General features: G+C 68.8%; 51 protein-coding genes and 3 pseudogenes (2 of these 54 cut by a window edge). 36 read left to right on the forward strand and 18 right to left on the reverse strand.

Features of this window, described 5'->3' with window-relative positions; all coding sequences use genetic code 11:
• Positions 1-167: the 3' portion of a diacylglycerol/lipid kinase family protein gene (locus QSK05_RS10570; RefSeq protein ID WP_285596616.1), read on the forward strand. It extends 706 nt beyond the left edge of the window; the window shows 167 of its 873 coding nt (coding positions 707-873); its start codon lies beyond the left edge, outside the window; the stop codon is at positions 165-167.
• Positions 168-201: 34 nt separating this feature from the next.
• On the opposite strand, the gene QSK05_RS10575 is transcribed toward QSK05_RS10570, so the two are convergent.
• Complete coding sequence (locus QSK05_RS10575) at positions 202-1290, reverse strand: alpha/beta fold hydrolase (protein ID WP_285596618.1); 1089 nt, start codon at positions 1288-1290, stop codon at positions 202-204.
• Positions 1291-1395: 105 nt separating this feature from the next.
• Positions 1396-1995: a TetR/AcrR family transcriptional regulator gene (locus QSK05_RS10580; RefSeq protein ID WP_285596620.1), complete on the reverse strand. Its 600-nt coding sequence runs from the start codon at positions 1993-1995 to the stop codon at positions 1396-1398.
• Between the two features lie 63 nt (positions 1996-2058).
• On the opposite strand from QSK05_RS10580, the gene QSK05_RS10585 reads away from it, so the two are divergent.
• The 7 genes from QSK05_RS10585 to QSK05_RS10615 all read left to right on the forward strand — a co-directional run bounded on the left by QSK05_RS10585 (position 2059) and on the right by QSK05_RS10615 (position 9383).
• On the forward strand, positions 2059-2931 hold the full coding sequence (locus QSK05_RS10585; RefSeq protein ID WP_285596622.1) for an oxidoreductase: 873 nt from the start codon (positions 2059-2061) through the stop codon (positions 2929-2931).
• Positions 2932-3149: 218 nt separating this feature from the next.
• The gene (locus tag QSK05_RS10590; protein ID WP_285596624.1) at positions 3150-3614 is read left to right on the forward strand and encodes an Lrp/AsnC family transcriptional regulator; all 465 of its coding nucleotides are present in this window, start codon (positions 3150-3152) and stop codon (positions 3612-3614) included.
• Positions 3615-4002: 388 nt separating this feature from the next.
• Positions 4003-4989 (forward strand): ABC transporter substrate-binding protein, encoded by a 987-nt coding sequence (locus tag QSK05_RS10595; protein ID WP_285596626.1) that lies wholly within the window; start codon positions 4003-4005, stop codon positions 4987-4989.
• 141 nt (positions 4990-5130) lie between these two features.
• Positions 5131-6654 carry a sugar ABC transporter ATP-binding protein gene (locus tag QSK05_RS10600; RefSeq protein ID WP_285596627.1) on the forward strand — a complete coding sequence of 508 codons (1524 nt, stop codon included), beginning with the start codon at positions 5131-5133 and terminating at the stop codon, positions 6652-6654.
• Positions 6651-7673, forward strand: a complete 1023-nt coding sequence (locus tag QSK05_RS10605; protein ID WP_285596628.1) for an ABC transporter permease — start codon at positions 6651-6653, stop codon at positions 7671-7673. The genes QSK05_RS10600 and QSK05_RS10605 overlap by 4 nt, the downstream gene beginning before the upstream one ends.
• Positions 7670-8704 (forward strand): galactofuranose ABC transporter, permease protein YjfF, encoded by a 1035-nt coding sequence (gene yjfF / locus QSK05_RS10610; RefSeq protein ID WP_285596630.1) that lies wholly within the window; start codon positions 7670-7672, stop codon positions 8702-8704. Before QSK05_RS10605 ends, yjfF begins: the two co-directional genes overlap by 4 nt.
• A gap of 55 nt (positions 8705-8759) precedes the next feature.
• Positions 8760-9383 (forward strand): 2'-5' RNA ligase family protein, encoded by a 624-nt coding sequence (locus QSK05_RS10615; protein WP_285596632.1) that lies wholly within the window; start codon positions 8760-8762, stop codon positions 9381-9383.
• A 12-nt stretch (positions 9384-9395) separates the two neighbouring features.
• Here QSK05_RS10615 and QSK05_RS10620 read toward each other — a convergent pair whose 3' ends face one another.
• Entirely contained in the window at positions 9396-10532 is a 1137-nt protein-coding gene (locus QSK05_RS10620; RefSeq protein WP_285596634.1) for a Fic family protein, read from the reverse strand.
• Between the two features lie 135 nt (positions 10533-10667).
• Between QSK05_RS10620 and QSK05_RS10625 the strand changes: the two genes are divergently transcribed.
• The 10 genes from QSK05_RS10625 (at position 10668) to QSK05_RS10670 (ending at position 20510) form a co-directional block, all read left to right on the forward strand.
• Positions 10668-11270 carry a SigE family RNA polymerase sigma factor gene (locus QSK05_RS10625; protein WP_285596636.1) on the forward strand — a complete coding sequence of 201 codons (603 nt, stop codon included), beginning with the start codon at positions 10668-10670 and terminating at the stop codon, positions 11268-11270.
• Complete coding sequence (locus QSK05_RS10630; protein WP_285596638.1) at positions 11267-11791, forward strand: hypothetical protein; 525 nt, start codon at positions 11267-11269, stop codon at positions 11789-11791. Before QSK05_RS10625 ends, QSK05_RS10630 begins: the two co-directional genes overlap by 4 nt.
• A 104-nt stretch (positions 11792-11895) precedes the next feature.
• Complete coding sequence (locus QSK05_RS10635) at positions 11896-12294, forward strand: hypothetical protein (protein ID WP_285596639.1); 399 nt, start codon at positions 11896-11898, stop codon at positions 12292-12294.
• 267 nt (positions 12295-12561) lie between these two features.
• Complete coding sequence (locus QSK05_RS10640) at positions 12562-15258, forward strand: glycosyltransferase (RefSeq protein ID WP_285596641.1); 2697 nt, start codon at positions 12562-12564, stop codon at positions 15256-15258.
• Positions 15258-16730, forward strand: a complete 1473-nt coding sequence (locus QSK05_RS10645; RefSeq protein WP_285596643.1) for a radical SAM protein — start codon at positions 15258-15260, stop codon at positions 16728-16730. The genes QSK05_RS10640 and QSK05_RS10645 overlap by 1 nt, the downstream gene beginning before the upstream one ends.
• 52 nt (positions 16731-16782) lie before the next feature.
• Positions 16783-17418, forward strand: a complete 636-nt coding sequence (locus QSK05_RS10650) for a hypothetical protein (protein WP_285596645.1) — start codon at positions 16783-16785, stop codon at positions 17416-17418.
• Positions 17419-17460: 42 nt separating this feature from the next.
• Entirely contained in the window at positions 17461-17928 is a 468-nt protein-coding gene (locus QSK05_RS10655) for an META domain-containing protein (protein ID WP_285596647.1), read from the forward strand.
• 189 nt (positions 17929-18117) lie between these two features.
• Positions 18118-19011, forward strand: a complete 894-nt coding sequence (locus tag QSK05_RS10660; RefSeq protein ID WP_285596649.1) for a class I SAM-dependent methyltransferase — start codon at positions 18118-18120, stop codon at positions 19009-19011.
• A gap of 418 nt (positions 19012-19429) precedes the next feature.
• Positions 19430-19912, forward strand: coding sequence for a peptidoglycan-binding domain-containing protein (locus QSK05_RS10665; protein ID WP_285596651.1), 483 nt, complete (start codon positions 19430-19432; stop codon positions 19910-19912).
• A 109-nt stretch (positions 19913-20021) separates the two neighbouring features.
• Positions 20022-20510 carry a peptidoglycan-binding domain-containing protein gene (locus QSK05_RS10670; protein WP_285596653.1) on the forward strand — a complete coding sequence of 163 codons (489 nt, stop codon included), beginning with the start codon at positions 20022-20024 and terminating at the stop codon, positions 20508-20510.
• A gap of 49 nt (positions 20511-20559) precedes the next feature.
• Here the strand turns inward: QSK05_RS10670 and QSK05_RS36290 are convergent.
• Positions 20560-20751: pseudogene (locus tag QSK05_RS36290) on the reverse strand (hypothetical protein); the annotation flags it as partial.
• Entirely contained in the window at positions 20726-21946 is a 1221-nt protein-coding gene (locus QSK05_RS10675) for an MFS transporter (protein WP_285596655.1), read from the reverse strand. The gene QSK05_RS10675 and the pseudogene QSK05_RS36290, both read right to left, overlap by 26 nt.
• 141 nt (positions 21947-22087) lie before the next feature.
• On the opposite strand from QSK05_RS10675, the gene QSK05_RS10680 reads away from it, so the two are divergent.
• Positions 22088-22528 carry a MarR family winged helix-turn-helix transcriptional regulator gene (locus tag QSK05_RS10680; RefSeq protein ID WP_352301023.1) on the forward strand — a complete coding sequence of 147 codons (441 nt, stop codon included), beginning with the start codon at positions 22088-22090 and terminating at the stop codon, positions 22526-22528.
• A complete protein-coding gene (locus QSK05_RS10685) occupies positions 22525-23883 on the forward strand; it encodes an MFS transporter (protein WP_285596659.1) in 1359 nt (452 codons plus the stop codon). Before QSK05_RS10680 ends, QSK05_RS10685 begins: the two co-directional genes overlap by 4 nt.
• Before the next feature lie 23 nt (positions 23884-23906).
• On the opposite strand, the gene QSK05_RS10690 is transcribed toward QSK05_RS10685, so the two are convergent.
• The 4 genes from QSK05_RS10690 to QSK05_RS10705 all read right to left on the reverse strand — a co-directional run bounded on the left by QSK05_RS10690 (position 23907) and on the right by QSK05_RS10705 (position 33534).
• Positions 23907-25229, reverse strand: coding sequence for a HupE/UreJ family protein (locus QSK05_RS10690; RefSeq protein ID WP_285596661.1), 1323 nt, complete (start codon positions 25227-25229; stop codon positions 23907-23909).
• A complete protein-coding gene (locus QSK05_RS10695; protein WP_285596662.1) occupies positions 25229-26464 on the reverse strand; it encodes a DUF3500 domain-containing protein in 1236 nt (411 codons plus the stop codon). Before QSK05_RS10695 ends, QSK05_RS10690 begins: the two co-directional genes overlap by 1 nt.
• A 567-nt stretch (positions 26465-27031) precedes the next feature.
• Entirely contained in the window at positions 27032-27904 is an 873-nt protein-coding gene (locus QSK05_RS10700; protein ID WP_285596663.1) for a hypothetical protein, read from the reverse strand.
• Between the two features lie 149 nt (positions 27905-28053).
• Positions 28054-33534, reverse strand: coding sequence for an ATP-binding protein (locus QSK05_RS10705; RefSeq protein WP_285596665.1), 5481 nt, complete (start codon positions 33532-33534; stop codon positions 28054-28056).
• A 281-nt stretch (positions 33535-33815) separates the two neighbouring features.
• On the opposite strand from QSK05_RS10705, the gene QSK05_RS10710 reads away from it, so the two are divergent.
• Positions 33816-35039, forward strand: coding sequence for a multicopper oxidase family protein (locus QSK05_RS10710; protein WP_285596667.1), 1224 nt, complete (start codon positions 33816-33818; stop codon positions 35037-35039).
• 72 nt (positions 35040-35111) lie between these two features.
• Here QSK05_RS10710 and QSK05_RS10715 read toward each other — a convergent pair whose 3' ends face one another.
• On the reverse strand, positions 35112-35396 hold the full coding sequence (locus tag QSK05_RS10715) for an MmyB family transcriptional regulator (protein ID WP_285596669.1): 285 nt from the start codon (positions 35394-35396) through the stop codon (positions 35112-35114).
• Here QSK05_RS10715 and QSK05_RS36295 point away from each other — a divergent pair.
• Positions 35355-35565 (forward strand): annotated as a pseudogene (locus QSK05_RS36295) (hypothetical protein); the annotation flags it as partial. The gene QSK05_RS10715 and the pseudogene QSK05_RS36295 overlap by 42 nt on opposite strands.
• A gap of 75 nt (positions 35566-35640) precedes the next feature.
• Here QSK05_RS36295 and QSK05_RS10720 read toward each other — a convergent pair.
• Positions 35641-35937, reverse strand: coding sequence for a hypothetical protein (locus QSK05_RS10720; protein WP_285596671.1), 297 nt, complete (start codon positions 35935-35937; stop codon positions 35641-35643).
• A 192-nt stretch (positions 35938-36129) separates the two neighbouring features.
• On the opposite strand from QSK05_RS10720, the pseudogene QSK05_RS36300 reads away from it, so the two are divergent.
• The 4 genes and pseudogenes from QSK05_RS36300 to QSK05_RS10735 all read left to right on the forward strand — a co-directional run.
• Positions 36130-36520 (forward strand): annotated as a pseudogene (locus tag QSK05_RS36300) (manganese catalase family protein); the annotation flags it as partial.
• Positions 36519-36875 carry a hypothetical protein gene (locus QSK05_RS10725; RefSeq protein WP_285596673.1) on the forward strand — a complete coding sequence of 119 codons (357 nt, stop codon included), beginning with the start codon at positions 36519-36521 and terminating at the stop codon, positions 36873-36875. The pseudogene QSK05_RS36300 and the gene QSK05_RS10725, both read left to right, overlap by 2 nt.
• A gap of 106 nt (positions 36876-36981) precedes the next feature.
• Complete coding sequence (locus tag QSK05_RS10730; protein ID WP_285596675.1) at positions 36982-37716, forward strand: AfsR/SARP family transcriptional regulator; 735 nt, start codon at positions 36982-36984, stop codon at positions 37714-37716.
• A 334-nt stretch (positions 37717-38050) separates the two neighbouring features.
• Positions 38051-38755, forward strand: coding sequence for a hypothetical protein (locus QSK05_RS10735; protein WP_285596677.1), 705 nt, complete (start codon positions 38051-38053; stop codon positions 38753-38755).
• 8 nt (positions 38756-38763) lie between these two features.
• Here the strand turns inward: QSK05_RS10735 and QSK05_RS10740 are convergent, their stop codons facing one another.
• Positions 38764-39795, reverse strand: a complete 1032-nt coding sequence (locus tag QSK05_RS10740; protein WP_285596679.1) for an NAD(P)-dependent alcohol dehydrogenase — start codon at positions 39793-39795, stop codon at positions 38764-38766.
• Positions 39796-39899: 104 nt separating this feature from the next.
• On the opposite strand from QSK05_RS10740, the gene QSK05_RS10745 reads away from it, so the two are divergent.
• Positions 39900-40451, forward strand: a complete 552-nt coding sequence (locus tag QSK05_RS10745; RefSeq protein WP_285596681.1) for a TetR/AcrR family transcriptional regulator — start codon at positions 39900-39902, stop codon at positions 40449-40451.
• Between the two features lie 96 nt (positions 40452-40547).
• On the opposite strand, the gene QSK05_RS10750 is transcribed toward QSK05_RS10745, so the two are convergent.
• Positions 40548-41126, reverse strand: a complete 579-nt coding sequence (locus tag QSK05_RS10750; protein ID WP_285596683.1) for a hypothetical protein — start codon at positions 41124-41126, stop codon at positions 40548-40550.
• 935 nt (positions 41127-42061) lie between these two features.
• Here QSK05_RS10750 and QSK05_RS10755 point away from each other — a divergent pair.
• Entirely contained in the window at positions 42062-43915 is a 1854-nt protein-coding gene (locus QSK05_RS10755) for an HNH endonuclease signature motif containing protein (RefSeq protein WP_285596684.1), read from the forward strand.
• Between the two features lie 308 nt (positions 43916-44223).
• Here QSK05_RS10755 and QSK05_RS10760 read toward each other — a convergent pair whose 3' ends face one another.
• Both QSK05_RS10760 and QSK05_RS10765 read right to left on the reverse strand, forming a co-directional pair.
• Complete coding sequence (locus tag QSK05_RS10760; RefSeq protein ID WP_285596686.1) at positions 44224-44469, reverse strand: hypothetical protein; 246 nt, start codon at positions 44467-44469, stop codon at positions 44224-44226.
• 985 nt (positions 44470-45454) lie between these two features.
• On the reverse strand, positions 45455-47074 hold the full coding sequence (locus tag QSK05_RS10765; protein WP_285596689.1) for an FGGY-family carbohydrate kinase: 1620 nt from the start codon (positions 47072-47074) through the stop codon (positions 45455-45457).
• A 261-nt stretch (positions 47075-47335) separates the two neighbouring features.
• On the opposite strand from QSK05_RS10765, the gene QSK05_RS10770 reads away from it, so the two are divergent.
• The 4 genes from QSK05_RS10770 (at position 47336) to QSK05_RS10785 (ending at position 49566) form a co-directional block, all read left to right on the forward strand.
• Positions 47336-47815 carry a flavodoxin family protein gene (locus tag QSK05_RS10770; protein ID WP_285596691.1) on the forward strand — a complete coding sequence of 160 codons (480 nt, stop codon included), beginning with the start codon at positions 47336-47338 and terminating at the stop codon, positions 47813-47815.
• Between the two features lie 409 nt (positions 47816-48224).
• Positions 48225-49004: an isocitrate lyase/PEP mutase family protein gene (locus QSK05_RS10775; RefSeq protein WP_285596693.1), complete on the forward strand. Its 780-nt coding sequence runs from the start codon at positions 48225-48227 to the stop codon at positions 49002-49004.
• The gene (locus QSK05_RS10780; protein ID WP_285596695.1) at positions 49001-49282 is read left to right on the forward strand and encodes a hypothetical protein; all 282 of its coding nucleotides are present in this window, start codon (positions 49001-49003) and stop codon (positions 49280-49282) included. Before QSK05_RS10775 ends, QSK05_RS10780 begins: the two co-directional genes overlap by 4 nt.
• A 23-nt stretch (positions 49283-49305) precedes the next feature.
• Complete coding sequence (locus QSK05_RS10785; protein WP_285596697.1) at positions 49306-49566, forward strand: NAD(P)-dependent oxidoreductase; 261 nt, start codon at positions 49306-49308, stop codon at positions 49564-49566.
• Here QSK05_RS10785 and QSK05_RS10790 read toward each other — a convergent pair.
• The gene (locus tag QSK05_RS10790) at positions 49550-50320 is read right to left on the reverse strand and encodes an alpha/beta fold hydrolase (protein WP_285596699.1); all 771 of its coding nucleotides are present in this window, start codon (positions 50318-50320) and stop codon (positions 49550-49552) included. The two genes, QSK05_RS10785 and QSK05_RS10790, sit on opposite strands and share 17 nt — an antisense overlap.
• A 119-nt stretch (positions 50321-50439) precedes the next feature.
• A complete protein-coding gene (locus QSK05_RS10795; protein ID WP_285596701.1) occupies positions 50440-51036 on the reverse strand; it encodes a TetR/AcrR family transcriptional regulator in 597 nt (198 codons plus the stop codon).
• Between the two features lie 99 nt (positions 51037-51135).
• Between QSK05_RS10795 and QSK05_RS10800 the strand changes: the two genes are divergently transcribed.
• The 4 genes from QSK05_RS10800 to QSK05_RS10815 all read left to right on the forward strand — a co-directional run bounded on the left by QSK05_RS10800 (position 51136) and on the right by QSK05_RS10815 (position 54028).
• A complete protein-coding gene (locus QSK05_RS10800) occupies positions 51136-51885 on the forward strand; it encodes an SDR family NAD(P)-dependent oxidoreductase (RefSeq protein ID WP_285596703.1) in 750 nt (249 codons plus the stop codon).
• 151 nt (positions 51886-52036) lie between these two features.
• Positions 52037-52267: a DUF6458 family protein gene (locus tag QSK05_RS10805; protein ID WP_285596705.1), complete on the forward strand. Its 231-nt coding sequence runs from the start codon at positions 52037-52039 to the stop codon at positions 52265-52267.
• A 255-nt stretch (positions 52268-52522) separates the two neighbouring features.
• The gene (locus QSK05_RS10810) at positions 52523-52957 is read left to right on the forward strand and encodes a universal stress protein (protein ID WP_285596707.1); all 435 of its coding nucleotides are present in this window, start codon (positions 52523-52525) and stop codon (positions 52955-52957) included.
• 108 nt (positions 52958-53065) lie between these two features.
• Entirely contained in the window at positions 53066-54028 is a 963-nt protein-coding gene (locus tag QSK05_RS10815) for a universal stress protein (protein ID WP_285596708.1), read from the forward strand.
• A 6-nt stretch (positions 54029-54034) separates the two neighbouring features.
• Here QSK05_RS10815 and QSK05_RS10820 read toward each other — a convergent pair whose 3' ends face one another.
• Positions 54035-56893, reverse strand: the 3' portion of a protein-coding gene (locus QSK05_RS10820; RefSeq protein WP_285596709.1) for a serine/threonine-protein kinase. Its footprint extends 837 nt past the window's final position; the window shows 2859 of its 3696 coding nt (coding positions 838-3696); its start codon lies off the right edge, out of view; its stop codon occupies positions 54035-54037.

Here is a 56893-nt window from a genome sequence, read left to right on the forward strand (position 1 = left end):
TGCACGCCGCCACCACCGGGCTCGGCGAGCAGCCGAGCGTCACCGACTACCGGTTCACCGCGCTGAAGGCGGCGCCGCTGCAGATCGACGGTGAGGTGCTGGAGATCGAGGAAGGCGACCGGGTGCAGATCGAGATCGCGCCGGGGGCCCTGGCCGTGCTGCGCTGACCCGAGCAGTCGTTTTTCGTGGTTCGTCACCGCATCAGCTGACGAAGAAGTCTTCCAGCAGCTGGGTGAACGCTGAGGGCTGGTCGAGGTGTACGACGTGGGTGGCGTCGATCGTCCGGTAGGTGCCATGGGTCAGCAGTGACGCCGCCCGCTGTCCGTCCTGCGTGGTCATTGCTCCGTTCAACGTGCCGTCGGCCAGCGTCGAGGTCTCGGCCTGGAGCAGCAGCACCGGGCAGGTGATCGTGCGCAGGGCCTGGGCGTGGTCGAACCCGGCGTTCCAGGTGCCGTCGTGGAAGGCCGCGCCGAAGCGGGGGTCGAACTGATCCATGCCCCGCACGAAGAGCCGCGTGGTGTCGTCGGGCAGGAAGCGGATCTCCACCGGCTCGCCGGGGTTCGCTCCCCGGTACGACTTCACGGCCGCGGTCAGCACCTTCGCCGAGCCCTTGAAAGCGTGCTTGTCGAAGAACGTGCTGTTGCTGTCGATCCAGAACAGCAGGAAGTCGTCCACGTCCTGGGCCACGGCGTCGGCGCAGGTCGCGAACGACCGGTCGGCGATGGTGCCGGCGATCCGGTCGGCCTCGGAGGAGAACAGAGGCGGGTCTTCCAGCATCGCCGCCCGCACCAGGTCGGGGCGGTTCGCCGCGAGCCAGGTGGTCAGCAGCCCGCCGGAGGAGTTACCGGTGACGAAGGCCGGGCCGGTCGTCGCCGTCATGAAGTCGGCCAGGTCGGTCCCGATCCGCCGTACCGTCATTGCATAACCTTCCGGCACGGTGGTCGCGCCGTGCCCCGGGTAATCGATGTCGAAGACGTGGAACGACCGCGACAGTGCGGGCAACACCCGGCTATAACTGAACCAGTCCATGTGCTGGGCGTGCAGCAGCACCAGGGCCGGGCCGTGGTCGGGCCCCTCCGCATAACTCAGGTTCACGCCGTTGACCAGGGCCGTCTTCTGCAGGAAGCCGGCGGCGGCCACCTTCTCCTGCCAGGGGTCGACGTAGCTGTCGATCTGGTGGTTCACCACCGCCAGGCCGCCCACCGAAACGAGGGCCAAGGCGCCGACCGTGGCACCCAGCCACTGTCGCCGGGAAAGGTGGTGCGGGGGTGCGACGTCAGAGATGTTCATGAATCCGTCCGGGCTGGGTCAGGGTGACGGTCACCATTCGAGTGCCCGTCGCTGTCGCCAGGACGACCGTTCGCTGACGGTTGGCTGACGATCATCCAGTTCGGCTCAGGCCCGGGCCGCACCCCGGACGAACTGTTCCACCGCGGTGTTCGCCAGCCCTTCGAGCAGTTCCGGCGGCGCCAGGTGACCGTTGGTCATCGCGGCGATGCCGTGCATGGTCGCGAACAGCACGATGCCGACCTGGTCGATCGGTCCGTCCCGCAGCACACCCTGCTCCTGCCCCTCCCGGAGCAGATCTTCCATCAGGGCGAACGACGGCTGGGCTGCCGCCATGAACACGTCGGCGTTCTCGCCGTGCTTGCGCGAGAACATCAGCTCCAGCAGCGCCGCGTCGCGGGTGGCGAACCGCGTGTAGGTCTGGGCCAGCGCTTTCAGGCGGGCCACGAAATCGTCACCGGCCCCCGCCACAGCCGTGCGCAGTTCTGTGTCGATCCGCTGGAAACCGTTGACGGCCAGCGCGTCGAGCAGGGACTGGCGGTCGGGGAAATGGCGGCGCGGCGCGGCGTGACTGACGCCCACCTGACGGGCCAGGTCACGCAGCGACAGCGCATCGACGCCGCTCTCGCGGGTGGTCTGCTCGGCCGCCGCGAGTAGCGCCGCGCGCAGGTTTCCGTGGTGGTAGCGCTCGTCGGTCCCGTCTGGCACGGCCCCATCCTAGCCGCATGTAGGCGTTGACTACATAAGTAGTCGATGCCTACATTGTTGTCTGTGTCTACATTCAGCGTCCCCTCCCAGCACGGCCGCACGGTCGTCGTCACCGGCGCCAGTAGCGGGATCGGCCAGGCGGCGGCCCGGGCGCTCGACGCCGCCGGTGCGCATGTCGTTCTCGCCGTGCGCAGTCCCGAGAAGGGGCACCGGGCCGCCGCATCCATGCCGGGGTCGACCGAGGTGCGCGTTCTGGACCTCTCCGAACTGGCGTCGGTGCGCGCGTTCGCCGCCGGGTTCGACCGGCCCGTCGATCTTCTCGTCAACAACGCCGGCATCATGATGCCGCCGCTCCGGCGCACCCCCGACGGCTTCGAGTCCCAGCTCGGCACCAATCATCTCGGGCACTTCGCGCTGACCAATCTGCTCCTGCCCCAGATCACCGGTCGCGTCGTCACCGTCTCGTCCAACGGTCACCGGGCCGGTTCCATCGACTTCGACGATCTCAACTGGGAACGTCGCCCCTACCGGCCTTTTCCTGCCTACGCCCAGTCGAAGCTGGCGAATCTGCTGTTCACGGCCGAGCTTCAGCGCCGCTTGACGGCTGCGGGTTCCCCGGTGATCGCAACCGCCGCCCATCCGGGGCTGGCGGCGACCAACCTCGGGCACTCGTTCAGCGACCGGGCCGGGCTCTCCCTGCTCGCCCGGGTGAGCAACCGGCTGGCCCAAAGTGAAGACGGCGGTGCCCTTCCCACCCTCTTCGCCGCGGTCGCCGACGTGCCCGGCAACGCCTATGCCGGCCCGACCGGATTCCTCCGGTCGAGAGGTGAGCCGGGGCTGATCACCCCGTCGAAGGCCGCTCGGGACGCCGACGTGGCCCGACGATTGTGGACGGTCTCGGAAGAACTGACAGGAGTGCGCTTCCCGTCACTGTGAGCTCTGGCGTGCGGTTGTAGGCGTGTGCGGGGGCGGGCTAAGACCTGGACGTGGCCTCCCTCCTCTGTTCGTGATCATGCAAAGTGTCCCCGGCCTTCTAGAACTGTTCGCTCGAGAGTTCTAGAACTTTGGGGACACCTTGCATGATCACGGAAGGATGGGTGGGTGCCATCGCCGAGGTTCACGGGCTGCCGAACTAAGAGCGTTAGTTTGGGCGGATGGACGAACGAGATGCGGCAATCCTGACTGAGCTGCAGCAGAACGCCCGCCTGACCAACCGGCAGCTGGCGTCGCGGGTGGGGCTGGCGCCGTCGAGCACCCTGGTGCGCACCCGGGCGCTGGAGCGGTCGGGGGTGCTCGCGGGGTATCACGCCCGCGTCGACCTGACCCGGATCGGGCGCGGGGTGCAGGCCATGGTCGCGTTCCAGGTGCGGCCGCTGAGTCGTGACGTCATCCAGGGTTTCAAGGCCTTCGCGCTCGCCCAGCCCGAGGTGCTGGCCGTCTACGTGGTGGCCGGCAGCGAGGACTTCCTGGTGCACGTGGCGGTGCCGAGCGTCGACGCCATGCACAGCATGCTCGTCGACCGGTTCAGCGCCCGTAAGGAGGTCATCGGGTTCCGGACCTCGCTGCTCTACGAGCACACCGAGAACCGGGCCGTGGCGCCGAGCGAGCTGGACGGCTGAGTGCAGCTTCTGCCGAACTTTGTTCGGTGAAGCGAACAATTGTTCGGAGTGGGGCGGGCGTCGTTCGTCGATCTCGTGCGGGCGATGATGCGCGAAGGCCTGGGAAATGCCAAGGATATTGCGACGGACGGTCCGGATATCTGGCATAACAGTAAGCCTCGGGAAAAGCCATCAATAAGTCTGGCACTGGACGTTGCATTTCGATCGCTTGACGCCTGCTGTGGGAACAGTAAAACTCCTGGCACGAACCGGCCGGCCGGATTCTCGGGGGTGCTCGGCGGCTGGTCGCAGGAGTTCGCAAACAATTCGATGACTTCGTTCCCGCACTGCCGTAACCAAAATTGTGAACGTTAACAACGGGGTTGGCGTGGTGCGTCAGGAGGCTGGGATGTTCAGGAAACGGGCCGGTGTACTGCTCACGGCAGCGTTGCTCGTCAGCGTGCTGGGTGCCTGTGGTGACGACGAATCGGGCGACGGCGGCGGTGGCGGTGGTGGCGACAAGCTGACCATTGGCTTCTCCCAGGTCGGCGCCGAGAGTGGCTGGCGTACGGCCAATACCAAGTCGATCAAGGATTCGGCCAAGGAGGCCGGGGTCGAGCTGAAGTTCTCCGACGCGCAGGGCAAGCAGGAGAACCAGATCAAGGCGATCCGCTCGTTCATTACCCAGCGGGTCGACGTGATCGCCTTCTCGCCGGTGGTGGAGTCGGGCTGGGACACCGTGCTGAAGGAGGCCAAGGACGCCGAGATCCCGGTGATTCTCACAGACCGGGCCATCGATTCGACCGATGAAACTCTTTACGAAAGTTTTATCGGTTCGGATTTCGTCCTGGAAGGTAAGAAGGCCGGTGAATGGCTGGTCGAGGACGAGAAGGACGAGTCCGGCCCGGTGAATATCGTCGAGCTCCAGGGAACCCCGGGCGCGGCCCCGGCGAACGACCGTAAGGCCGGTTTTGCCGATGCCATCAAGGCTGATCCGAAGTTCAAGATCATCGCCTCGCAGACGGGTCAGTTCACCCGCACCGACGGCAAGCAGGTGATGGAGACCTTCCTCAAGTCGCACCCCGACATCGACGTGCTCTACGCCCACAACGACGACATGGGCCTGGGCGCGATCGAGGCGATCGAGGCGGCCGGCAAGACCCCGGGCAAGGACATCAAGATCATCACGGTGGACGCCGTCAAGGACGGCATGACCGCGCTGTCCGAGGGGAAGATCAACTTCATCGTCGAGTGCAGCCCGCTGCTCGGGCCGCAACTCATGGACCTGGCCAAGACCGTCGCCGACGGCGGCACCGTGGACAAGCGGGTGCTGACGGAGGAGACGACCTTCACGCCGGAGCAGGCGAAGGAAGTCCTCCCCGAGCGCAAGTACTGAGCAACTGACCTGACCGTCCACCCACCCACCCCTTCTGGTCGTGATCATGCAAAACCTCCCCGGAGTTCTAGAACTGTCGTCGCGGGAGTTCTAGAACACTGGGGAGGTTTTGCATGATCACGGGGGAGAGTTTGTGTTTGCATGAGCGCTGACGATGACGACGTGATTCTCGAGATGACGGGGATCCGCAAGGTTTTCCCCGGGGTGGTGGCGCTGGACGGCGTCGACCTGCGGTTGCGGGCCGGTGAGGTGCACGCGCTGATGGGGGAGAACGGGGCCGGGAAGTCCACCCTGATCAAGGTTCTCACCGGGGTGTACGACATCGACGGGGGAGGCGTGCGGCTGGCCGGGCAACCGGTGCGGTTCGCCGGGCCCCTGGCCGCGCAGCAGGCCGGGATCAGCACGGTCTACCAGGAAGTGAATCTCTGCGCGAATCTCTCTGTCGCGGAGAACATCCTGCTGGGTCGTGAGCCCCGCCGCCTGGGCAAGATCCGGTGGGGTGCCCTGCGGCGCCGGGCCCGGGAACTGCTGGCGGGGCTCGACCTGGACCTGGACGTCACCGCGCCGCTGAGTACTTATTCGCTGGCGATCCAGCAGATGGTCGCGATCGCCCGGGCCGTCGACATCGACGCCAAGGTGCTCATCCTCGACGAGCCCACCTCCAGCCTCGACGCCTCCGAGGTGCAGCGGCTCTTCGAGGTGATGCGGCGGCTGAAGAGCCAGGGCGTGGCGATCGTCTTCGTGTCGCACTTCCTCGACCAGGTCTACGAGGTCGCCGACCGGATGACCGTGCTGCGTAACGGCACGCTGGTGGGGGAGTTCCGGACGGCCGAGCTGCCGCAGATGCAGCTGGTGGCCGCGATGATCGGCAAGGAACTGGCCACGCTGGAAGATCTGGAGAAGCAGCCGGCCGGGCGCATCCGGCGGGACGAGCCGTTCCTGGAGGCCGAGGGCCTGGGTCGCAAGGGCGGGATCGAGCCGTTCACGCTGAGCATTCACGCCGGGGAGATCGTTGGTCTGGCCGGGCTGCTCGGGTCGGGGCGCACCGAGCTGGCCCGGTTGCTGTTCGGGGCCGACCGGGCGGACGAGGGCCGGCTGACGATCGACGGCCGGAGCACGGTGTTCCGGACCCCTCGGGCGGCCATGACCCGGGGTATCGCCTTCTCGTCGGAGAACCGGCGGACCGAGGGGGTGGTGGGTGACCTGAGCGTGCGCGACAACGTCATCCTGGCGCTGCAGGCCTCGCGCGGATGGATGCGGCCGGTCTCGCGGCGGCGGGCCGACGAGCTGGTGGACAAGTACATCAAGGCCCTGCAGATCCGCCCGGCCGATCCCGACCGTCTGGTCAAGGACCTGAGCGGGGGCAACCAGCAGAAGGTGCTGCTGGCGCGATGGCTGATCACGGAGCCCCGGCTGTTCATCGTGGACGAGCCCACGCGCGGCATCGATGTCGGGGCCAAGACCGAGATCCAGCGACTCATAGCGGAACTCGCCGACGGCGGGATGGCGGTGCTGTTCGTCAGCGCCGAGCTGGAAGAGGTGCTGCGTCTCAGCCACAAGATCGAGATCCTGCGGGAGCGTCGTCTGGTGGAGGAACTGGAGAACACCGACACCGTGGACGCGACGAGGATCATGCAGACGATTGCCGGGGAGCAGGCGTCATGACGTTCTACAAGCACCACCTGTTCTGGCCCTTCGCGGTCTTCGTCCTGCTGCTGGTGCTGAACATCTTCTTCTCGAACAACTTCTTCAGCATCACGGTGCACGACGGCCACCTGTACGGCTCGCTGATCGACATCGCGCGGCGCGCGGCTCCCCTGATCCTGGTCGGGGTCGGTATGACGCTGGTCATCGCGACCGGTGGCATCGACCTGTCGGTGGGCTCGGTGATGGCCGTCAGCGGTGCGCTGTCGTGTCTGCTGATCGGTGACCTGAGTGATCCGGGCAGTGTCACCGGGGTGCTCGGGGCCGTCGCGGTCGCCCTGCTGCTGTGCCTGGGACTCGGCGTCTGGAACGGATTCCTGGTCTCGGTGATCGGGATCCAGCCGATCGTGGCCACCCTCATCCTGATGGTCGCGGGCCGGGGCCTGGCCCAGCTGATCACCGGCGGGCAGATCCTCAACGTCACCTCCGCGCCGTACCGGGTGATCGGTGCCGGGTACTTCCTGGCCCTGCCGGTGTCGGTGATCATCGCCGTGGTCGTCGCGATCGTCGCCGGCCTGCTCACCCGCCGCACCGCGCTCGGCCTGCTGCTGCAGTCCGTCGGGGGCAGCCCGGCCGCGAGCCGCCTGGCGGGTATCCAGGCCCGCGGCCTGACCTGGCTGGTCTACGTGATCGCGGCGGTCTGCGCGGGGGTCGCCGGGCTGATCTACAGCTCCAACGTGTCCAGTGCCGACAGCAATGCGGCCGGCAACCTGATCGAGCTGGACGCCATCCTCGCGGTCGTCATCGGCGGCACGGCCCTGACCGGGGGCCGGTTCTCCTTGTCCGGCACGGTGCTCGGCGCGGTGCTGATCGAGACGCTGAACGTGACGATCCTCAGCGTCGGCATCCCGGTGGAGGCCACGCTGCTGTTCAAGGCGGTCGTCGTGGTCGTGCTCTGTCTCGGCCAGTCCCCGGCCTTCCGCGAGCGCGTGCTCCGGCGGCGAACACCGGCCGTTGCCACAAAGGAGGCTGTCGCATGACCACGGACACCACCGCACCCGACCAGACCCCCGCGTCCACCATCGAGGGACCGAAGAGGCAGCGCTGGCAGCCTGACCGGCAGCACGTGCCGGTCATCGCCACCCTGACGCTGCTGGCGTTCATGTACGGCATCGGCGTGGTGAACTACGAGGGCTTCGACGACATCCAGGTCGTGCTGAACATCTTCGTGGACGGCGCTTTTCTGCTGGTCGTCGCGGTCGGGATGACCTTCGTGATCCTCACCGGCGGCATCGACCTGTCCGTCGGGGCGGTGATCGCCCTGACCACGACGCTGGGCGCGACCCTGCTGCACGCCGGCTGGCCCGCGGGAGTCGTTCTGCCGCTGCTGCTCCTGATCGGCACCACGCTGGGGCTGGCGATGGGCGCGGTGATCCACTACTTCAAGGTGGAGCCGTTCATCGCCACCCTCGCCGGGATGTTCCTGGCCCGGGGTCTGGCCCTGCTGATCAACCGCAACTCGATCCCGATCGACAACGGTTTCTGGGTCTCGGTCGCCCAGCAGCGCATCCGTTTCGACAAGGGCGTGTTCATCTCGAGCAGCGTCATCGTCGCCCTGGTGGTGGTGCTGGTCGCCGCGATCGTGCTGGCCTGGACCCGGTTCGGCCGTTGCGTCTACGCGATCGGCGGGAATGCCGACTCCGCTCTGCTGATGGGCCTTCCCGTGGCCCGCACGCGGATCGCGGTGTACGGCATCAGCGGGTTCTGCGCGGCGCTGGGCGGGGTGCTGTACAGCTTCTACACGCTGTCGGGCTACAGCCTGCACGCCCAGGGACTGGAACTGGACGCCATCGCCGCGGTGGTGATCGGCGGGGTGCTGCTCGCGGGCGGGTCGGGCTACCTGTTCGGCACCGTGCTGGGTGTTCTCGTGCTCGGGCTGATCCAGACCATCATCACGTTCCAGGGCACCCTGAGTTCCTGGTGGACGCGGATCGTGGTCGGGGTGCTGCTCTTCGCGTTCATCGTGCTGCAACGGGTCGTCACCGGGAAACGGGCCGTGCGACAGGGATAGAGCGGGTTGCGAGAGGATCGGGGCACTGCCTGTCCGCCCCGAGGAGAGCACCGCTGTGAAGCCGTTCGAGTTCCGTCCCGCGCAGGGTCCCTGGTCGACCGGGCAGTCGTGGCTGTTCGTCTGCGCCGTGCCCGACCTGGCCGCGGACCGCGACCTGGCGGCGCTGTTCGGGGACTGTCGCCGGGCGCTGGACGGATTCCCGATCGTCCCGGTCGCGGACGAGGCGCTGCGGGTGACGCTGGCGCAGGTCGGTGACGCGCCGGCGGCGCAGATCGGCGCGGGGGAGCGGGAAGCGCTGCTCGAGGCCCTACGGTCGCGGCTGCGGGAGGTCCGGCCGCTGGAGATCCTGGCGGGCAGTCCGCTCGCCTACGCCACCGGTGCCCTCTGCGACCTGGAGGACGAGCCGCTGCAGGACCTGATCGGCGTGGTCCGGTCGGTGATCCGGGACCTGCGCGGGCCGGAGGCCGACACCTTCCACCCCGGGGTCACCCATCTGACGCTCGGTTACGCCTTCGCCGAGGCCTCCACGGACGATCTGGCGCGCCGTCTGCGCCGTGTTCGTCCCAGTCACGCCCGCATGCGCATCGAGGCACTGCACCTGCTCGAGGTCAGCACGGACCCCGCCGCCCGGGCCTTCCGCCTGGTCCCCGTCGGTGCGGTGCCCCTGGGTCAGAGATAGCCCCTGGATCAGTTATGCGGCGTAGGGGTCGGTCAGTGTCATCGGTGTCTGCGCCGTGGTCAGGGCCTGCTCGGGGAACTGCGGCCCGGCCACGTAGACACGGGCCCGGGTGCGCCCGGAGGCGACAAGAAGCCCGAGCGTGCCGAGATCGCGCAGGTCCCGCTGCGCCTGCTGCGTGCTGAGGCCCTCGGCCTGCTCGTACCGGGCCCGGCGCAGTCGGCCGGTCATGGCGACGTCGTGCAGGGCCGAGACCGTGCGCGGGTCCAGGCCGAGTTCGGTGGTGGCGGTCTCCAGCTGCTCCCAGACCGCCGCCGAGCGGTCCCAGCGGCCCTGCACGGTCTGGGCCTGCTGGTGGTACGCGCCGAGGTTGAAACGCAGCCACTGGGTGACGTCCTGATCCGGCCGGTAGCTGGAGCCCCGGTCGCTGAGCTGCCGGTAGTACTCCCAGGTGTTGCCCGGCCGTCCCAGCCAGGCCTCGACCGACGAGAACTCCGGTGCCAGAATGCCTTCCCGGGCGATGAGTAGTGTCTGGAGGGAGCGGGACATCCGGCCGTTGCCGTCCGGCCAGGGGTGGATGGAGACCAGGTTCAGGTGAGCCATGGCCGCCTTCACCAGGGCCGACCCGTCGTCGTCCGCATTGAGCCAATCGACCAGTTCCGTCATCAGGCCGGGTACCAGATCGGCGTCCGGAGCGGTGTAAGCAGCGACGGACGGATCGCGAGGATCGGTGACATAGACGGGACCTCGGCGCCATTGGCCCGACGGGCGCCGCGGGCTGTGGCGGTGCCCTTGGAGCATCCAGTGCATTCCGTTGAGAAGGCCTTTGTCGTAACGGAAATCCACGACGTCGTGGAGGGTCTGGACGTACGTCATCATCCGCTGGTAGGCGAGCGTCTCGTCGCGGTTCTCGGCCGATACCTCCACGTCGCGTTCTCCGGCGATCAGGTCTTGTGCGTCGATGGTCGACACCCGGAACCCCTCGATGCTGTTGGAGGCCGCGACGGCATCTGCGGTGAGGTACTTCCGCAGGCCGTCGACCCAGGTGGCAGGGGCGGCCTGCACCTGATGGCGAAGGCTTTCGCGCATGGAGTCGATCTCGGCGAGGACCCGCTCATCGTTCGGGGAGAGCCGCGGCGTGGGAAAGAGCACGTGGCCAGCATAGGGCGATGTAGTGACGTTGTCATTGCGTCAGGGCGCGATCCGCGTTGCGGGGCTCGGTCACCCTGAAGGCCAGGGCTACACCGGTGAGCACAACCTCCGGGGGCGCTCGGGTGTCATAGGGGCGTGACCTTCTTGTCCGTCCCGTCCGATCCCCCGCCGCCGCCGGTGGCCCGGTTCACCACGGTGTCCACCGTCGCGGCCACGAGCCGTCCGACCACCGCCGACACCCGGGCCGCGGTCGGCGCCCTGTTTCATCAGCACCAGGTCCAGATGGTGCGGGTCGCCACGGTGCTCGTGCGGGACCCCGCGGTGGCGGAGGACGTGGTGCAGGACGCCTTCCTGGCCGTCTACGCGAACTGGTCGCGGATCCGGGAGAAGGACGAGGCGATTCGCTACCTGCACCGGAGCGTGGTGAACGTGGCCCGCAACCGCCTGCGACGCCGGTCGGTGGTGGAGCGCCTGACGTCGTTGCGCCACCACGACGAGGTCAGTGCGGAGGACCGGGCGCTCGGTGCCGGCCTGCCCAGCGCCCTGCTGAGCGCGATCGCCGAACTGCCCCGCCGGGAACGGGAGACGGTGCTCCTGCGGTACTACCTGGACCTGTCGGAGAAGGAGACGGCCGAGGCGCTGGGTCTGCGGCCCGGGTCGGTCAAGGGGTACGCGTCGCGAGGGCTCGCGAAACTGCGCTCGGTGCTGGAACCGGCGATCTGCGGGGAGGAACGATGACGGGCGACGACATCCTCGAGGCGAGGCTCAGGGAGGCTCTGGCGCGGGATCTTTCGGAGGTCACGCCGCGACTCGGAGGAGAAGGACGCCTGTACCGGGAGATGGACGGCACCCGGCTCCGGCTGCCCCGGCTGAACCGGACGGTGCACGCCCTGATCGTTCCCGCCGCTGTGGCGCTGGCGATTGCGGCTCTCGTGCTGGCCATTCCGATGGTGCTCGGGGTGGGCCGGGGGAGCGTACAGCCGGCGGGCCGGCCGACCCCCACGGCGGTCTGTCCCACCGTTCAGGCCGGGGAGGACGCAACCCTCACCCCGGCGGGCAGCGAGAGCGCCGAGCTCCTGGACGAGGGCACGGAACGCCGATCGAAGGGTGTCCCGGCGTCCGATGCGACGGAAGACCTTGCCACACCGGAAGAATCGGTTCCGGCGGAGGATTCGTCCTGTGTGGGAGAGGTGGGCTTCACCCTCGATCCCGGTTCCGGGACGGTGTGGTCGTGGCTCCTGCGCGGAAGAACTCCCTGACCGTGTGCACAACCCGTCCGGTCTCCCGATTGTCATACAGGTGACGATCCGGAGCCGTGAGGCCGGTGCCGCCGGCCCGCCGGGTCGTCACTTCAGGAGGCCGAATGTCTCGCAAGATCGTCACGAGTGCGGCGCTGGTGTTCGCGTCGGGTCTGGTGCTGTCGGCAGCTGGGGTGGCGGTGGCGAGTTCATCTCATCCGGAAACGGTTTCGGTGGCTACCGGGCATGGCACGCAGACGTCGAAGGTGGTGACCGTCCACGGCTCACCGGCGCAGGCCGGTGACGAGACGGTGGAGCCGATCTGCGTCGCGGGGGACGCTGGGGTCCCGGCCGGCACTGCGTCGGAAGAGCTGGTGGCCCAGGAAGACGTGACGCCGGTGGCCTCCACCGACGAGCCGCAGCTCCTGCCCGGCGAGGAAGTCCTCGACCCGTCCGAGTGTTCGGACGGGCTCAGGGAACTGGGCGAGGCTTCGACCACGGACCCGGACCGGGCGAACGACTGAGATTCCGACGGGCCGGGCCTCCCGCCCGCGGGAGGCCGGGCCCGGATGGTCCGGGCCCGGGGGTGCGGCTCCACGCCGCCGTGTCTGCAGGGTCCGGCCGGGTGGGACCCATGATCAGCACTGTCCTCACGGTGCACCCCTCGGTGCTCGTCCTGGCCGGTCAGTGGCCAGTCAGCGCCGGAAGGGCAGCTCGACATGCGTTCATGGGCCATTTCGGGTTAAAAAGGATCTTGCAGGGACCCGATGATGTGACCTGGGGAGATCCGCATGCCTGATTCCGTGCTCTGGATTGTGTCGTTCGACGGTACGCCGCTGTCCGGTGTGGTCGTCGAGTCGCTGAAACTCGGCGAGGCCTTCCGGCAGCGGGGTCACCGGGTGCTCCTCGACATCGGGTACGACATCAAGGAGGACAAGGGCCGGTTCTTCGTCCCCTACACCGACGAGGCCGACGGCCTGCCCGCCTGGGTGGAGCTGGCCCGCGTCGACGGGATCGAGGAGATTCCCTGGTACACCCCCGGCTTCGTCCGGGACACCCTCGACGCCGTGCGGCACGGCACCCCACCGTCATCGACGGCGGCCTGTTTCGACGTGGTCGTCGAGGCCCTGGCCCGGCGTATCGAGAAGACCTGGCACCGGCACGGGGTCACCGCGGTGCTGGTGGAGAACGGGACGCTCCCCGAGAACATCGCCTACACGCAGGCGCTCTACCGGGCGATCGAGCGGTACGGCCCACAGCTGGGGGATCGGCCCTTCGTGCTGTGGCGCGACCACGACCTGATGTGGAACAGCGAGCCCTCGTCGGGCAAGTACGGCACCGCGCCCTACCCGCTGACGCCCCGGCCCCGGAACTCGCCCTGGATCCGCTACCTCGCCCTGCACGAGGAGGCCCGTCGCCGCACCCTCGCCTGGGTCCCTGGCCTGCGCGACCTGCGGGTGCTGCCCAACACCTTCGACTTCGACCGCGTCACCACCGCGTTCGGCCTGCGCGAGGAGTACGGCATCCCGGCCGAGGCCGCCCTCCTCGCCCGCTGCACCCGTCTGATCCCGCAGAAGCGCGCCGACCGCGAGATCGACCTGATCGCCCGGCTGGCCGGGCGCCTGCCCGACCGGCCGGTGTACCTGTTCCTGGCCGGTGACCCCACCGAACACCCGCCGACCGTGGCCGCCCTGCAGGAACAGGCGCAGCGGCTGGGGGTCGCGGACCGGGTGATCTTCGGCGGTCGGCTCGCGGCCCGTGACCTGGGCGCGGCCGGACCGGGCTTCTCGGTGGCCGACCTGCTGGCCGAGGCCGACGTGATGTCGTTCCTGACCTCGTACGACTACGAGAGCTACGGCAACCCGATCGGTGAGGCCGTGGCCTCGGGGGTGCCCTACCTGACCACCCGGTACGCGCTCTACGACACCGTCTATGGCCGCAAGGGGCTGCATGCTCCGGTGCTCGAGGTGTCCGGGCAGGACGAGGCCCCGCTGACCGAGGAGTTCGTCGCCGATGTCGCCGAGCTCCTGACCAACCCCCTGCTGCGCGGCCGGGTCGCGGCCCACAACCGGGCCCGCGGCGAGCGGTACTTCGCCCACAGTCGGGCTGCCGAAATGGTGGACGATCTGCTCACCACCCGCTCGCCGGTGGCCATGGAGTCCGGTCCCGACGTCTACAGCCCGGCCGGGTACGCCGCGGTGGCGCCCCTGGCCGCCGGCACCCGCATGACAGTGGTGATCCCGGTGCGGGACGAGGCCGCCAATCTGCCCGCAGTGATCGGGTCCCTGGCCGGGCAGCGGGGGCCGGACGGGCCCCTGGACCGTTCACTGTTCGACGTGCTCCTGGTGGACAACAACTCCCACGACGACACCGTCGTCCTCGCCCGGGAGCTGGCGGCCCAGCACGAGGGCCTGCGGCTGTCCGTGATCGGTGAGAGCGAGCAAGGGGTCTCGTGTGCCCGTCGCACCGGGATGGGCGTGGCCGCCGAACGGGCCCAGTTGCGGGACGGTGACGACACGAACGAGCGGTTCTACCTGGTCTCGGCCGATGCCGACTGCCGGGTGGCGCCGGACTGGCTGTACGAGCTGCTGAACGCCATGGACGGCGACAAGGCCGCGATCGGCGTGTGTGACTACTATTACGACGCGGCGCACTTCGAGGGCCGGCCGCTGTTGTGGGAGGCGATCGACCGTACGATCCGCAGCCGCCGGGTGGCCTGGGAACGGTTCGGGGGCTTCCCCGACGGCAAGGGATTCGCGGTCGATCGGCGTTCCTACCAGCGCGTGGGCGGGATCGAGCTGTCGTACCAGCTGGAGGGTGGGCGGTTCGTCAGCCATCTGTCCGACGACTGGGACTTCGGCATCCTGGTGCGCGCGACCGGTGAGGACATCGTCTACGTGCCCACGTCGCGCGTCGAGATCAACCCCCGCAGGGTCGATCACGCGATCGACGAGGTGGTGGCCGGGCGGGCGTACGGTTCGGGCGGCATCATCACGATGCGCGACATTCGGCCCCCGGCGTCGACGAGGCCCGGGGGAAGGGACCTGACCGAAGCGGAAGCGGTTCAGGCGTGGGAGTTCTCGATCAAGGACTTCATGCCCAAGAACATGATCCTGGCCGCGGTGCTCACTCCGTCGCTGCTGGACGACGAGGGTGTGATCGACCTGCTCTCACCCGATCTGGCCCGGCGGATGGCCGCGCGCATCCCGCAGATCACCGCGCAGACCCATCTGCTCAGCTACGCCCCGATCCATTCGTACAAGACCCCGTGCTTCCGGCTGTACTTCGAGTTCGCCGAGGAGCTCTTCGCCCGGCTGCGCGCGAAGGTGGGCCCCGACATCGGTTATCCGCCGCCCCTGCCCGACTGCCTCCAGGAGATCCGCGACACCGGCGACGAGGAGCGGTTCCGCGAGTTCGTGCGTCATTACTGCGAAGACCGTGAGTCCGGCGAGGCGCACGACTACTTCGGCAACGGAGGAGTTTTCTGATGCCTGATGTTTCGGTGAAACCCGTTTTCCGGCGGACCCAGGCCCTGGAGTCCCTGGCCGCGATCGACCCCGGCCACCCGCGTCCGTTCGTTCTGGACGTTCTCGAGCGGCCGGAGAACGCGGGCCTGCTGGAGTACGTTGCCAACGACCCGTTCGGTGCCCACGTGTTCCCGGGAGACATCCCCGATGTCTCCCCGACGTCCTTTCTTGATGATCTCAACGCGCAACTGGCGAGCACACGGCCCATTCATCTCTGGTCGTACATCCCGACCTGCAGCTACCGGTGCCGGTTCTGTCAGTACCCGGTCGTCATCGTCAAGGGGCCCGAGGGCGTGGTGCGGGACAAGGTCGACCGCTGGGTCGACCTGAACATCCGCGAGGCGCAGCTCTGGCTGGACCGGGTGCCCCGGCTGCGGGAGGCGCCGGTGGGGGAATTCAACGTCTTCGGTGGCACCCCCTCGCTGATGGGTCTGGACGCGGTGTCGCGCCTGCTGGACTTCTACCGGGAGAACTTCGGTTTCGGCCCGGACACGACGATCCGGTTCGAGGGCGACCCGACCACACTGACCGAACCGCTGCTGGCCCGGCTGCAGGAACTGGGCTGCGACAAGGTGTCGTCGGGGGTGCAGTCGTTCGACGACCACGTGCTGCAACTCAGCGGACGGGAGCACACCGAGGCCGAGTGCCACGACTTCCTCGACAGCACACAGCGTCTGGGGTTCGACTGGACCACGATCGACCTGATGTACGGGCTGCTCGACCAGACCGTCGACAGCGTCGTGCGCGACCTGGATCAGGTGCTGAAACACGATGTGCCGGGCGTGGTCTGCACCAAGCTGCACCTGCGCTCGTACACCGACACCCGCACCGGCGTGGCCGGTGACCGGCCGGCGGCCTGGCAGTTCCCCGAGTACCGCGCCCGCCTGACCGAGTCCGGGCACCACTGGCCCAGTCTGGGAGAGCAGTACCAGATGCGAGAGGTGCTGGCCGGTGGACTGACCCGCGAGGGCTACGGCGAGCACCCGACGATGTACTTCCACCGCGCCGACAAGCCGCCGGAGACCTGGAAGGCGATCATGGTCGACCAGGACCGGCAGGACGCCGAGGTCGCGATCGGCCTGGGCGGCAGTTCGAGCTGCCGCCGGTCCGAGGCGATGACCGAGGTGAATGCCGTGCAGTACATGAAGATGGTGGACGCCGGTCAGTTGCCTCTCACCTCGGCGACCCGTTTCGGGGATCTGGCCACGCAGTCCCGGGCGATCAAGATGGCTCTCTCCACCCTGCAGCCGCTGCGCGACGACGTGCACCAGGAGAGGTTCGCCGGGCGTTCGTTGTTCGACGAGCCCTGGGGCGCGCGGTTCGAGGGTCTGGAACGCCGCGGCCTGCTGGTGACCGACCGGGCAGGTGGCACCGTCCGACTCACCCCGGCGGGAGAAGTGCTGGTGGAAGCCGTGATGAACACCGAATTCTGATCAGGGCCCGACATCGAGATGCCGATGATCACGACGTCCCTAATCTGTAGGTATGACCTCGACGACGGCTGACGTCCGGAACGGCCGGGCCCCGCTACTGGGCCTGGCCGCTCTGGCCTGTGCCGCACTGGCACCCGCGACCATCGTGTTCTCCCTGAAGGTCCTGCCCGGCGTCGTGGTGCTGGGCGGCCTGATCCTTCCGCTGTGGACGGTCAGTGTGGTCTTCGTGCTGCTCGCGGCCGTGGTGCTGGGTGCCGCCCTGGTGACGGGAGCCCGCGCGTCCCGGGCCCGGAACGACACGGGCAGCGTCGGTTCCGCGGTCAGCGTGCTGCTGGTGATGGCCACGGCGATCGTGATGGTGGCGACCCTGCTCTTCGTGGTGATCGCCCTGTTCATGGGGCACCTCCTGAGCAACAACATCGGCAGCAAGCAGTTCGCCCGGCTCCGCCCGGAGGGGCCGTGCCGGGTCGTCGCGCAGTACTCCACCTACCTCACGTCCGGCACCGGCACGTTCTTCGCCGTCAACGACCTCGGTCTGGGACTGGAATCGGGCCACTACGACAGTGACGACGGCACGCTTCCCTTCGACGACGGGAACTACACGCTCACCTGGAACGACGACATCGCCACGATCACCTACGGCGGCGAGGAGAACGCGGCGCCCCACCGGGAGACGGTGCACTGCTGAGGCGGGGAACCTTCCGGTACCCGCTCACGTCCAAGGGGCGTGATGACGAAATCCTGGGCAGCGCCGCTGCTCGCGGCAGTGCTCCTGGCCGGCTGCGGATCTGAAGAAGTGGTGACTCCGCGGGATGCGGGCGTCGATCGGGAGATTCTCGGGACCTGGTACCCGTGGGACATCCCGTCCTACGTACCGCCCGGGTTCGATGCCGACAGCTTCCCCGAGGCCACAGTGACTTTCAAGGACGACGGGACCTGGACCGGCAGTGACGGCTGCAACGGCCAAGGGGGCGACTACGAGATCACCGCCGACGGCGCCTTCAGCGCGGGTGAACCGGGGCCCTCCACCCGGATGGGCTGTGCGAACGTGCCGAACGCGACCGTGCTGCACTCCTCCACGAAGGCTGCCGTCGAGAACGGCATGCTCGTGCTGAGCGCGAACGGCACGACGACGGGGCGGTACCTGCGCGAGCCCCAGGCCAGTCCGTCACCCAGCGTCTCGGACGTCGACCGCTAGATCGTCCGGGGCAGGGACGCGGCGAACCGGACCGCCTGGTCGACGCAGTCCGCCAGGGGGCGGCCGCGCCCTGTCCCACGTTCTTCCGGGGTGGCCAACGAACCCTCAAATTCTGCCTTTTCGGATTCATTCTGGGGTGCAGTCGCGCACTCCGTTGAGGTGGCCGGTGCCAGCGCCCATAATGCGATGATGGTCAGCGGAGGAACTCAGCAGTTGAATGCCCAGGCTCTCGTCGCCGTGACGGCCGGAGACACCTCGACGGCAAGGAATCTGGCGCAGCGCACGGCACGGGAAGGAAGTCTGCTCGGCGCGGCGCTGGCCCAGTACCTCGAATCCTCCCAGGAGGGTGCCGTCTACGCGTCTCCCGCCGGTTTCGAGGCCTTCATCGAGGGTGGTGGCAACGTCCCCCTCTACCAGGCTGTCAGCAACAGCCTGGCCGGCCTGTACGAAGAGTTCCGGCCGGACTCCCTGCTCGACATCGGCTGCGGCAACGGCCGGGCCGTGCTACCCGCGGTCGAGGCGGCCGGACACCGACCCGGACGGTTGACCCTGGTGGAACCGTCGGCGGCTCTTCTGTCGGCCGCTACGAAAATGCTGGCCGACGTTGCACCCTCGATCGAGGCCCAGACCTGGGCGGGAACCGCTCAGACATTCCTGGAGTCTCTGCCCGCCGAAAGTCACTGGCCCCTGGCTCAGTCGACCTTCGCCCTGCACACCCTGCCGCACGAGGAGCGGACCGCCGTGCTCGCCCAGCTGCGGCCCCATCTCGATGTCCTCGTGGTGGTGGATTTCGATGTGCCCCACCATGCCGTCGGTTCGGCCGGGCACCTGGACTTCCTGGCCCGTACCTACGAGCAGGGGCTGGCGGAGTACGACGCCGACCGGGAGCTGGTGGCCCAGGGCTTCCTCATGCCGGTGCTGGTCGGTCAGTTGCGGCCGGGGGCGACCCGGGTGACCTGGGAACAGAGCAAGGAGAAGTGGCTGGAGCAGGTGAAGTCCGCCGGGTACAACGACGTTCAGGTCAGCCCGCTGTGCGAGTATTGGTCTTCTCCCGCTTTCCTGCTCACCGCCAGGGCTTCCTGACCCTTTCCGGGGTTCAGGTCTGGACCGCCGGCCGACCGGACGGGCTCCAGCCTCAGTTTGTTCTGAAAACCCCTCGCGGTATGGGTATTCTCGTGCGCTACTCGGGCGCGGCGTCCTTTCCCTCCACCCCTCGGGCGTGCCACCCGGAGCCGTCTGGCGCCCGACCTGACCTGTCACCTCGGTGAACGGTGTCGGTCAGCCGTGTGCGCGAGGAGTGCATGCCCGGTTTGGCGGGTGAGGGCTGGAAACGGAGTCTACGGGCCACCGCGCCAGTCCTTGACGCTCCTGAGCGCGGGATCACCCTGGACTACCGAGATCGCGGCACCTATTGTTCTTTTACTGATGATCATGGATGATTCATACGTCCCAGGGGGGATCTGTGCAGAGATTCGGCACGGGCGCACGGACGCGCCGTGCAGTGGTTGTCGGCGCCGTATTGGCGCTGACGGCAGCAGCGTTCAGCATCGCATCACCGGCCCAGGCATCGGTGGCGCAGGGTTACGTCATGGGATCCGGTGCGGTGAACGACGACTGGGGCGACGAGGGAACCATCTCCTCGACGACCCGCAACCACAACAACGTCGTCTACCTGTGGCAGACCGTCCTCGCCTCGGACGGCTACCTCAGCTCGAGTCAGGTGGACTGCTGGTTCGGTGCGAACACCAAGGCCGCCACCGAGCGTTGGCAGCGCGACCACGGTGTCGAGGTCGACGGCGCGGTCGGCCCGGAGACGTTCGGACGGGCCGACGACAGGCTGCAGTGGGTGCTCGGCAGCAACAGCATTCAGTACAACGGATCCAAGACAACGATGGGCGGATACGCCAGGGACGCCAACGGCTACTGGTACGCGATCGGATACGGCGTCAAGATCTCCTACACGAGCGCGTCGCTCTGCGGCTGACGCCGTGCTTCAGCCACCGGCTGACCTCGTTCACCCGATCCGGTTCCATCCGAGGAGCCGGGACACTGATCAGTGGGGAAAAGTGCGAAAGATCAATACGGGCGCATGGATGCGCCGCACGGTCGTCGGAAGCGCCGCCGTGGCGCTGGCTCTGGGGACGTTCGGTGCCGCATCACCGGCACAGGCGTCAGTTTCTCAGGGCTACATCGCCGGAGCCGGGGTGGTCACGGACGACTGGGGTGACGAGGGCACGATCTCCGCGTCGGTCCGCAGCCACAGCAACGCAGTTTTCCTCTGGCAGGCCGTGCTCGTCTCCGACGGCTACCTGACGCCGAGCGATGCGGATTGCTGGTTCGGGTCGGACACCACGGCCGCGACCAAGAAGTGGCAGAACGACCACGGTGTCGATGACGACGGCTCGGTCGGCCCGCTGACCTTCGGCAAGGCCGACGACCGGCTGACTCTGTCCGGCGGCGTCGTCACCTTCAAGGGGGAGAACGGCGGCACTCTCAAGTTCGGCCGCCAGAGCAACGGCTACTACTACGCGATCACCACCGGCGCCACGTTCTCGTACACGAGCTCGTCCATCTGCGACTGATCTCGTCCCGTTCGGCCCGGCCTCCTCGGAGGGTCGGGCCGAACGCTTGTGTGCCGCAGAAGGTCCGGTACCTGACGAAGTCCTTTGGTGCGCTCTGGGCGTGCCGCTGCCGACCGGGCCGTCCGTCCAACGGGGCTTCGACCGTTTCCAGCAGTCGCTCGAACGGGCCGAGGTCGCCGGCCGTCGCAGAGGTCAGGGCTTCCACGGCCAGGTGGTCACGCGGGATGTGGACCGGGTTGACCGATGACCGTAGCTGCGCCTCCGTCGGGGGAGGGGGGTTGAGAGGCGAACTCGCCGCCACGGACCCGGGCGGCGACGAGGAGCACGATCAGGCCGGCCAGGGTGATGCCGGCTCCGGCCCACAGGGGTGAGGTGTAGCCGAGGCCGGCGGCGAGGGTGAGGCCGCCGGCCCCGGCGCCGAAGGCGTTGCTCAGGTTGAAGGCGGCGATGTTGGCGCCCGAGGCGAGGGTGGGGGCGTCGGAGGCGTAGTTCATGATCCGCATCTGCAGGCCGGGCACGGTCGCGAAGCCGAAACCACCCATGAGGACGAGGGCGATGACCGTGGCGGTCTTCGAGCCGGCGGTCAGGGCGAACAGGGAGAGGACCACGGTGAGGGCGGCCAGGGTCACCACCAGGGTGCGGCCCAGGTCGTGGTCGGAGGCCCGGCCACCGAGCAGGTTGCCCGCGAACAGGCCCACGCCGAAGAGCATGAGCAGCCAGGGCACCGCTCCCTCGCCGAAACCGCTGACCTCGGTCAGGGTGTAGGCGATGTAGGTGAATCCGCCGAACATGCCGCCGAACCCGAGCACGGTGACGAGCATCGAGAGCCACACCTGGCCGCTGCGGAAGATCCGGAACTCGGCGAGGATGCTTCGCCGGGCCAAGGGCGCCGGGTGGGTGGGCACCAGGGCCAGGATGCCGGCGAGAGCGACGACGCCGATCACCGTGATGGCCCAGAAGGTCGCGCGCCACCCGGCGGCCTGGCCCAGGAAGGTGCCCAGCGGCACGCCCAGCACGTTGGCGATGGTCAGACCGCCGAACATGATGGAAATGGCTGCGGCCCACCGGTTACGGGGCACCAGGTCGGCGGCCACCACCGAGCCGATGCCGAAGAAGGCGCCGTGGCACAGTGCCGCGACGACGCGCCCGGCGAGCATCAGGCCGTACGTTCCCGCGACCGCCGAGAGCCCGTTGCCGAGGATGAAGAGTAGAAGGAGGCCGAGCAGGGCCTTCTTGCGGTCGACGCGTCCGAGCAGCGCGGTCAGGAGGATGCCTCCGACAGCAACGGACAGGGCGTAGCCGGAGATGAGGTATCCGGCCGTGGTCTCAGAGACGGCGAAGTCTTCCGCCACCTGCGGCAGCAGTCCGGCGATGCCGAACTCGGTCAGGCCGATGCCGAATCCGCCGAGTGCCAGCGCGTAGAGCGCGACGGGCATGAGGTTCCTTCCCGTGTTGATACAGAGTCGATAGGGGGCGTCTGCAAATACCGGCGGACGCAACGAGGTGAGATAGTTGCACGCGCTTGATATCGGCGCAAGCTGTTAGAGTGACCGCCGGATAGTCGGGAGGTGCCCACGGTGGGGATTGCGGACGACGCGGTCGAGATCCGGGCCCGGGGCTGGCGCACGCTTGCCGCGCTGCACGGATTGATCGAGGCCGAGCTGGAACGGGTGCTGCAACGGGAGCACGGGCTCTCGGTGGTCGAATTCACCGTGCTCGATGCCCTGGGCCGTCAGGACGGCTGGCACATGCGCATGCAGCAGCTGGCCCGGGCCGCCGCGCTCTCGAGCAGTGCCACGACACGCCTGGTCAACCGCCTGGAAGACCGTGCCCTGCTGACGCGCATCCTGTGTGCGGACGACCGGCGCGGTATCTACACCGAGCTCACCCCGGCCGGTCGCGAGCTGCTCGACGCCGCGCACCCCACCCATGACCAGGTGCTGCAGCAGACCCTGGCCCAGGCTGCGGAGATTCCCGAGCTGGAGTCGCTGGCGGCAACGGTGACCCGGGCCCGGTGATCACGAGCGGTCTCCGGCGGTACCGGGACCTGTTGCAGGTGCTGGGGGTGCGCCGATCGGTCCTGCCCGCCCTGATCGGGAAGTTGCAGCCCGGCATGTATGGCCTGAGTCTGCTGATGGTGCTCTCGCGACACCTGGAGTTCGGGGCGGCGGCCCTGATCGCGTCCGGGGCGAGCTGGGGCACCATGACCACACCGGTGCGGGGCCGGCTGCTCGACCGCTTCCCCTACGGCCGGGTGCTCTGGCCGCTGCTCGGACTGAACCTGGGGTTCCTGGCGCTGCTGATGATCGGCCTGGAGAAAGGTTTTCCGCTGCCGGTGCTGTTCGCGACCGTGCTGTGCGCCTCGATCGTGGTGCCGCCCCTGGGCGTGGTCAACCGGGTCATCTGGCGGGCCCGGGCATCGGGGGCGCTGCTCCCGACGGCGCTGGCGCTCGACGCGGTGCTGGCCGATATCGGGTTCATGATCGGGCCGGTCGTCGTGGTCGGTCTCGGGCAGCTGATCGCACCGGCCGCGGGCATCGTGACCTGCGCCGTGCTTCTGGTCGTCGCCGTGCCGCTCGTCCTGCGTAACTCCCGCGGGATCACGGTCGAACGTCCCTCCCGCGGTCACTGGGCCGGGCCGTTGCACCGGTCCCGCTCACGCCGGGTGCTGCTGGTTGCGAGCCTGTTCTTCTTCGGGGTCAGCCTCTTGCAGACCGTGCTGGCTGCCCACGGATCGGGCCACGAGGTCACCCTCACCGGCGGGGCCGTGCTCAGCCTGCTGGCGGTGGCCAGCGTGACCGGGGGACTGGTCGTGGGAGGGCTGCCGTCCGCGGTGTCCGGGCGTCTGGCCCGGCCCGCCGTCATGATCTCGATGATTGGCTGCGCCGTGCTGCTGATGGCGGCCCTGCTGTTGGTCGCGGACTGGACGGTCTACCTGTCGTGCATTCCCGTAGGTCTTTGTCTGGGGCCGAGTTTCGTGGCGGTCTACGGGGCGGCCGGGGAAGCGGCCGGGCCGGGGGAGCAGGCCGAGACCCAGGCCTGGGTGGCCAGCGCGCTGATGGCCGGTGGAGCGCTCGGCACGGCCATCGGGGGCTGGACGATGCAGCATCACGGGCAGGTCCCGGCCCTGGCCCTGGGTGGCCTGGGGATGCTGCTCGGCGGGCTTGCGGGAACCCGGGTCGCGACAAGGAAAAAACTGCCGGAACGTGAGACTCACGCGATGGTGATCGGCACGACCAGCAACCCCACCATCGCGTCGACCAGGTGGTCCGACATGGACTGCCAGGTCGGACGTCCACCATCACTCTCGTGGGCCATCTCGCTCCGGGCGAGGCGCACAGCCGGCGGCAGGACCGGCAGGGTATCCCGGTGATGCCTCCCGATCTTGAAACCCGGTCAGGGGGCGACTTCTTGTCGTGGTGCTGCCCGGTGGGTGGTTGCGGGGGTGAATCGTCGCCGGGAGAGTCGCGAGGCCACGGCGAGAACGGCCAGGGCGGTGATGAACCACCAGCCCTGGGTTCCGAGCCGATCTGCCGTCCTGGCGACGGCATTCGCGACGCCGATCCGGTCGAGCAGCCAGCCGCCGGCCGCCAGGCCCGCGATCGCGGCGCCGATCGTCCGTAACGGGCGATACCAGGGGGAGCGGCTGAGCATGATCAGCGAGGGCAGGACCAGGGCCACGACGAGCAGCTGCATCGCCTCGATGCCGAGGTTGAACCCCAGCAGGCTGAGTATCAGCTGGCCGGTGGTCAGGTTCATCCCGGCGAGAGTGAACGAGAAAGCCGTCCCGTGGATCAGACCGAAGCCCGCTGCCACCAGGGGTTCCCGGCCCGGGAAGAGAGGACGGACGGCATGGGCCGCACCGATCAGGACGCTGACGGCGATGAGAGCCTCGATCGGCCGGGTAGGGATCTGGACCCGGTTGAGGGCACTGATCGCCAGTGTGGCCGAGTGCCCGATCGTGAAGGCCAGCGTGATCCGGGTGACGCGGCCCAGGGCGGTCCTCGCCCCGGCCGACCCGGCCCAGCGGCCGGTCGAGGCCATCATCGGCGCGGGCAGCAGGAGCACGAGCAGGAAGAGCAGATGGTCGGTGCCCTCCAGGATGTGATGGCTGCCCAGACGCACCATGTCGCCGAAACCGGTCCAGGCCGAATGATTCTCCAGATCAATGACGAGCGGTGAGACCGTCATGGTCTTGGTGTCGACGCGGACGGTGCCGATCTCCCGGATGCTGCCGCCCTCCCGCACCGTCACCAGGATCGTGTGGGTGACCACCTGATGGATCACCGGGTCGAGGTGGAACGTGAACTGCTGCAAACTTTCCCCGGCCGGGGGAGTGAGCACGACCTGGGCGGTGATCTCCCGGTAGGCGCCGCTGCCGGTCTGCTCGGCCCGGCTCAGGGCGATCGGGCCGACGGCGGCGGCCCACGCGGCGCCATCTTCGCTGTACGGCCTCAGGTGTTCGATGAGGTACTCGTTCAGGTCGTCCCCACGTTCGCCGATCGCGGATGCGGCGCTGTCACCGGTCAGGTCGATGCCACTGGCGATCGACAGGTCGTCCACCGGGATCTGCAGGTTCGCGGTGATGGAGTGTTCACCGACGTCGAGCGCCACGATCGAGTGGGGCATGGGGTGTGCCGAGGCCGACGGGGCGCCCGTCACCACGAGGGTGACGAGGCCCAGGCCGGCGACGGCGAGAACGCGCTTCAGGACGGGCATCAGGACGAGAACTCGCCACCGTAGTCACGGGTGTGGTCGCGCCAGATCGTGTGGTAGTGAATCTTGTTCGAGATCACGACGCCGTTCTGGCAGACGAACTCGATCCACACACTCGGCCCGTCGATGCGCAGGTAGTTCGCGTGTGCGGTCATCTCCAGGCCGCCTGACCAACCGACGTAGGTCTGGTCCAGCTCGTCCTCGTACGTCTTCATCATGGCCGTGGCGGTGTCGTCGTCGGCGATGCCCACCCACTGCCTCATCGCCGTCAGCACGAGTTCCTTCTGATCGTCACTGAGCTTGCTCACCGCTATGCCCTGCTTGGCGCCCGGGAAGTTGCCGTCCTCGCCCGGCCCGAGCAGCACGTCACTGAACGCCTGGTCGAGCTTCGCCGTCTTCATCTGCGCCGTGGTCAGGCTGGTACCCAGCGCTGCGACGGACTTCTGCATGGCCTCCAGCGGGGCGTACTCGGTGCCGTCGTCCGCGGTCCAGGTGGTCGGCTCGATCCCGACGAAGTACGGGCTGGCACCGGACACCTCACCGTCCTTGTAGGTGAAGTTCACGCCCAGGTGGTGGCCGCCGAAGTGCAGCATCCAGGTGCCGTCGGTGCTGGGCGTGCCGAGCAGGGCCAGGTCGTAGAGACCGGCACCGTAACCACCCTGCCCACCTCCTCCTCCGCCGCCGGCGCTACCGGAGGGCATGGTCCCGCCGGACGGCATGTCGGTCGGCATCGTGCCGCCGCTCGCCTGGGCACTGCTGCCGCTGCTGCCCGGGCCGCCACCCTCGCCGCTGGCCTGCAGCGAGTTCAGCTGGTCGTCGGCCGCCCACAGGTCCTCGGCCCGCGCGTAACCGGTGTCGCCGCTGCCGAGCGCCGTCTGTAACAGGGTCTTCGCCAGAGCAAGCTGGTTGTCCTCGAGGTCGGAGAACGCGACACCTCCGCGGCAGCTCTGGCCACAGGGCAGGTTCGACCAGGCCTGCGCATTCTGGGCCGTCATCTCCAGGATGGCCGTGGCCTTCTGGTCGTCACTCAGCGAATTCGAGAAGGCCTGTGCGGCAGTGACAACGGAGGCGACGTCGTGCTGGGTGACGGTTGCCGTCGTGGTCGATGCGCTGCTGGAGGAACTCGAGGTGCTGGAGCTCGAGCCACCGCACGCCGCGGTCAGCAGGACGCCCGCGGCGATCGCGACGCCCGGCAGGCTTCGCGAGAACAGCCGGTGTGGAGATATTTTTGTGTTCACTGAAGGGCCCCCGGGCCTCTCGTGCGGATGTGATCCGACGGTAGAGGATTCCCGGCCGGTAACCCGGGACGCGCGATGTCTTCGCCGGGGGCCGAGAGGTCGCTTCCGGGCTGTGGAAGACGTTGTCGGGAATAGGGGTTGGACGAATACGGCACCACGGGCAGACTCACGCGACGGCTGTCGGCGCGACCAATGGGTTCCCGTCAGACGGCCCGGGCCGGGCGAACCGCGATCGCCTGCTGCCCGTCGCCGAACTGGGATCAGGTCGTACCGTCCACGGTGATGGTCGCGTCCGACCTCTACGGCTGGGTAAGAAGGAGCTCACCGGGTACCGCCATGGAGGTGGGCCTGCCGTGCTACCGATGACTCGCGCAGGTGCCGAGCGGGACGGCCCAGGACCTTGCTCCGGAATCCAGGGCATGACCACTGATGCGATGTGTACACCTGGTACATCCGGTACCGGATGTACCAGGTGTACACATCGCAGACCTGTCGGTTCTCGATCTGGGCGTGGTTTCGTGGCCGACGGCAACTTTTCCGTGGACGATGCGGGGAAGCGGTTAGGGGTCAGAGTCCGAGGTCGGCGAGTGCCAGTTCCCCGAGCGGCTTCTCGTCCAGCACGTCGCCGACCAGCCGGTGCACGGTCATCGCGTGCAGAGCGGCCAGGCCGGCGCGCGTCGCTACGGGGGTCAGCGCCGGGTTGGCCAGCGCGAACTCCAGCGTCACATCGAGTACGGCCCGCATCTGGAACCGCAGGCGTCCCTCGCGCAGGCAGGCCCACGCGGCCTCGTGCATGGCTCGCGACCAGATCCCGGCGGGCCAGCTCACCGTCGACAACTGTGCCGGGGTGAGGTCGCCGGTGCGCACCCGGTCGATCAGCTCCAGCACCGGCGCGCTGCGCGGGCCGTAGACCGCCGGGCCGGACTCGAACACCCCGCTCCCGCCCAGGGCCACGAGGCTGAACGGGGCCCGCAGGGCCCGCACGTGCTCCAGACCGAGCTCGGGGATCGCCCAGTAGGCGGCGACCGAGGCGGCCGCCGCCGCGGCGGCGGCGGGTGTGGCCCCCAGGCCCGGCACGGTGGCGACCGGGGCGTCGGGCCAGACCGTGGCCTCGGCCGCGACCAGCGCCGCGACCTGCGAGGCGTTGCCGAACCGGCCGGAGGCGAGGTGGTCGGCACCGACGGCGGCCCCACTCTTCAGGGCCGAGCCGGCGGCGCGCAGCGTCTCGGGCATCGTGGGCGCATTCAGATCGAGAAGCTCGACCATGCCCCAGGCGATGCCGGTGGCGTCCTGGTCACGGGCGAGCCAGGCTCGGGCCAGGGCCGTGGCGCCGTCGTGGGTGATCCGGAACGCGCTGCTGAGCGCCCGCAGGACCGGCACGGCCCCGGTGTGCACGGCCGCGTCGGAGGCGAGCACGGTGGGTGAGGACAAGGTATACATCGCTGATCACACTGCGCGCCGGTCGTGACCGCGGTCAAGGCCGGAGGTGCGTTTGCCGCACCCGCGGCCACTCTGCGTGAGTGACCGATCGTTCATCCGTGATCATGCAAAGGTTCCCCGGGGAACCTTTGCATGATCACGAACGGGTTTTAGCGCTTGGCGAGCCCGGCCGCGATCGCCTCGATGATCCTCGGCCGCATCTCCTGGGCGCTGATGATCGCGTCCACCGACCCGACCTCGACCGCCCGGCGGATGCTGTGCACCCGGTCGAACTCGGCGGCCACCTCGCCCAGCTTCTCGGCGCGGACCGCACCCTGCACCTCGGCGAGCTTGGTGTTCAGCGCCGCGCGCTCGGCGCCGCCGGCCGACAGCACCTGGGACTGCAGGTCACTCACCCGGGGGTCGTTCGTCGTCCTCTTGTTGACCTCACCCGAGAACACGACCGCCGCGGCGGGAGCGCCACCCAGCACCGAGGCGAACGAGCCCTCCAGGGCCAGCACGGTCATGTTCGGGTTGAGGGCCTTCGAGAACACCACGAAGGCACCACCGTGATAGCGGGAGATCACGGTGAACACGATCGGGCCGTCGAAGTTGACGATGGCCCGGCCGATCTCGGCGCCGTACTCGAGCTGCAGGTGCCGCATCGACTCGGGGGATCCGTCGAACCCGGACAGGTTCGCCAGCACCACCAGGGGCCGGTTGCCGGAGGCCGCGTTGATGGCCCGGGCCGTCTTCTTCGACGACTTCGGGAACAGCGTGCCCGCGGTGTACGTGTCCGGGCCGTCGGTGGGCGGGAACCCGCGCCGCGGAACGGCCCGGGACTCGATCCCGATCAGGGTGACCGGGTGCCCGCCGATGTGCGCGTCCTGCACCACCGAGGTGTCGGAGTCGGCCATGCCGGCCCAGCGCTCCAGCACCTGGTGGTCCTGGTCGGACAGCGCGCGCATCACGGTGCGGATGTCGAACGGCTTCTTGCGGTCCGGGTTGTGCTCGGCCGAGAAGACCTCACCGACCGTGGTGAATTCCTCGCCCGAGGGGTGCGGATAGTCGCGGATGTCGCGGTCGATCGGGTCGGTCGTCGGCGCGCTGCGCGGAACCGTCTCTCCCGGAACGATGTACGCGTGGTCGTAGTGCGCCATCAGGATGTCGCGGGCACCGGTCAGGTCGGGCGCCCAGTACTGCGCCTGGCCGTTGGGGCCCATCACCCGGTCGTAGCCGCCGATCCCGAAGTTGTCCTCGGCCGAGACACCCCCGGAGAAGTCCAGCGACTGCTTGCCGGTCAGCACCATGGCCGAGTCCGGCGTCATCACCAGGATGCCCTTGGTGTGCATCAGCATCGTGGCCTCGGCGTTCCAGTACGGCTGGGCGCCGACGTTGATACCCGCCACCACGATGTTGATCTCGCCGCCGGCCTGGGTGAAGAGCACGATGCGCTTGAGCGCGGCGGCCACCCAGTCCATGTTCTCGGTGCCCGAGTTCATCGAGATCTTGGCGCCGGCCGAGAGGGCGTACCACTCCAGCGGCACCCGCATCTGCTCGGCCAGGTCGATCGCCGCGATGACCCGCGCGCACTCCGGCTCCGACAGGGAGCCCAGGGCCTTGGTCGGGTCACCGAGCAGCACGACCCGGGTGACACCCTCGGGGTGACGTTCGGTGCGGCTGGTGACCACCCCGGCCACGATCGCGGCCGAGTTGCCGCCCGGGGCCCGGGTGACGGGTGCGAGGGCGCCGTCGACGAGGTCGTGCTCGGTGAAGGTGCCCTCGAAACCGGCAACCAGACCGGTGAGTTCGTACGGGTAGATGTTGCCGCGCCCGGCCGCCCGCAGCACCTTCTGCCGGTAGTCGTCCAGCGGCTGCACCGGCTCGGTGGTCGGTTCACCGACCTCCAGGCGCGCGCCCCGGCCCGGCGCGGGCTGGATCCGCACGGAGAAGTCGACGATCTCACCGGCCTCGTTGCGGCGGCGGGCGACGAACTGCACCTCTTCCAGGCCGGCGCCCACCACTGCGGGCAGGATGCGGTGCACCAGCGTGCCGAACTCGGCGTTCGTCAGGTCGGTGATCGGCCAGACGTACATCATGATCCGGTTGGTGGCCAGGCGCCGGTTCTGCGGTGACTGGGCCTGCACGGCGCGGATCGCGTCCACCCCGTTGATGATCGCGTTCTCCACGCTGGGCAGCGCGATCAGCGTGCCGTCGGGCTCACGCTGCGGCGTCAGGTCGCGCACCTGGCCCATGACGAAGAGCCGCTCGTCGGCCGGGTTGCTGAGCGCCACCGCCTTGAAGAGGTACACCTCCTCGTCGGTCGACGGCAGCCGGGTCAGGTCGAACTCGCGCAGGCGCTGCAGCTGCAGGCGCTGGGCGATCTGTGGGTGCAGACCGCGGATCAGGCGGTCCTCCGCCAGTCGGCCCTGGTCGGGCCGGAAGGTGAAGTGGTTGTGCATGACCGCACCCCGGGTGCCGGCCACGGTCACGGTGATCCGGCGCACGGAGGCGGGAAGTTCCTGCCCGGAGAGCAGTTCCGCCAGGCGGGCGGCGATCGCGTCGGTGTCCGGCTGGTCGTCCCAGGCCACGTACAGGTCGGCGACCAGGCCGCGCTCGGCGACGTCGGCGGCCAGCTGCGCCACCCCGGTCAGGGCCGCGGGCAGCTGCACGAAGTCGATGGCGGTGGTGACGACCCGGGTGTGACGTTCCGGGTTGGTGTGCTCGGCGGTGACGAAGCGGAAGCCCGCAGCCTCGTGCGTTCCGATCGCGCCGACCAGGCCCCGGCTGCCGTAGTAACGGCGGGTCAGGACCTCGAGCAGGGCGGTGTGGTCGACGTCGGGCCGGCCGATGCGCTGGCCCACCAGACGCACCAGCGGTTCCGGCCCGGCCACCATCGCCTGGATGCGCTCGGGGCGGTCGGGGGCGTCGGGCATCCGGTCGAGGTAGCGCAGGTCCTCGCTCACCGCGGCGTACACGGTGGCCCGGTTACGGCGCAGTGTGGGCTGTGTGAACCAGCGGAACACCACGGCCCGGGCCAGGTCCGACACCACGGGGAAGCGCACCTGGGTGGCCTCCACCAGGTGCCGCAGGGCGGTGCCGGCGCGCTCACCCAGACCGTTCTGCGGAGCCTGACCCACCAGCCACTGACGCAGCAGCTGCGACACGATCGAGCTGGCCTGGGTCATGCGCTGCTGGGCCAGGAAGATCCGGAAGACCGCGGCCTCGAGCTGCGGCGTGCGGTCCAGCTTCTCAACGCCGTAGTAGCCCAGCACCTGGGTGAGGCGGGTCTGGAACACCGGGCTCACCCCGGAACGCTCCACGTCCAGGCTCTGGAGGTAGGTGTGGAAGTACTCGCGCGGGCTGTGCACCGGGTTGCCCGGCTCGATCTCCAGCCCGCCCCGGGGCCGGTTGCGGTTCAGCTCGGACAGGTCCGCGAACACTGTCAGCAGGTCGACCTCACCCGGCAGCGGCGGTCCGGCCACCTCCGAGCGCGCGGCCAGGTAGTCGGCCAGCACGTCGTTCGGGGAGACGTCGAAGCCCAGGAGCAGGGCGCGCAGGTCTTGCAGGCCGCGGGTCACCCGCAGTTCCGCGGACGTGTCGGACGGCTCGGCGGGCAGGTCGATCTCGGCCGCGGCGACGGGCGCAGCCTCGACCTCGGCCTGGTCGGCCAGCGGCTCCAGCCGCATCAGCGGGGCGCCGGTCTCGACCTGGCTGCCCACCGACACCGGGCACTCGCGCACCCGGGCCCGGAAGGGTGCCCGCAGCACGGTCTCCATCTTCATGCTCTCCAGCACGAGAATCGGCGCACCGGCGTCGATCTCGTCGCCGACGGCGACCGGTGTGGCGACCACCAGCGCGGGGGCGGGGGAGCGCACGACGCCGCCCTCGTCGAGGCTGACCCGGTGGGCCACCCCGTCCACCTCGATCATGTGGATCGGGCCGTGCGTGGCGGTGACGAGCCGGAACCGCTCACCGTTCACGGTGATCCGGCCGCTGTGCTCGTCGAAACGCTCCACCTCGACGTCGGCGGGGTGCACCACATCGTGGCTGCTGCCGCTGGAGATACCCACGCGGAACCGGGAGGCGCCGGTGCGGGCCACGCTGACCCGGTAGGCCACACCCCTCAGCTTCAGGTCCAGCGGACGGCTGCTGTCGTGCTGCACCTGCGGGCGGCCACCGTGGGCGGAGGTCAGCAGACGCTGCTGACTGATCTCCTCCTCGTCCTGGTAGGCCTCGATCGCGGCGGCGGCCAGGGCCACCGCGGAGTGCCGGTGGGTGACCAGACGGCCCTGCTCGCGCACCCGGTCGATCCAGCCGGTGTCGGCGGACGCGTCGATCACCTCGGGCTGATCGAGCAGGTCGAGCACGAAACTCTTGTTGGTGGAGCCGCCCTCGATCACCACGACGGTCTCGGCCATCGCCCGGCGCAGTCGCGCCAGGGCCTGGTCGCGGGTGCGGCCGTGGGCGATGATCTTCGCGATCATCGAGTCGAAGTCGGCGGGGATGGTGTCACCCTCGCTGACCCCCGTGTCCACCCGGATACCGGGGCCGGCGGGCAGCAGCAGACGGCTGATGCGGCCGGGGGACGGCGCGAAGTCGCGGTCGGGATCCTCGGCGTTGAGCCGGGCCTCGACCGCGTGGCCGATCTCGGCCGGGGCGAGGCCCTCGAGCTTGCCACCCTCGGCCACGTGCAGCTGCAGCCGCACCAGGTCGGTGCCGGTGGTGATCTCGGTGATCGGGTGTTCGACCTGCAGGCGGGTGTTCACCTCGAGGAAGGCGAACAGCCGGTCCTGCGGCCGGTAGAGGAACTCGACCGTGCAGGCGCCGCGGTAGCCGACCGCCACGGCCAGACGCTCGGCGGAGGCCTTCAGATCGGCGGTCTGCTCCGGCGCGAGCACCGGGGAGGCCGACTCCTCGATGATCTTCTGGTTGCGCCGCTGCACCGAGCAGTCGCGAACGCCCAGCGCCCAGGCGGTGCCCTGGCCGTCGGCGATGACCTGCACCTCGACGTGCCGGGCCCCGCTGACCAGGCTCTCCAGGAACAGCACCCCGGAACCGAAGGCCCGCAGGGCCTCGTCGCTGGTGCGCTGGTAGGCCTCGGTCAGGTCGGCGTCCGTGGCCACCTTGCGGATACCGCGACCGCCACCCCCGGCGGTCGCCTTCAGCATCAGCGGGTAGCCGATCTCGTTCGCCCGGGTCAGCGCGTGGTCCAGCGACTCCAGCGGGCCGCGGCTCCAGGGAGCCACCGGCACGCCGACCTCCTCGGCGATCAGCTTGGAACCGATCTTGTCGCCGAGCCGGCGCATGGCCTCGGCGCTGGGGCCGACGAAGGCGACGCCGATGCGGTCGCACAGCTCGGCGAAGGCCGGGTCCTCGGCCACGAAGCCCCAGCCGACCCAGGCGGCGTCCGCCTTCGTCTCGGTCAGGGCCTTCTCCAGCACCGCGAGGTTCAGGTACGGACGCGCGGCGGCCGGCCCGAGCGGGTAGGCGATGTCGGCCTCCCGCACGAAGGTGGAGTTCCGGTCGGCGTCGGTGTACAGCGCGACCGTCTCGATGTGCTCGCCCGTCTCCGCAGCGAGATCACGAACGGCGTGGATGAGCCGCATAGCGGCCTCTCCGCGGTTGACGATGGCGACACGAGTGAACACCGGCTGAGCCTCCCAGAAGCAAAACGAAGGGGCTCGGCCGTGGTCCGGATCGTGCCCCAGCCTCCACCTTGCTGCGTCAGGGGGTACTTGCGCCATGTGGGGCATCGCGTGGAGCTGGGGCCGGGTTTTGTAGGAAGTCCACAAAAGCGTGAGCAGAGGACGCCGGACGCACCGGTTCCGGGGGCCCGGGTGACACCGGAACCATCCTCTCCGTAGTCGCTCGATCGCACATCGTTCCGGCCTGGGGCGACGATCGAGACCAGGCCGGGCGCGCGATCAAGGTGACCTGGCGCAACAAGCTGCCGACCGGCACCCGGAAGATCGGCCAGAGCGGCGGCCACCTGCTGCCCGTCGACGCCAGTCTGCTCGACGCGACCACGCTGGACCTGCCGGCCGGGCAGAAGCCGACGGTCACCCACCTGCACGGCGGGCACACCGAGTGGCAGAGCGACGGTCGCCCGGAGGCCTGGACCACGCAGAGCGGGCGCCGCGGCAAGACCTGGAAGAAGTCCGTCTACACGTACGACAACTCCGGCCGGGCCGGGGGCACCCTCTGGTATCACGACCACATGCACGGCATGACCCGGCTGAACGTCTACGCCGGGATGGCCGGGATCTACCTGCTGCGCGACACGACCGAGAACTCCCTGATCACCCGGCACGTGCTGCCCGCCGCCGCGTACGAGCGCGAGATCGTCATCCAGGACCGCGGGTTCACGGACGACGGCCAGCTCTTCATGGAGACCGACCCACCCTCCAGCGGGGGCATCAAGGCGTCCGTCTTCTTCGACTTCATCACCGTCAACGGCGTGCCCTGGCCCGTGCTCGACGTGCAGCAGCGCAAGTACCGCTTCCGTTTCGTCAACGGCTCCGACTCCCGGATGTACGTGCTGCGCCTGAGCGGGAACCCCGCCGACACCGCGTCCACGGCCTCGATCATGCGCTTCCGGGTGTCGGCCAAACGCTCGAAGGTCGCTGAGGCGAGCGTGAAGGCGGGCACCACGCTGGGCCGCACCCTGACCTTCCCGAAGTCCACCTTCACCCGCCGGCTGATCATCAACCGCGGCTCCGACGGGCAGGGCCGGGACATGGAGATGCTCGGCACCCTCGCGGCCGGCACCCTGGAGTGGATGGACAAGGCCACCGAGATCGTACCGAAGGGCCGCACCGAGGTGTGGGAGATCTACAACACCAGCCTGGTCGCGCACCCGATCCACCTGCACCTGGTGCATTTTCAGATCATCGACCGGGCCCCGTTCACCTTCACCACGATGTCCATGCCGATGTCCGACGGCGGCACCGGGGCCATGGTCGACGTCACCGGCCGCGGCACCCACCGCAAGCCCGAGGTGTACGAGCGCGGCCCCAAGGACACCGCGGTCTGCTACCCCGGCGAGGTCACGCGCATCATCGCCACGTTCGACCGCGTCGGTAACTACGTCTGGCACCGCCACGAACTGCACCACGAGGACCACGACATGATGCGGCCCCTGCTGGTGCGCTGACTCCTTCAGCGCAGGACGGCCGTCCAGCTCTCGACAGGTGCCGCAGGGCATCCTCGGTGGTGGCGCCGGGGCTCAGTCGTGTACATCAGCAGGGTCACCACCCGGTCGCCGGATTGCTGCCCGGCCCCGGCTGATGATGTCGTCGGCCACGGGGTCCCAGTCCGGCCAGAAGGTACGGGCCACCGGGTCGAGGAAGACGGAACGGGCCAGGTTGACCCGGTCGGTCCCGGGGATCGGCGGCGGCAGCAGAGCCTGGCCCAGGACGTTGGTACCGATCACATCGGGACGTTCGTTGTGCACCGGCGGCCGGTGCTGGCGGTGCACCCCGGCACGATCGACACCCGGTTGCAGCATCATCTCCCGCTGGCGGAGATGGTGGCCATGGGCTGGACGGACGAGGCCGGCTCGTTCCTGCACCCCTACAGCATGAAGACGCCGCAGCGGGAGCGGCGACCGCGAGCAGGCCGCCCCCCTGTGGGCGCTGTCGGCCGAACTCACCGGCGTGGACGCCTTCGGTGCGTGCTGAGACGGCAAAAGCCCCCGGATGGCGTTCACATCCGGGGGCTTTCGGGTATTCAGTTCACGTCGGACGCCGGGAGGATCAGGCGTCGTAGTTGTCGCGGCTGCCGGACTTGGCCAGGCCACGGGCGATCATGTAACCGATGGTCAGGTAGGTGATGTAGCGCAAGGCATCCTGGGCGCCGAACGGGTCGGCGGTGTGGCTGCCGTCGGACAGGTCGCTGCTGCCGACGACCAGGGCCGTGATCGCCACGGCGAGAACGGCGAGACCGTAGGCGATCAGCTCGGTGGTCTTCGTCGATGCCTTGGTCTCGGTGCTGAGACGGCGCGGGGCCGTGTAGTCGTCAGTACTGGTACGGGTGGAGGCAAAGTCGCTCATCGAGATCTCCTGAAGTTGTTGTGCTCAGCTGAGAGGCCGCTGGCCGGCCGATGAGAAGGCTGCTCTATAACTTTCCTCGCTGATCGTCACAGTAGTCCGATTCGCGCCCACCGCCTCCCGGCGTGTCCGGTCACGCAGAAGTCACACCGACGAAGCGGTCGACCAGACACCCTGACGGATAAATTATTTCGTTTGGTCCGAAAGGTCGTACCGAGGTTCCGGCACACCCGGCAAACGCAGTACGACTGCGCCCTCGAGGCTCCTGATGCGCTGTACGCCATGAAGCTCCAGGAGCTCCTCGGTGGTGCCTATGATGAGATGACGGTGGCGCTTCAATATCCTTTCCAGGGCTGGAAAACCCGCGTTCCGGGCAAGTACAATGACCTGGTCATGGGCACCGCGACCGAAGAGCTCGGGCCACGTCGAGATGATCACCATCATGATTGCCAGACTGCTAGAAGGCGCTCCCTCCGAACAGGTTTAGGAATCCACAGCAGTCAGACCGGCCTTCGCCGCGGTGCTCGGCGGGCACAATCCGCAGCACTCGATCGTTGCCGATGGCGGGGCGTTGCTGGCCGACAGTGCTGAAGGCCGACGGTCTGGAGAGCCTGCCCGTGCCCGGTCAATTCGGCACCGGCACCGAGTCTGACGAGCACGGCTGCGAGATCTGGCACCTGTCCGACGGCATGTCCGGCGCCCAAGAGATCCTGGTCGAAACACCTTACAGGATGGGAAACTTCACAAATCTGCACGATCCCAAGCCGCTGGTCCCGGTGCCGGCCGCGCTGGCCGCCGACCCGCTGCTGTACGCCACAGTCGACGGAAACATCCGCATGGTCGAGGTCGGCACCGCCCCCGCCACCGGGAGCGGCAGCCTGCTGGACAAGGTCAAGGAGGCCATCGCCGGTACCGAGCCAGGCACGCACACCAAGAGCTGACGGAGTCTTCGAGGTCTGGTCATCTTGCCGGTGCCGATCGTCGGGGTATGAAGGACGTGGGTGCAGTCGAGCCGCCCGACGGACGACTGACCTCCAGGAGCTCTCCTTGACGACCGACCAGCTCGAGCCCGGCCCGGTGAGGGTCGGGTTGCTGGGCAACTTCACGATGTCGAGCGCGGACCTTCCGGTCGTGCTACGGCACGGTGGGGAACGTCTGCTGGCCTTCCTCGGCCTGCACCAGCATCCGGTGGCCCGCGCCCGGGTCGCCGGGGCGCTGTGGCCCCGCAGCCCGGCCGGGCAGGCCGCCTCGAACCTGCGCGCCACGCTGGCCCGGCTGCCCCGTCCGGGAGATCGTCCTCTGACCCGCACCCGGAACACCCAGATGAGCCTGTCGGGCCATGTGGAGGTGGATCTGTGGGCTTGTGACGCACAGATCCGCGAGACGAGAAGGGCTCTCGGGGTAGACAAGAGCGATCCGCCCCAGCTGGACGTCGCCCTGGACATGCTCGACCACGACGTGCTGCCGTTCTGGACCGAGGAGTGGATACTGGTGGAACGAGAGCGGCACCGCCAGGCCCGCCTGCATGCTCTCGAACGGCTGAGTGACCTTCTCTGCGCGGCTGGTCGATACGAGCAGGCACTGCGAGCGGGGCTGGCGGCGGTGGCGGGAGAACCGTTGCGGGAGAGCGCCAATCACCGGGTCATCCAGGTGCATCTGGCCGAGCACAACCAGGTCGAGGCGTTGCGACAATACGACCAGTACCGTCGGTTGCTGCGCTCCGAACTTGGTCTCGCCCCGTCTTCCCAGCTTCGTCAGCTGCTCGACCGGCGCTCTGAGTAAGTGCCCGCGTGCCCGGTCAGGGCACTTGTCACCCCCCAGATCGGTCGTCGTGCGGTGCCTGCCCGCCCGGGACAGCAGTTGGAGACGGGTGTCGACCACCAGGGACAGCTCCGGGCGGGCGATCATCCCCGCAGCGCCTGCCTTTCAGCCTGCCTTCTCGACGCGCTCGGCGGCTGCTCTGGGGTCACCGATTTCTGGTGACCGATCGCGAACGGGCGAAAGGTATGTGAAGGTGAGCAACCGCGTCCACCATTTGGTGTTGTGGTCGCTCTGATCAGCTGACTACCAAGGGGTCCCGTTTCTTCGCGGGTGGCTCTCGGCCATGATCCGCTTCATGCGCCTTCGCCTGATCACGACTTTCGCACCCGCCGTCCTCGTGCTGTCGGCGATCGCGGCGTCGCCGGCGCAGGCCGATGCTGCCGACGTGACCGGGGGCCGGGTCTCGGTGCCCAGTGTCGTGACAACGACCGCCAGGTGCACCAAGGTGCCCGTCTCCTGGGACCTGAGCGCCCTGGAGGCCGACGTGTCCTGGAAGCTCGCCCTGACCTCCGACGTCGGCGGCAGCATTGCCGCCGGCGGCACCGGCCCGGGCAAGGGCAGCGACACCGTGCAGTGGTGCCAGGCCGACAAGCCCGGCACGTTCCACGTGACCGGGACCCTTCAGGTGAACGACGTGAACCAGGAGCCGGTCGCCGCCGACGACATCAGTCTGACCTTCACGACGCGGCGGATGACCACGAAGGCCACGATCAGGATCGGGGACGGCACCCCGAAAGTCGAGCAGGGCACCAACGTGCGGGGCTGTGTCACCGTGGGCGCCAAGCGCCGGGCCGGGCGGGCCGTGGTGGTCGAGTACCGCTGGATCAAGAGCAAGAAATGGTCGCGGATCGCCACCGCCGCGACCGGCCCCACCGGCTGCTACACCCAGGCGGTCGCTGCCACCGGCACCGGCACCTATCTGATCCGGGTGCGGGTGCCGGGCGACAGCATCTCGAAAACCGGCCTGTCGAAGGTTATCCGGATCAAGGTGCACGCCTGACCGGTGCTCTAGCGGGCCATGTCCACGACGAACCGGAACGCCACGTCGCCCCGGTCGAGCCGCTCCAGGGCGGTGTTGATCTCGTCCGGGGCCACGATCTCCACGTCGGCGGTGATCTTGTGGTCCACGCAGAACTGCAGCATCTCGCGGGTCTCGACGGTGCCACCGGCGCCGGACCCGGCGATCGAGCGGCGCATCGCCAGGGCGAACGGGGCCACGTCGAAGCTGCCGGGCAGTCCCAGCGAGCACAGGGTGCCGTTCATCTTCAGGGCCTGTACGAACGGCGTCATCGGGTAGGTCGCCGAGACGGTGTCCAGCAGGAAGTCGAAACGGTTTGCCTGGGATGCCATCTGGGTCTCGGAGCGGGACATCACCACCTCGTGCGCGCCGAGGGCCAGCGCGGCCTGCGCCTTGGACTGTGAGGTGGTGAAGGCCACCACCTCGGCGCCCATCGCGCGGGCGAACTTGATGCCCAGGTGGCCCAGTCCGCCGATCCCGATCACCCCGACGGTGGAGCCCGGCCCGATGTTCCAGTGCCGCAGCGGGGAATAGGTGGTGATGCCCGCGCACAGCAGGGGAGCGGCCGCGGCCGGATCGAGCCCGTCCGGCATACGGTGCACGAAACGTTCGTCGCAGACCACGGAATCGGCGAACCCACCCCGCGTGGGGGAGCCGTCCACCCGGTCGGGCACGCCGTAGGCGCTGGTGGCGCCCTCGAGGCAGTAGGTCTCCAGGCCGGCGAGGCAGGGTTCGCACTTTCGGCAGGAATCGACGACGGGCCCCACGCCCACGAGGTCACCCACGGCGAAATGGTGCACGCCGGAACCCACTTCGGTCACCCGGCCCACCATCTCGTGTCCGGGGACCATCGGGAAGGACTGACCCCAGGGGCCGATCATGTGGATGTCCGTGTGGCAGATCCCGCAGAACTGTACGTCGAACACCACGTCGTGCTCGCGGGGCGTGCGCTGTTCGTAGGTCCAGGGTTCGAGAGAGCTGCCGGAGGTGAGGGCGGCGTAGGCGTTGACGGTGCGGCTCATGGTTCTTCTTCTGTCTCTCGTCGGGCAGGTAACCAACTAGTTGTAAACCATAGGACGAGGAGGGCGCGTTGGCAACCAACTAGTTACCTACTACTCTGGACGGTATGGTGAGGGACGCTGCGGGCACGAGGCGACGCATCCTCGATGCTGCCATTGCCGAGTTCTCCGCCTACGGCATCGCCGGCGCGCGGATCGACCGGGTGGCCGAGGCCTCCGGCAGCAACAAGGCGATGATCTACAAGTACTTCGGCAACAAGAGCCAGCTGTTCGACGCTGTCTTCGACGCGATCGTGGTGCAGACCGTCGATGCCGTCCCCATCGACGGTGACGACCTGCCGGAGTACGTCGTGCGACTGTGGGACCGGCACCGCGCCCACCCGGAGCCGCAGCGGGTGGGGCTGTGGGACGAACTGGAGCGCTCGTCCGAGGGCATGCGGGCCGAGGCGGTCGTTGCCGCAGCCCGGGTCAAGGTCGCAACGATCGACGACGCCCAGCGCCGGGGCGTGGTGAGCGCCGGGATTGCGCCGCAAGAACTCCTGGACCTGCTCCTGGCCCTGAGCCGCAGCGGTCTGGCCCGGCCGATCAGTGACGAGGACGCCGACCGGTACCGGGATGCGCTGAGAATGGCGGCTCGGAAGCTGATTCAGCCGGGCTGACGTCTTTCTGCGTGCGCTCGGGGTGTGTCGGGGCACAACGAGAACGGCAGGCCCGGTGGGGCCTGCCGTCGTGTGTTTCGTTCGTGCGGTTCGTCGTCAGGCGGTCGCGACGGACGCCTCGGGAGCTACGGCCGGGGCGGTGACCCGGCGCGAGTGCAAGAACCCGAGGGCCGACAGTGCCAGCAGGACGAGCGCGCCACCCAGTGAGACCCAGGCAGCGATGAAGGCGATGGTGGCCATCGTGTCGAAGGCGTAGGCGTTCAGCAGCAGGCCGCGGAGGGTCTCGCCCTTGAAGAGGGTGTTGACCTGGCCGGCCAGGGCCTCGTCGTCGGGGCTCGCCATGGCCTTGGCGCTGACCTCGGAATAGGTCTGGCCGTCGGCGACATTGGCCAGGTGGACCTTGATGTAGTGATCGGCGAAGACCTCGGCCTGGGCACCGGTGGTCAGGTCCTGGCCGGCATACTGGCTGACCTCGGACTGGTCGGCCTTGGGCAGCGAGGTGATCGATTCGCTGCCGGCTTCCGGGAAGGTGATCTTCTGCTCGACGAGCTGGTCGCGCACCTGTCCGTGCACATAGCTGTGGGCGTAGAAGAGCAGCCCGGTAGCAACTAGCAGAACCACGGCCAGAACAAGACCGATACCGGCAACCACCCGGTCAACGACGCTGCGGTTCATAGCTCCTCCAGAGCTGAGACGACCCGGGTTCCCAGGAGGGGAAGCTAGTCTGCCGGGCCTTTCCATCACCGTGATGGTTGCCTACCCAGGACCACACCCCCCAGGGGCGAAGGTCCTTTCTCGGGACAGGTCTCCCGTCGGTCTCCAGCTGCCGTTGCTGAAGATCGTGTCGGCGGTTGTGGTCACGATGAAGAGTTCGGGGTCGTCGTTCCAGGCGAATATTACAGCCGTGAATACTTTTTCGATGAACTGGACGCTGTGGTGGTGGCTGCGCTCGAGCCGGGCAGATGGATGTCCAGGTCACCGGGAACCTGGCCGTCGATCGCGTGGAGGAACTTCCTGGATCCATCGGCCCGGCGGCGGTGGGGGTGACCCGTGCGTCACGGTGCCCGGCGTGGACTCCGTGTCGCGTCGATCATGTCCTCGACCGGATCGACCGTCGCCCTTGTCACCTCAGTGAGAGCCGTAAACCCAGCGAAAGCAGCACTATTGGATATTGCTCGCTCTGTAGCAACTGTTCATGCTCCTTATCCATCGGTGTCGGCCTCATGGTGGGGCGCCCGGTTCTCCCGATGGCACTGATGCCAAGATTGAGTACGGGGGATGGTGGCCGTTCTTCCCCGTTCCGAACATGGGCCTCAGGACAATCATTCGTCAGTAATGAAAGCATTTATAGAATAACGGCTTTCATTTTCAATGGCTGCCGTGTCCGCTGGCTTGCCCGGGTGTCGCTCGGGGTTGTGGTGGGTCTTGCCGACGTGTTTTTGGCGTAGACTGTGGACACCTGTTCGAACCACGAGTGCGGGGGCGCGGTCATGGGAGTAGGTGCTTTACTGTCGGCCTGGCCGGATGTCGATCTCACGGGTCTGTCTGCTCTGGATCTACTCGAAGCTATCGATAGTGGTTCCTGGGCAACCGGTTCTGAGAAGTACTGCATGGGTGCCGTGGCTGCCGCTGAGAGAATCAAACGCAACCTTGATGCGCTCCAGGCCGAATGGCTCACCCGGGCGGCAGGTCTGGCAGCGCAAGCTCTGCCCTCGAACAGTTCCTTCGATGCAGTCAACGGTATCGAGCTGACCGGCAGTGAGATTGCCCTGTCGCTGGGCCTGAGTCGTGGCACGGCGATGAACCGGGTCGGTGACTCGATCCAGCTGTGTGAAGATCTGCCGGCGATCCTGGCCCTGGTCCGCGCGGGGAGCCTGGACTGGCGCACAGCCGTCGCGGTGAAGGCACAGATGCGTCAGGCTCTGCAGCCCGGCACACCGGCCTGGAAGGCTGTGCAGGAGAGCCTGGCGGCGCGGCTGGCGGGCAAGACCCACGGTCAGGCCACCGATGCTGCCCGGCGCGCGATCCAGAAGATCGACCCTGAGGGCGCCCGCCGGCGGCGAGAGGCCAAGAAGAAAGAACGCTGTATCCATGCCTACCCCCTGACCGACGGGATGGGAGGGATCGATGCTGTCCTGCAGGCCGACGACGTGATGCTGATCCACTCGGTCCTGGACGCCCTGGCCGATGCCTGCCGTGACTACTCACGTCGGGCCGGGAACCCCGACCCCCGCAGCCACCAGGAACGCCGGGCCGACGCGTTCGTGGCCATTTTCCGCGCCATCCACCACCACACCCCGCTGCCGTTCATCCCGACGCCGTCAGAAGCGACCGATACCTTCAGCGGCCGTGTCGTGCCCTGCGACCACCCCGACGCCCCGGCCCCGGCAGTGTCCGATCCACAGAGCTCATCCACGACCCTTGACCCGTCAGGCAGCCCGAGCCCTTCGAGTCCGTCAGCCGCCCAGAACTCTTCGAGCTCGTCAGGCCCCCCGCATCCTGTGGACGCGCATAGCCGTCCGGGCGCGTCACGACGCCCCCAGACGCCGAAGGCATCGAGTAGTCCCAGCTCCTTCGAACCATCATCGACCCCGACCGGCTCCTACATCCTGGGCTGGTGGCTGCCACCAGCGCTTCCGACCCAGCAAGGCCGCAAGCCCTACCTGGTCGTTACCATCAGCGCCGACACCCTGCTGGGAACCAACGACCTACCTGGCGAACTCCGCCGCCACGGCGCCGTCCCCGCCGACCTCGCCCGCGAAATAGCCCGCCAGGCAGGCCGCGTCACCGTCATCCCGGTCACCGGGACCAAACACCCCCAGGCCGACAACACCCCAGCCGACGGCCCTGGGCCTGATAGTGCCCAGTCCGGCAACACCCAAGCCGACGGCCCTCAGCCCCACCGCGCCCAGTCCGGCAGCGCCCAAGCCGGCAGCGCCGAGCCTGACAGTGCCCGGACCAGCAGCTCTCAGCCTGGCGGCCGGCAGCCCCACGGCCCCGGCGACCAGGCCCACTGCCCCGAAACCTCACCTCGCTACAAGCCCCGCCAGAGCGTCATCGACCAAGTCCTGGGCCGCTTCCAGCACTGCGTCCACCCCGGCTGCACGCGCGACGCCGCACAATGCGACATCGACCATGCCATCCCCTTCGCCAAGGGCGGAAAATCCTGCCCCTGCAACCTCATCCCACTCTGCCGAGCTCACCACCGCCTCAAGACCCACGGCGGCTGGACCCTACGCCTGACCCGCCCCGACGAACCGTACCCGGCAGGAACGATCGAATGGCAAAGCCGCCTCGGACAACACCACACTCAAACCCCCGAACCCCTCCCCGGCGAACCCGACCACGCCGGCCGAGATCGGATCCGCCAACTGGAATGGATCCAGGAGCTACACCGCATCAACCCCACCAACCAAACGAAACCAACTACCCCCGAAATCAAATGGGGTGAGCCGCCCTTCTGAGTAGGCATCGGGAACACTCCCGGGACCGGACATGCCGTACGCCCGTCCCCGGGACGACACCCCCTGCCTAGACATCAGCGTCAGCAGTACGAGCTACCGGACGAATGAGGAAGGCGAGGACCCGCCAGCCGTTCGCTGCCCTGCGTAACCCGCCATCGTCAGCAGGGTCACACCAACATTGCTCGCGTCGTCCGTGTGCCTCACACGGCGCGAATGACGTTATGCAGGCCGTGGCCAGAACGAAGCCACTACGCGACGACCCTGATGTGGGGGCGGTCGGGGCGCCTGTCACGAGGTGGAAAGAGTCTTCACCGCGGATGAATGGTTCGCCGGGTGGTGCAGGACTCGAACTCGAGCACGAAGAACGAGCGCTGCGGGCCGATGCACGTTCTCGTCACGATGCCTTCGGACCCCAGCGGGTCCCGAGTGCTGTCGGTGACCACTCTGACCCGCCCGGAGGCCGTCGTGCGGTAGGTCTGCGTGATGGGCGCACCCTCGGTGGTCGGGAAGGTCTGCTTCAACCGGGCGGGCGTCCCGGCCGCCATCGCGTCCATCAGACAGTTCGCTGCCTCGTCGCTCGCACCGTCGCAACCGGCGAGAACTGCCAGCAGGCAATCCGGTCAGGGCCGGGACGTCGTGGGCCACAGCGTACGCGGTGATCGCCACGCCGATACCGCCGAAGAAGAACCCCAGGGCCAGGTGGGAGGCGACCAGGACGGCGAAGGGACGGGTGAGAAGTCGTCTGCCCGGGCGGTGATCGCGGGAAGTGCGATCCGGCGCCGGTTCGCTCGACCGGGCGGTCAGCAACCCAGTGATTCCCACGACGATCAGGAGGTTAGAGAGTACGAGGCCGGACCATGGGGCGATCATCGCGCCGAGCGTGGTCACCAGGACCGGGCCGATCAGGAAGACCAAGTCGTTCAGCACACCTTCCAGCGACAAGGCCGTTCTCAGCGCGTCGGCCGATCCCAGCGATGTACGCCACCGGGCGGCCGCGAGCGCACCGACGGGTGGAGCGGTTCCGCCGGCGATACCGGCCAGCAGGAACATCATTGATACCGGCCCGGCGGCCGCGCAGCCCAGGACGAATCCCAGGGTGGAGGCGGTGAAGACTGCTGTCGTGACCGTGATGACAGGCTTTTGTCCCCGCCGATCAACCAGCCGTGCGACCTGGGGCCCCACCACCGCGTCCACGGCCGTGAAGATGCCCGTGACCGTGCCCGCCAGTCCCCATGAGCTGGAAGACCCCAGGACAGACCACATCATGGCCAGCCCGGTCATGGCCACGCCCAGCCGCGCGATGGCGGCGGGTACAAAGAACCGGGTGGCGCCAGGTGAACCGAGTACGTGCCGATAACGGCGAACAGAAATGTGACCTGTGGTCAATGTGAGACTCCAGCGGACTTAACGCAAGCCGCCAGACAGGTCGGACTGGGTCATCGGCTTGCGGCACCCAGGGCGTCTTGCTTCAGACCGTGGTGCCAACCGAAAAGCGCCCTGCCCGCGAGAAGATCGGGCAGGGCGCTGATGCTCAGGTGATCAGTGGACCGTGCTGATCGCGGCCCGCTCGACCTCGAGGCCGGTGTTCCAGCGCTCGAGGAAGGCGGCGTAGTCCGCGATGCTCTCGGGCGTGGGGACGACGACCTGTGCTTCCGAGGCGGCGAAGACCACGTCGTTCAGCCAGGTTCCGAGGCCCTGTTCGGCGACGGAGGTCTCGCGGGCCGCGGCGGCATAGGCGGCCAGGAGAGCGATGCCCCAGGAACCGCCCTCGCCCGCACCCTCGCCGACGGCGACGGGGGAGCCGACGGCCGCGGCCAGGGCGTTCTGGGCGACGCCGCCGGTGCGGAACAGGCCGCCGTGGGCGAACATCGTGTCGACGGTCGCCCCTTCCGCGGTCAGCACCCGCATGCCCAGGCTCAGGGTCGCGAAGACGCCGTACAGCTGGGCGCGCCCGAAGCCGGCCAGGGTCAGCCGGGAGCCGGGGGTGCGCACGAACAGCGGGCGGCCCTCGTCCGTGCCGGCGATCGGTTCCCCGGAGAGCAGGTTGTAGGCGAGCAGGCCGTCGGCGTCGGTGTCCGCGTCGAGGGCCTTACCCAGCACGGCCTGGAACACGGCGTCCGGGTCGGGTGTGTGACCCAGGGCGGCGGCGAACTCGGTGAACAGCGACACCCAGGCGCCCAGTTCGCTGGACCCGTTGTTGCAGTGCACCATCGCGACCGGGCGGGCGTCGGGGGTGGTGACCAGGTCGATCTCGTGGTGCGCGTTCTGCAGCGGCTTCTCGAGCACGATCATCGCGAAGATGCTGGTGCCGGCGCTGACGTTGCCGGTGCGCGGGCGCACCGAGTTGGTCGCGACCATGCCGGTGCCGGCGTCACCCTCCGGCGGGCACAGCAGGATCCCCGGCTGCAGCGTGCCGCTCGGGTCGAGCAGTGCCGCGCCCTGGGCGGTGAGGGTTCCGGCGTCCGCCCCGGCCGACAGCACGGTCGGCAGCAGCTCGGCCAGGTGGCCGGTGTGGCCCTGGGCCGCGGCCAGCTCGTCGAAGCGCTCCAGCAGCGCGGCGTCGTAGCCACCGGTCGCGGAGTCGATCGGGAACATGCCTGACGCGTCGCCCACGCCGAGCACGTGCTGGCCGGTCAGGAGCCGGTGCACGTAACCGGCGAGCGTCGTCAGCTGCCGGGTCTGCGGCACGTGGGCCTCGTGGTCGAGCACGGCCTGGTAGAAGTGCGCCACCGACCAGCGCAGCGGGATGTTCAGCCCGAACGCCCCGGAGAGCACCTCGGCGGCCGGCCCGGTGTTGGTGTTGCGCCAGGTGCGGAACGGCACCAGCAGCTCGTCGTCCTCCCCGAACGCGAGGTAGCCGTGCATCATCGCCGAGACGCCGATGGCGCCGTAGGTCGTCGGCTGCACCTCGTACCGCGTCACGACCGCGGAGAGCAGTTCCGCGTAGGCGGCCTGCATTCCCTCGTGCACGGCCTCCAGCGCATATGTCCACAGCCCGTCGACGAGCTGGTTCTCCCAGGTGGACGAGCCGGTGGCCAGGGTGACGCCCGCATCGTCGATCAGGCTGGCCTTGATCCGGGTCGAACCGAACTCGATGCCCAGCGCGGTGCGTCCCGCGACGATGGACTCTTGGGCCGCCGCAGTCTTACGGGTGGTCATGGGGGGTCGTACTCCGTCCTTGGGGGGTGCAGGTCACACGGGTGCTCGTGGGACTCCAGCAGAGACGGTACCCACCTGTCGGCCTGTCTCGTCCTCTGCGAGCGGGTGAAGTCTCAGGAGCGATGCCGAATCCGGACATCGGGTGCCAAAGCCGGTGGGCGGGCGCGGGACCAACTGCGGTCGGACCAGGACCTTGGTACCTGCCCGATGTGTCCGGACAGGACGAGAGTGGGAACCGTGCCCGCGACCCGAGGAGCCCCGTTGAACGTCCTGATCGTCATCGAGTCCTGCTTCGGCAACACCCAGATGTTCGCCGAGGCCGTCGGCAACGGACTGACCGGACGCGGGGCCACCGTCACCGTGACACCGGCGGCCGAGGCCGGCCCCGACGCCCTTGACGGCGTCGACCTGCTGATCGTCGGCGCGCCCACCCACAGCCGGGGTCTGCCCGGCCCGGCCTCCCGGCGCAGCGCGGTGACCCAGGGCGCGAACCCGGTCCGCACCGGCGTGGCCGAGTGGCTCGACGCGATGCCGGAGTACCACGGCCGGGCCGCGGCCTTCGACAGCGTGACCGGGACGAGCTTCCTCAACGGCTCGGCCGCGAAGAAGATCGTCAAGCGTCTGCAGCGCAACCTGGTCCCGGTGGCTGCCAGCGACAGCTTCCTGGTCGGGGCCGCCGCGGGCCCGCCGGTCGACGGGGAACTGGAGCGGGCCGAGAAATTCGGCGCCTCCCTCGCCTGATCCCCGGTTCACGAGTCCGGATCGCGCACCGTTCCTCCGGGCCATCGGCGGGGCCACGAACCCTGACCGTTGTGTACACCTGGTACATCCGGTACCGGATGTACCAGGTGTACACAACGCGTGTCATCCGTTCCTGGTCTACGGGATGTGCTGACCTGGCGGTCGCCACGGGATGGGCCCGGATCAGGAGGCCTCGATCTGCCCCAGCTCCGTGACCAGCTCGATCACCCGGTAGGCCTCGGCCGTGTCCCGGGCTGTGAAGGCGATCGTGCGCATCGGCGACCGTGACGGCCGCGGCGGGAACAACGTCCATCATTCCCGCGACCACCGCATTGACATCGGCCGTCATGAGGACCCGGCCCTCATGATTCGCAGTAGCCCGAACCATTGCCGTGGGAGGGTCGGCCCCATGGTGAAGAACGACCAACAGGCCCTCGGCGAGACCTTCGCGCGGCTGCACGACGGCCCGGGGGCCCTCGTCATGCCCAATCCCTGGGACGCGGGCAGTGCCCGCCTGCTGGAGCAGCTGGGGTTCCGGGCCCTGGCCACGACCAGCGGGGGACTGGCTCTCTCCCAGGGGGTTTCGGATGGTCAGGGGTGTTTGAGGCGGGTTCAGGTGCTGGAGAGTCTGGCCTCGATCGTGGCCGCCACCTCGCTGCCGGTCACGGCCGATCTGGAGAGCGGTTACGGTGACAGCCCGGAGAGCGTGGCCGAAATGGTCCGGCTCGCAGCCGCGGTCGGGGCCGTCGGGTGCTCGATCGAAGACACCACCGGCCGGCCGGACGACCCGATCCGTCCTCTGCCCGAAGCCCTGGAACGGGCCGAGGCGGCCGTTGCCGCCGCCCGCGAACTGCCGTTCCTGTTCACCCTGACCCTGCGGGCCGACAACTTCTTCGCCGGGCGCCCTGACCTTGACGATACGATCACCCGGCTGAAGGCCTTCGAGAAGATCGGGGCCGATGTGGTGTACGCGCCGGGGCTCACCGATTTCCCGGCGATCCGGAAGGTGGTGGACGCGGTGTCGGTGCCGGTGAACGTGCTCGCCATTCCCGGGTTCTCGGTGGACGCGCTCGCGGCCGGCGGTGTCCGCCGGGTGAGTATCGGGTCACGGCTGGCCCGCGTCGCCTACGCCCGGGCGTTAGCCGCCGCCCGGGAACTGCTGGAGCAGGGCACGGTCGAGTTCGCGTGAGGAGGATCCTGCTCGTCGAACCGGCCCAGGCCCATCTGCTGCGGGAAGAAGTGACTGCTTACCGGGAGCGGGGCTGGGAGGTGCACGTCAACACCTTTCGGCATGCCGAGGTCGATGTCCCGCGAGAAGGACTGCCGCTGTATCGGTTCGACCCGTCCCACGCCGAGGCCGTCAGTACGGCCATCACGGATGCCGCGGGGTTCGATGCGATCAAGGTGAGATCGTCCACCCGCTACGGTGAATCGTTCTTCAGGGAGACGACTCGACCCGGGACCTGATCGACGAGCAGGTTCTGGCCGACATGAAACCCGGCTCGGTGCTGGTGAACACGGCACGGGGCGGTCTGGTGGACGAAATCGCTCTGGACCGGGCGTTGCGTGACCCCCGGGCACCGATTGCCGTCGCCGCGGTGGACGTGTTCCGCACCGAGGGCCCGGACCGCGCGTCACCGCTGATCGGCAACCCCTACTGCCTCCTGTCCCCGCACGTCGCCGGGATGACCTGGTCGGCGATGCGGCAGGCCGTGTCCGACCTCTGCGCCCGGATCACCGCGGTCCGATGACGTCTGGGCCCCGGTGCGGTTCGGCCGGTGCCGGCGGGCTGGGCGTTCTGGCGAGTCCGGACGAAGAGAGCCAGCGCTGAATAGTTTTCGCGACGGTGTCGGGGGCGTCCAGGTGCACCGCGTGCCCGGCGCCGGAGATCATGGCCAGCTCCACGTCGGCGCCCAGGGAGGTGAGGCGCTGGCGGGTCGGCGGTCGCGTCACCGCGTCGTCCGCACCGTAGATCACGAGCGTGGGGACGCTGATGCTCATCGACGGTGAGGGCGGCAGGTCCGCGGCGGCCTGGCGGGCGGGCAACCCCAGGCGCGCCAGGTCGGCCGCCACCAGGGAGCGCGCGGTCGGGCCGGTGGCGTACAGCTCCACGAGGCTCGCGTCGGCGTCGGCCCGGCCGGTGAGGATCCCGGCGGCCAGCGACTGGTACTCCCGGGAGAACTGCTCCGGACCCGGCACCCCGCCCAGCAGCACGCACCCGGCGATGCCCCGGGTGCCGGAGGCCGCCAGGCGGTGGGCGAGCGCGGCCGTACTCATCGAGAACGCGATCACCAGCACCGGCTCCGTCGCCTCGCCGAGCGCGCGGTCCAGACCCTCCACCCACACCCGCGGGTCGGCCGGGTCTTCGCTCTCCGAGATCACCCGGCTACCGTGACCGGGCAGTTCCACGGCCACGGCGGTGGGGGCGGGCTCGCCCCAGATGGCGAGGAGCGGTCCCCACGAGGCCGCGGTCAGGCCGTATCCGCTGATGAGGATCATTTCCATCCGCCGACCGTATCCGGCCTCCGGCGCCGTTCATTCGATCGGGGCCAGGCTTAACGGTCTGCTGCGCAACGGTTATCGTGCGCCTGCACACAAGGTCTGCCCGATGGGGCAGCGGAGGGTTACCGGGGCGGGCGTGGGAGAGTGTCCAGGGCCGTCTGCGTGATCTGCCGCAGGGTGCTCTCATCGGTGCCGGCCTTGCCGAGGGCCTCGATGCCGCGGTGCACGGTCAGGAGCAGAGCGGCCAGTTGCTGCGCGTTCGCCGCGGGGTCGACGTCACCATGGCGCTGGCAGGCTTCGAGGTCGGCGGCCAGGATCTGCTGGACGCTGTCGAAGGTCTTCAGGGAGCGGGCCGCGACCACCTCGTCGTGCTGGGTCAGCTCGGCCGTGGTCTTGGCCAGCAGGCAGCCGCGACGGCTGGGCTCGGCGCAGGCGGTCGCGTGGTTCATCAGATAACTGGTGAGGCGTTCGAAGGCCCGCTCGTCGTCCTCACCGCCCAGCTGGCGGTTCGCCGAGCCGATCGTGGCGTTGCAGTGATCGTCGAACACCCGGTGGAAGAGCTCGCGCTTGCCGCCGAACGCCCCGTACAGGCTGCCCTTGCCCAGGCCGGTGGCTGCTGCGATCGCATCCATGCTGGTCCCGGCGAAACCGGTCGCCCAGAACTGGTCGCGTGCGGCGTTGAGCACGCGTTCCTCGTCGAACTTTCTCGGCCTCACCACTCCCGCAGTCTAAGCGTTCTTGACTACATCGTCCAAAAGCTCATACGTTGTGGACGCTTCATTCCAGAACGGGTTTCGGTGAGAGTGAGTGATCAGGCGATGAGTGGACTTCTGGACGGCAAGGTGGCCGTGGTCACCGGTGGGACGAGCGGGATCGGGCTGGCCATCGCCCGGAGGTTCGTCGCCGAGGGGGCGCAGGTCTTCGTCACCGGCCGCCGTCAGGCCCAGCTCGACGCGGCGGCCGCGGAGCTCGGGCCGCAGGCGATCGGGGTGCGGTGCGACGTCGGGGACCTGGCCGAGATCGACGCTCTCTACGAGGTGGTCACGCAACAGGCGGGCCGGATCGACGTGCTGGTGGCCAACGCGGGCGGTGCGGCGCCGGCCGTGCTCGGGGACATCACCGAAGAGCAGTTCGACAGCATGTTCGCCATCAACGTGAAGGGCGTGGTGTTCGGCGTGCAGAAGGCGATGCCGCTTCTGTCGCAGGGGGCTTCGGTGATCATCATCGGGTCGAGCACCTCGAGGCGTCCCGACCGGGGCCTGGAGGTCTACGGCGCGACCAAGGCGGCGGTGCGCAACTTCGCCCGCAGCTGGACGCTCAATGCGCGGGAGAACGGCTTCCGGGTCAACGTGCTGAGCCCGGGGCCGACCCGCACGCCCGGGCTGCTCGGCGTCGCGGCCGAGGGGGAGCAGGAGGCCTTCGTCAAGATGTTCGAGAACGTGCTGCCGGCAGGGCGGCTCGGGGAGCCGGACGAGGTCGCGTCGGCGGCGCTGCTCCTGGCCTCGGACACCGCCGCGTACGTCAACGGCGCCGAGTGGTTCATCGACGGCGGATACACGAGCGTCTGAGGATCAGGACCGGGATGTGAGGTCTGCCGACTTGCGGGGCTGCGAGGTTGCTGAAGACTCGGTCTGAGCGTTACGCCGGATTCCTCCGGTGATGAGCAGATCCGACACGGAGTCCCAGGTCGTCGCGGGACCGCACTGAGGGAGACTCTTCATGTACGTAGGTGGCGGAATCGCACTCCTGGTCGTCGGCGGCATCCTGTCGTTCGGTGTCAGTGACCGTGTGGACGGCCTCGACCTGACGGCGATCGGCTACATCCTCATCGCCGGCGGTGTGCTCGCGATCATCCTGTCGCTGGTGCTCAACAACCAGCGCCGCAACACCACGCACACCGAGGTGGTGGAGCGCCGCAACACCGGCAACACCCCGCCGCCCCCGCTCTGAGACCAACCGGAACCAGCCCATGGTGGACGCTCGCTGCGTCCACCATGGGCTGGTTCCGGTTTGCCGTCTCGGAGGGGAAGCCGAACTCGTCACCGACCAGTTCCGTCGGCGTGGCAGCATCTGAGTTCCTGATCACGTGCCGGGAAATGTTCGGTCGGCCCGGCAGGCGGGGGACCTTCGCACCTGTGCTGTGTCGCGGAACGGGCGGACGGTGGGGATATACGAATTCCGGCCCCCTTCCCGGAGGAGAAAGTCATGTTTGAACGCGTTCTGGTGGCGGTCGACGGGTCCCCTTGTTCCGATGACGCTTTCGGGGTTGCCCGGGCCATGGTCAATCGGGAGCTCGGGCACGAGCTGACGGTGGTGCACGTGGCGCGGTCGGTGAACGGCCGGCCCCTGGTGACGGCCGACGACCTGGACCTGCGCGAACGTCTGGGTCAGAGCGTGTCGAAGCTGCTGGCCGAGGGGGTGAAGACCCGGATGGAGACCCCGACGGCGTTCCACGGTGGTCCCGCGTTCGCCATTGCCGAGGTCGCCGACGAGGTCGACGCCGACGTCATCGTGGTCGGTGCCCGGGGCGCGCGGACAGCGGGCGGTGAGGTGCTCGGGGATGTCCCCGTGCGCCTGTTGAGGAATGCGGGTCGGCCGGTGCTCGTGATTCCTATGCCGACCGCCTGTTTCGATGACTGACGAGAAGTCAGGGACCTTTCGGCGTTGTCCGGAAGGGACCTTCAGCTCTGACGGCACAGGACGTGCTGCGTCAGTGTCGTGAGACGAACAGTCCCGAGGGGGTGCACGATGACCGGGAACGTCGGGCGCACGGGTCCGGACGATCTCATCGGCGTGTCATCCGGCGTGATACTGGGTTTTGACGCCGGGTGGGACGATCCGCGGCCGCTGAGAGTCGCCGCCGACGAGGCGCACCTGCGCCGGGAGCCACTGTTCATCGTGACGGTGTCGAGACCGGACCTGAACGTGGCGGTCCCCAGGGCCCGCACGGGATGGGACGCGCTCGGCCCGACCTGGTCGGAGACGGAGACACGTCGTAGTCTGCGCGCGGCCGGCCGGGCGGCGCGGGCCCGTCACGACGATCTGCCGGTATCGACGGCCTATCTGACCCTGGACGACATGAGTCGTTTCGGTCGGTCGGCGACCGGGGCGTCGCTCCTGGTCCTCGGCGGGGCCGACCGCTTCGGTGGGCACCTGCACGAGAGCGACTCGACCAGCCATCTCCTGATGGAGGCCGCCTGCTGCCCGACCATGATCGTGCCCACCCGCCGAACCGGAAACCGGGCCCGCCAGCCCGTCCGTGAGCCCGAGATCGACGACCGGGGGCCGGTTCTGGCCGCCGTACCGGGTGGACGACGCGGGGTCGAGGTGATCCGCCACGCCGAGGAGGAACGTCAGCGCCGCGGCCGGTCCCTGCATCTGCTGCACGCCTTCGACCTGATGCCCGGTGAAAGGCGTTCCCACGCCATGCGTCGCGCCTCCGACCAGATGATGTCCTCGATCGAGCAGGCGGGTCTGGACGCCGGCGCCCCCTGGAGCGTCACCCTGGCCCGGGAGCCGGCCGGCGCCGCGATCCGCGAACGGGCGGCCCAGGCCGGGCTGGTGGTGCTGGGCAACCGGGCGGGAACGATGAACGACCTGGTCGGTGATCTGCTGGACCGGCTGATGTGCCCGGTGCTGCTGCTCCCGGCCGATCATCATCCGGCCGGGCCCCTGATCGGGCACGAGACCCGGCGCGGGCGGCGTTCCTGAGGTGTGTCAGTCGGCAGACGTGAAAGTCTCGGTCATGACCTGGAAGTCGTCTTTCATCGACGTCCAGTCGTCGGCCGGGGTGGTCCAGACCAGGGCGTACGCCCGGTGGTTGCTGACCCGGATGTTCCGGTTGATCACGTGCCGCTTGCCACTGGAGGGCTGCCAGGTGTACTCCCAGTCGGCGGCGTTCCAGTCGCGGTACTTCACCCGCTCGAGGCTGATCAGCTTGTAGCCGCTGTAGAGCTGGTCGGCCGAGGGCTCCCGCGCCTTCCAGTCCGTGTAGGCGTCGGCCTTCGGCTGCGTCGTGGTGTCGACCTGGAGGAACGCCCCGCTCTTCGGGTCCTTGAAATACACGCTGGTGTTCTTCGTCGAGCGCACCCAGCTCTTCGGGATCGCAACGCTGAAGCCGGTCTTGTCCTTGCGCAGGCTGGAACCGGACGGGATCGCCGGGGAATCGTTCTTCTCGGGACTGTCGTCGGAGCCGCTCTTCTCCTCGCCGCCGCCGTCATCGTCCGACGTCTTGGTGGTTGCCTCGGGGGTGGTGGCCGTCGGGGAGCTTTCGGACGTCGTGGTCGGCGCGGCACTCGCCGTCGCTGCGGGGCTGGTGGCACCGGTGGACGACGTGGTTCCCTCTTTATCGTCCCCACCCAGGCGGAGCGTGGCAACGGTCGCCAGGACGACGATGACGGCCAGCAGCAGGGCGATCAGGGCCCGACGCGGCGGGAAAGAACGCTGGGCGGCCGGTTTCGAGGCGGGATCGTTGCTGACCAGGGGCGACGGCGGGACGTGCGTGGCAGAGGTGACCAGTGGGACTGAGGTCTGCTGGGCCTGCGGGGCAGGGGCAGGAGTCTGCTGGGCGGCCGGGGCCTGGGCCGGGGCCTGGACCTGGGCCGGACCGGTATCTGATGCTGCCCGGGACGACTGGGCCGCCTGGACGGGTTCGGCTTCCGCAGCTTCCTGCGGCAGTCGGTCCGTCGGGTCCACCGGGTCTGCGGGGGTTGCCGGTTGTGGCGGGACCGGAGTCAGTCCGAGGGCCGCGGGGAGACCGAGATCTGCGGGATGGGTGAGGTCGGGTGCACTCGGCGGGGGTACGGCGGGCGCGGGGGAGACGTCACCGGTGTGGGAGGGCGTCGGCGTGCTCGGCGCGTCCTCGGCCGCCGGGTCCGGAGCGGTGTCGGAGTCGGCGGGAGCGTCCGGGGTGATGCCGGTGCCAGAGCCGTCGCCGTTCTCGGCCGGGGCGCCAGTTCCGGTCGCAGAACCGGTGGCGGTTTCACCGGCAGTGCCGATCGCAGGAGCGTCGTCGTTGCCGGCAGCGGTGCCAGTTGCAACAGAGGTGACGGCCTGAGCAACAGCGGCGCCCGTTCCAGCAGAGTCGGTGCCAGCGGTGGAGCTGGTGTCAGCGGTGGAGCTGGTCTGAGCAACGGTGCCGGTGAGAGCCGCGGTGCCGGCTTCAGTGGTGCCGGCTTCAGTGGTGCTGGTTCCAGGAGTGGTGCTAGTTCCGGCAGCGGTGTCAGTTCGGGAACCGGTGCCGGTCGTGCGGCCGGCATCAGGCGGGGACGCCGGGTCGGTTCCCGAGGCGGCGTTCGTGCTGGTGCTCGTGCTGGTGTCGGTCTTGGCGCTGGTGTCGGCGTCGGGGATCTCGCCGGTCTTGGATGTGGTGCCTGCGTCGGAGGCAGTGTCCGCCGTGAAGGCGGCCTCGGCGTGTGTGTCTGCTGCGGAGGCGGTGTCCGTTGCGTAACCGGTGCCGGGGGCAGCTGCGGCAGCGAGGCTACCTTCGGCCTCGGCTTCGGAAATGGTGTTGGTCTCCGGTGCGGTACCCGGTTCAGATGCGGTGCCACCTTCCGGACCGGTGGTGGTTTCAGGAGTGATGCCACTACCGGCAGCGGCGACCGGTTCGGGGTCGGTGTCAGCTGTGGAGCTGGTGCCGACCTCAGAACGGGTGGGTTCGTCAGCACCGGTGCGGGCTTCGGCAACGTCCGGGGTGGCAGTGTCGGCCGCCGTTGTCGTTGCCGTTGTCGTCGCCGCCGCAGCGTCGGTCGGGGTGGGTTTCGGCTCGGTTCGGGAGATCTCGGGTTCGGTCGTTGCCGGGGACCCGGGATTGCCGGTGGTGCCGGTGGTGCCGGACCGGTCCGGCGTCTTGCTGTTGCTCTGATCGGCCGGGATGTTCGTGCCGGGAGCAGAGGTGGCGGGGGCGCTCGCCCCGGGGGTGGCCGTCGTCGTTGGGGAGGCTGCCGACGCCGGGGTTGCTGCGGCGCCGCTCGCGAGGGCCGAGGCCGTGGCCATGCCGGCGGCCTGGTCGGCCGCTGTCTCGTCTTCGGGTGTGTCTGCGGTGGGCGTGACGTCCTGAGGGATCGCAGCGCCCGGCGCCGGGGTTTCGCGCGGGGTGGAGTCTGGCGCGGGGGCGGCGGCCCGTCCCTCGGCCGCGTTGTCCTCGGCCGACTCCGTCTCGGTGGCTACCTCGTCGACGGGCGTGCCGGGAGCGATGTCTTCGGGGGCGGCACTGCCATCGGACGTGGCCTGTTCGGACGTGGCCTGGTCGGATGTGCCCGGGGAGTTGGGGTCTTCGTCCTCCCTGGCCGAGAGCTCTTCTGCCGGCAGGGCGGAGGGGCTGGCGGCTTCGGCCCGGGGGTCGGCGGGGGCAGGCTTGGGCCCGGGTGCGGCGGGCTGGTTGCTCGCGGGGCCGGGGGCCTCCACTGCCGCGTCTTCGCGCTCCCCGTCGTCGGGCACGAACCCCGGGTCGATCGTGGTGCGGGACAGTTCTGCGTCGAGGGCGGCGTTGTTCCCGGCCGGGACGCCGGTGGGCAGGATGATGGCGGTGGGCTCGTCGCGGGAGCTGTCGTCGGCCATCTGCTGTTCGAGCTCGAA

Source organism: Kineosporia sp. NBRC 101731 (assembly GCF_030269305.1).
Taxonomy (GTDB): domain Bacteria; phylum Actinomycetota; class Actinomycetes; order Actinomycetales; family Kineosporiaceae; genus Kineosporia.

What these genes read in the sequence shown, in the direction of transcription:
- QSK05_RS10575 (WP_285596618.1), bottom strand. Translation starts at nt 1,290, where the DNA reads ATGAACATCTCTGACGTCGCACCCCCGCACCACCTTTCCCGGCGACAG.
- QSK05_RS10590 (WP_285596624.1), top strand. Translation starts at nt 3,150, where the DNA reads ATGGACGAACGAGATGCGGCAATCCTGACTGAGCTGCAGCAGAACGCC.
- QSK05_RS10595 (WP_285596626.1), top strand. Translation starts at nt 4,003, where the DNA reads ATGTTCAGGAAACGGGCCGGTGTACTGCTCACGGCAGCGTTGCTCGTC.
- QSK05_RS10600 (WP_285596627.1), top strand. Translation starts at nt 5,131, where the DNA reads ATGAGCGCTGACGATGACGACGTGATTCTCGAGATGACGGGGATCCGC.
- QSK05_RS10605 (WP_285596628.1), top strand. Translation starts at nt 6,651, where the DNA reads ATGACGTTCTACAAGCACCACCTGTTCTGGCCCTTCGCGGTCTTCGTC.
- yjfF (WP_285596630.1), top strand. Translation starts at nt 7,670, where the DNA reads ATGACCACGGACACCACCGCACCCGACCAGACCCCCGCGTCCACCATC.
- QSK05_RS10630 (WP_285596638.1), top strand. Translation starts at nt 11,267, where the DNA reads ATGACGGGCGACGACATCCTCGAGGCGAGGCTCAGGGAGGCTCTGGCG.
- QSK05_RS10635 (WP_285596639.1), top strand. Translation starts at nt 11,896, where the DNA reads ATGTCTCGCAAGATCGTCACGAGTGCGGCGCTGGTGTTCGCGTCGGGT.
- QSK05_RS10640 (WP_285596641.1), top strand. Translation starts at nt 12,562, where the DNA reads ATGCCTGATTCCGTGCTCTGGATTGTGTCGTTCGACGGTACGCCGCTG.
- QSK05_RS10645 (WP_285596643.1), top strand. Translation starts at nt 15,258, where the DNA reads ATGCCTGATGTTTCGGTGAAACCCGTTTTCCGGCGGACCCAGGCCCTG.
- QSK05_RS10650 (WP_285596645.1), top strand. Translation starts at nt 16,783, where the DNA reads ATGACCTCGACGACGGCTGACGTCCGGAACGGCCGGGCCCCGCTACTG.
- QSK05_RS10655 (WP_285596647.1), top strand. Translation starts at nt 17,461, where the DNA reads ATGACGAAATCCTGGGCAGCGCCGCTGCTCGCGGCAGTGCTCCTGGCC.
- QSK05_RS10660 (WP_285596649.1), top strand. Translation starts at nt 18,118, where the DNA reads ATGGTCAGCGGAGGAACTCAGCAGTTGAATGCCCAGGCTCTCGTCGCC.
- QSK05_RS10670 (WP_285596653.1), top strand. Translation starts at nt 20,022, where the DNA reads ATGCGCCGCACGGTCGTCGGAAGCGCCGCCGTGGCGCTGGCTCTGGGG.
- QSK05_RS10675 (WP_285596655.1), bottom strand. Translation starts at nt 21,946, where the DNA reads ATGCCCGTCGCGCTCTACGCGCTGGCACTCGGCGGATTCGGCATCGGC.
- QSK05_RS10690 (WP_285596661.1), bottom strand. Translation starts at nt 25,229, where the DNA reads ATGCCCGTCCTGAAGCGCGTTCTCGCCGTCGCCGGCCTGGGCCTCGTC.
- QSK05_RS10700 (WP_285596663.1), bottom strand. Translation starts at nt 27,904, where the DNA reads ATGTATACCTTGTCCTCACCCACCGTGCTCGCCTCCGACGCGGCCGTG.
- QSK05_RS10715 (WP_285596669.1), bottom strand. Translation starts at nt 35,396, where the DNA reads ATGATGCTGCAACCGGGTGTCGATCGTGCCGGGGTGCACCGCCAGCAC.
- QSK05_RS10720 (WP_285596671.1), bottom strand. Translation starts at nt 35,937, where the DNA reads ATGAGCGACTTTGCCTCCACCCGTACCAGTACTGACGACTACACGGCC.
- QSK05_RS10735 (WP_285596677.1), top strand. Translation starts at nt 38,051, where the DNA reads ATGCGCCTTCGCCTGATCACGACTTTCGCACCCGCCGTCCTCGTGCTG.
- QSK05_RS10740 (WP_285596679.1), bottom strand. Translation starts at nt 39,795, where the DNA reads ATGAGCCGCACCGTCAACGCCTACGCCGCCCTCACCTCCGGCAGCTCT.
- QSK05_RS10745 (WP_285596681.1), top strand. Translation starts at nt 39,900, where the DNA reads ATGGTGAGGGACGCTGCGGGCACGAGGCGACGCATCCTCGATGCTGCC.
- QSK05_RS10750 (WP_285596683.1), bottom strand. Translation starts at nt 41,126, where the DNA reads ATGAACCGCAGCGTCGTTGACCGGGTGGTTGCCGGTATCGGTCTTGTT.
- QSK05_RS10755 (WP_285596684.1), top strand. Translation starts at nt 42,062, where the DNA reads ATGGGTGCCGTGGCTGCCGCTGAGAGAATCAAACGCAACCTTGATGCG.
- QSK05_RS10760 (WP_285596686.1), bottom strand. Translation starts at nt 44,469, where the DNA reads ATGGACGCGATGGCGGCCGGGACGCCCGCCCGGTTGAAGCAGACCTTC.
- QSK05_RS10765 (WP_285596689.1), bottom strand. Translation starts at nt 47,074, where the DNA reads ATGACCACCCGTAAGACTGCGGCGGCCCAAGAGTCCATCGTCGCGGGA.
- QSK05_RS10775 (WP_285596693.1), top strand. Translation starts at nt 48,225, where the DNA reads ATGGTGAAGAACGACCAACAGGCCCTCGGCGAGACCTTCGCGCGGCTG.
- QSK05_RS10785 (WP_285596697.1), top strand. Translation starts at nt 49,306, where the DNA reads ATGAAACCCGGCTCGGTGCTGGTGAACACGGCACGGGGCGGTCTGGTG.
- QSK05_RS10790 (WP_285596699.1), bottom strand. Translation starts at nt 50,320, where the DNA reads ATGGAAATGATCCTCATCAGCGGATACGGCCTGACCGCGGCCTCGTGG.
- QSK05_RS10800 (WP_285596703.1), top strand. Translation starts at nt 51,136, where the DNA reads ATGAGTGGACTTCTGGACGGCAAGGTGGCCGTGGTCACCGGTGGGACG.
- QSK05_RS10805 (WP_285596705.1), top strand. Translation starts at nt 52,037, where the DNA reads ATGTACGTAGGTGGCGGAATCGCACTCCTGGTCGTCGGCGGCATCCTG.
- QSK05_RS10810 (WP_285596707.1), top strand. Translation starts at nt 52,523, where the DNA reads ATGTTTGAACGCGTTCTGGTGGCGGTCGACGGGTCCCCTTGTTCCGAT.
- QSK05_RS10815 (WP_285596708.1), top strand. Translation starts at nt 53,066, where the DNA reads ATGACCGGGAACGTCGGGCGCACGGGTCCGGACGATCTCATCGGCGTG.